Consider the following 57,671-nt stretch of genomic DNA (forward strand, 5'->3'; position numbering starts at 1 on the left):
CTAGAGCTGATATCGGCATCATCCCCATAGAGAACGCCCTGGCCGGATCTGTACATGAAAACTACGACCTCTTGGCCGAATTCAACTGCTCTATCATCGCTGAGTACTACTGTCCGGTTCAGCTACACCTAATGGCGACAGGGCTACTTGCGGGAGGCGTTAATGAGCTTCGTCAGATTATCTCACATCCGAAGGCCCTCGAGCAGTGCTCTCAGTTTCTTGAGGCCCACCCCTTAGCCACTCCTGTTCAGTTCAGTGACACCGCAGGTGCGGCCCTGCACGTTAAGCAAATTGAGGACCCCCGTATCGCCGCGGTCGCAAGCGAGGAAGCCGCCAATACTTATGGCCTGCAGATCGTTGCACACGCGATTCAAAATCACGCCATCAATTCAACACGCTTCGTTGCCATTTCAGCAAAGCCAGAGAGTTTAAATACTCCCAGCAAGTGCTCACTACTCATCACCCTGCCCCATGCGCCAGGCAGCCTCGCTCGCATCTTAAGCGAGATCGCCGCATTCGATACAAACGTAACCAAGATAGAGTCCCGCCCGATCCTCGGCAAACCTTTCGAGTATAAGTTCTACATCGATATTGAATCATTCAAGCAGCCAGCTGAGACACTCGTAAAGGTAATAGAAAAAATTAAGTCTCAAACTGCAGGATGCCGAGTTCTTGGCATCTATGGTAACTATTGACCCCAGTATAAAGTTGGTGGTGATTAAAAAGATTAGATCTCGAGATATCACCTAAAGACCCCTCTTTCTTGACGTCCCCTAATAGGGGATGCTCATTTTAGGGATGAATAGTTAGTATTGTCTCCTCCGATTTGCTCCGCAAATCGACCCCTGAGGGGGTTGCCTAAAATAAAAAAAAGCCCGGCAACTCTCGCTGCCAGGCTTTTCGTATCAAGCGTTCGCGTAATGCGATTAACGCTTAGAGAACTGTGGACGCTTACGAGCTTTGTGGCGCCCGTACTTCTTACGCTCAACTTCACGCGAATCGCGTGAAAGCATGCCTGCCTCCTTAAGCATTGGCCTAAGCGCTGCATCAACATCGATCAGGACACGTCCAAGAGCCAGTCTAAGAGCCCCTGCCTGGCCACTCTTTCCACCACCGTTTACGTTGGCAGAGATATCAAACTTCTCAGTGACACCGGTCTTTACGAGCGGCTCCCTCAGAAGAAGATCTAGGCTTGCACGACCGAAGTATTCCTTCGTCTCATGGCCATTAACTAAAAACTTACCGGCACCTGGCCTGAGATAAACTCTAGCTACCGCATTCTTGCGGCGTCCGATTGCGTGAAATCCACCACCCTTGATCATCTGTACTCCTTAACCTACTTCTTCTTCTTGAGCTGAAAACTAACTTGAAAAGCTTCTGGCGCTTGCGCTGCGTGCGGGTGATCTCCACCCTTATACACCTTTAACTTACCCAATAAACGGTGACCTAGCACGCCCTCTAGAAGCATTCCACGAACGGCACGCTCAATAGCTGCCTCTGGCTTCCTCTTGAGCATATCACCACCAGCAACCTCTTTAAGGCCGCCGATGTATCCTGTGTAGTGACGATAGATCTTGGTCTCATGCTTATTGCCAGTTAGAACTACCTTATCTGCATTCACTACAACTACGAAATCACCACCATCAACGTTAGGTGTAAATGTAGCTCTGTGTTTACCGCGAATAAGATGTGCGGCCTCTGTGGCGATACGCCCAACCGGAACGCCTGTTGCGTCGATTACCCACCACTTGGCACCCTCTCGGGCAACTTCAGTTGAAACAAATACGGTACTCATAACTACTTCTTCAAATTCTTCAAAACTTTTACCATCCTCGCGCGGTGCTAATGCTATTAGAAAACCTTCTCAATAACGGTGCTATTTTGTGTAACACAGCTAAAATAATGGTTTTCTCACACATAGAAGAGAGCCGAGGACGACTACCTTCACCCACATAGAGAGGGCTAGAGGGTATCACAACCATTATCTCGGTCAAGCCTGTGGAATCTCAAGGGGTTAAGCCGAGATCTACCGCTCTGCTGCCAGCTACTTTTGAAACAAATTCAACATATTGGACCACCGGCTCGGATATCTGAATCGCTATAGCCACCGCACTCGGCCCAAGCAAGCGCGCAGTTTCAAGCAATGCCTCACCCCTACCTGCCCCAAGATCTGATGGAAATTGCACAAAATGCTCATACCAAAGCGAGCGCGCGGCTTCTGCTTGTCCCCATAGATCTGCGAGCGCTGTCGTAATTCCGATCTGATCTTTGCCCTGTGCAGAGATCCTCTTTACTGCGATCGCAGCTCCGACGGAGGTGCTGTCAAACAACACAAGCATCTCCATATCGGCTCTACATCCTGGAATTGCAGCGCACAGCTTCTCTTTAAGCGCCACTCTTGTAGCATCCTGCGCGCGCGCCTGCTTAAGCGCCTCATCAAGGGGAAAGAGCAGCAATGTTGAAGCTACAACAGCTGCGTGTAACTCTTTTAGAAGCAGATCAAAATTATCTCGGTTCATTCAGTAACTCCTACAGTAATCATTACTGCATGACAACATTCCCATCCTGCTCATTATCATCTCCGGGTGCTGGCTCAACAAATAATCCAAGCCGTAGCATACTAAGCTCAAAGGCCTCCTGCTCCGGGGTTGAGGGCAGATAGCTGCGTTTATCAGGGGTTAGTTTATTGCCCTCACTAACTACCCCCTGCCAGTTATGTCGCCACAAACCAAAGAACCGCAAGCCCCGTAAGTAGGACGCTTGAATATTTGCGTTTAACTGCTCCGGCGAAACTCCTGCCTCTGCACCTTCACCTGGGTATGCAAAACCAACACCATCGAGTGAAAATGCATCCCCACGCTTAAGAACCGAAAAAAGCTCTAGGTTATGCTCCTCACGCGCATCTCCGTCCGTATCGGCATCACTCCCCTCGTCCTTGGGATCAAAACACCTGAGGCAAGTGCTACGAATAAAACTGGCTAAAGAGCCTACCTCCTGCCTCGCTAAATCCCGCATCGAACGATAGGCGGCTAGATCGAGGTTATCTTCAAGCATCACACTAACCAGGTTCTGATTAGCCGGGTTTTGCTCAAGACTATACTGCAAGATATTGCGCGCCTGCGCTGCAAGTGCGCTAAATTGCCCACGTAGCTTCTGATCGGACAGAATCTCACTTCGAAAAATCTTCGGATCTATTTTAATAAAAGGCGCATCAATCTTTGAAGCCCGCCTGCGCTGCGTTGCCCCATTTGTTAGATAGAGCACCATCGTAAGATTTCGCTCGACAGAGAGGCGCGCGATGATGGTCTTAAGGTACTCAAAATCTTGGCCGAAGGTGCCGTCAACTAACACACCTATATAAGGCTCCCGTATGCGCGCAGCGAGCATGGTCTCGATATGACTCTCTACAACCGCGCGCGCCTCCGGTTGCATCGCATACAACATCGTGTAACCACGCGGCTGTCCCGAAGTCCATACTAACGACGAGCCGATCGGCCCCGAGGCCTCAGGCGGCGCTACTATACCGGAACCTCGCGACACCCGCACACCACCCATCATGCCATTATCAAGCGCTGCTTGCTCAGCTTGCTCGGCCTCAGAAAACAGCACTCGTGGGTCCTGTCCAGACTCGTCGTTTTCATCCTCATCTACATTATCACTGTTCAAAGTATCAACCGGCGTCACTGTAGGCGTGACCTCTATAACGGGTATCACATCGCTATCATCAGCACTTAGCGCATTAAGTTGCGCCAGCTCATCATCATCCTCGAGCTCATCATTATCACCCAACGGATCCTTAGCTAGCGCCCCCTGCGTTGCCAGTTCCGTAGCAGATGCATCAGCGTTATTACGCGCCCGATCTATAAACAAGTTGCGTGCTAGCGGATCCTCCGTAGTACGTGATAGCGCAGAGACCACTCCGTATGCGAGCACAAGGATAATACAGATATAGAATATCAGGCGCTTGGGTGGGATTGATGCCATGGCTCTATTATGCTGATGCCATGCGTGGCACGAAAGCCTTATTTTATGATGACCCCAAGGGGTGTAGAATAAACTCCTCAAGCATTAAGAGCAGCCCTTCCGGATCCTCCAGCAATTGGTGCCCCTGATCTACGAGCTTTAACTGCACCTCCCCTCGTCCGGCGGCAAAGTGCTGGCTTTGTGAGCAGGGGACCGTTTTATCCTGTGTTCCGTGCACAATAAGGGTAGGGATATTGAGGCTAACCTTAGAGGAGTCAAAGAGTCGAAGCTCCTCCATCAAACGATAGTGCACAGGCACCTCTTGCTTAAGCTCCAGATCCATAATCGGGAACGTTCCAACCTCACGCCAGCTCCTCTGAACCTCAGGGGTTAGAAGAGCGCTATTTTGGTCCCATGGATCAAATAGTGGGGCCAACAACACGAGCCGCTCGACGTGCCCCTTCTCCTGTGGTGTTAGACTTGCCAGGGCATGAATCGCAACAAAGGCGCCGAAGCTGCTCCCAATTAGCACTACGGGCTCACTCGCCCTGCTACGAAGCTCCTCTGCAACAGCTTGAATGGCTAAAACAACAGAGAGCTTTTCAAGGGATGGAATGCTCACTGAGAGCAGCTCAGTTGCGATACCGTGTTGCTTAAAGCGCTCCTGTATCAGAAGCCCCTTGGCAGAGCGTGGCGACCCCCCTAATCCGTGTAGGCACACTATTCGAGGATATTTATGCATCTGCCCTTTTCTGAATAATTGTTTCGACAATCCGTCTTTCATGTTACATCACCGGTAAGATAAATACCTCAATTAAAGAAGATATTTCCTATGACAGCATCTAGCTCTCCTTTCTACCAAGCGCCATCCTCCCTGCTGGCACGGCTCAGCCTCTCAATAATCCTATTAGCAGCGATCTCTAGACCCGCTAGCGCGCAGGAAGCCGCAGCCCTGCCAGGCTCCCGCATGGCAGAGGAGCTCTCGGAGGCCTTTGAGCAGGTAGCCGAGACGATCACCCCCTCAGTGGTTACGATATCGACCGAAACCAAGCCTAAGAAAAACGGCGCCCCCAAGGGCTCCGACCCACTCAAGGAGTTCTTTGGCGAGGACTTTATGGACAAAATGGCACCGGCCCCTCAGCGCGGTCTCGGTACCGGGGTTATGGTTGATGACCAGGGACATATCCTTACTAACAACCACGTCGTTGGTGAGGCGGACGAGGTAATGGTTCGCATTAACAGCGAGAAGACGGTCAAAGCTAAGGTGGTTGGAACCGATCCTAAAACCGATCTCGCCGTAATCAAGATCAAGGTCAAGGATCATATACCAAAGGTAGCGAAGCTCGGCGATTCTGATAAACTTAAAATAGGTGAGTGGGTGGTGGCAGCCGGCGCAAGCTTCGGACTCGATAATACCATCACAGCTGGAATCGTATCTGCCAAGGGGCGTGCGCTCTCAGGTGGTGGACAGTACGAGGACTTTATTCAGACAGACGCCGCAATTAATCCCGGCAATAGCGGAGGTCCACTAGTTAATCTGCGCGGTGAGGTTATCGGTATAAATACAGCTATAGTTTCAAAATCTGGCGGCTACATGGGGATCGGCTTCGCTATTCCGATTAATATGGCTAAAGAGGTTATGGAGAGCCTGATTACCAAGGGCAAGGTAACACGTGGCTGGCTCGGAGTTGGAATCCAAAACCTCTCTGAAGATCTCGCTAAATCGTTCGACTATCCAGGCACAGAGGGCGCGCTCGTAGGGCACGTTGATCCGAAGGGCCCCGCTAAGAAGGCCGGCTTTAAACAGGGCGATATTATCGTGCTGCTTGGCAAAGAGAAGATTAAGAACGTAAATCAGCTCAGAAATTCGGTGGCATCCATCAAGCCAGGAACCGATCTGGATGTTACGGTCGTGCGTGATGGACGCAAGGATGTCCTGCGCGTTGCAATAGGAGAGCTGATGAATCAGGTTGAGGAGAGCGTTACAACCCCTAGTGGTGAGAACGAGAACCTAGGTATTACGGTAGAGGAGTTCAATGAGAGCTCACCCCGTAAACTCCGTTCAAGCAGAGCTAGTGGACTCGTTATTACTGAGATCAATCCGCAGGGCCTGGCGGCTCGCGCAGAGCTGCAGCCCGGCGACGTACTGGTGAGTATAAACGGCAAGGAGCTTGCCTCGATAGCCGATTTCCGCGCAGCGGTTGAAAAAGCCGACCCAATTAAGGGCATTAGGCTAGTGGTTGAGTCTCAGGGCATGGAGCGTTTCGCCGTACTGCGGGACTCCTCCGGCTCAGAGGATGAGTAGCCCAGGGCTTTTACGCTGCGCCGTATGGGCGGCCGGGCTAGGGGTGCTAAGGAGGGCGAGGCCAACGTTCACTGCCTCGGTCCAAGTGGATACTCCTCGCTCTTTAAAAGAGTAACCCGCATTACCGCAAAGCTAGCTGACGTTCCTTACTCCAACAACGACCCATTGGTTTGCTGGTGCATCATCGCACCGGACAAGGCTCTTAACTAGACCCAGTGCCAGTGATTTTTGAAACAATCACTGGCGCTGGATTTAGAACAATCCCCTCGAACTAGCTGTCATAATGTCGTAACCGCTCTCCGTTACAAGGATGGTGTGTTCCCACTGTGCTGAGAGCGCTCCATCAAGGGTTCGAACCGTCCAACCATCGACCTTGGAGAGTGCGGTCTTGTGGCTGCCCATGTTAATCATCGGCTCAATTGTAAAGGTCATCCCTGCTCGCATTACATCCCCGGTGTTCCGTTTGCCTATATGCACAACCTGCGGCGCTTCGTGAAATTCACGCCCAAGACCGTGTCCGGTATATTCCCGCACTATCCCATAGCCACGCTTAGTACCCTTGATGAACTCCTGAATAGCGGCCCCGATATCACCGATGCGTTTGCCCGGGGCAACCTCTCTAATACCAGCAAAGAGCGACTCCCTGGTTATCTGCACAAGTTCGCGTGCCTCTGCACTGCAAGCCACCTCACCCCCAACGAAGTACATACGACTTGAGTCGCCATGAAATCCGTTCTTAAAGGAGGTCACATCGACGTTCACTATGTCGCCCTGCTTGAGAATAACGAACGGCGCTGGAATACCGTGACAGATTACATCGTTCGGAGAAACGCAGACCGATTTAGGAAAGCCCTTATAGTTAAGAGGAGACGGAATAGCGCCAAGCTCCGTTGTGCGTCGATGCACGAAGGTATTGATCTCCTCGGTGTTCATCCCCACTCTAATAATAGCGCCAACCTCGTCCAGAATAGTAGCGGTGACCTGACACGCTTCGCGCATCAACTCGATCTCTTCCGCAGTTTTTATCCTAATACGATCAACCACTACTAAATCCTACTTAATTTGACCCGACCTCTCATAATTCGAGGATCGTTTGAAAGTGTTTTTCAGAGACCGGAATAACGCTCAGACGCGAGCCCCGTTGCAACAGAACCAGCTCGGCAAGAGCCTTACACCCCCGTAGCTCCCCCAAAGAGACCAGCTTTTTCAATTTTTGCACAAACTTTATCTCAGGGCAAAACCAGCGGGGCGCTGCTTGACTCGCCTTGGGGTCGAATAGCTCACTTTTGGGATCAAACTGCGTGCGGTCCGGGGTCGCCTCTTTAAGCACTACCCCTACCCCAACTATCCCAGGTGGCTCTGCATTTGAATGATAAATCAGCACCTGATCCCCGACCGCCATGGCCTTGAGAAAGTTCCTAGCCTGATAGTTCCTAACTCCGCTCCAATCAGTAGAGCGATCGCGCGCAAGATCATCTATCGAGTATACATTCGGTTCGGTTTTTACAAGCCAGTGTGCCACACTAGGCATTGTCTAGCGGAATGGGCTAACCTTGCAAGGGGCGCTTTACGAGGCGGGCTGCTCCTTACGAGCAACTATCTCCCTGATCCCTTCGAAACCTGGCAGGTTAAGCTTTACCCGTGCCGTACGGCTCCCTATCTGCGCCAGAGCGTTAGCATCAGAGAAGCTAAAAAGATGAAATTGCAGCTTAGGCCAGCTCTTCTTAAAGTATTCCGCCGAATCTCCATATGCCAGGTCAAAGGCCCGAAAACCGTAATTCTCTACCAGGTTACGGATCTCTGCCTTGCGATTGGGGGTCTTATCGAGCCGACTTGGAATAGCAATGCCACCAAAGGCATCGAGGGTCTCTAGGATCTCACGCAGCGGTTTCGTAACAAGATGCCTGTGTCTGCTATCTGCCTGACTAGGAACATCCATGGCCTTTAGAAATCTGTTAATATGTTCCGCCTTTGTATTCTCTGGGAATAAGCATGACATAACAACATCATCACAGTTACCAACCCTACATCTAAGGCCTACTCCCGGAATAACGGTCAGTGGTGAATCCTTAGAGGCAGAAACCATTCGATCAATGAAATCAGCACTAAAAAGATCGGTAATTGCTATAACATCGAGCCCCTTAACCTTAGCAAGCCGCACAATCGCAGGTGCTGCGTCCAATCCATCAAGGCTGATATAACCGCTTGATGCCGGGCTATACACGCGCAGATCAAGCACATAGTTTTTTGCCCGCGAGCGTGTTTTCTCTACCTTGGATGCTAGTGGCTGATCTATCTCAAGTGTAATTTCAGATCTCTCTTTCTTTGCTCGTGCCATACTAGTCCTAATAATTATCTTCTATTAAACTACTCGGAACTCGAACGGATTCCTTCACGTAACTTCCTGTTCTGCTCCTCTGCCGCGCCTTTTGTATCAGCCTGCTGTACATTCTGGCCTCTGGCATCTGTCGATTCAAGCAGTTCACGCAGCATAGACTTTACCGCGCCGATCTGAAGCTCTAGTCGCCCAATATCACTCGATGTTGGAACGCTACCAAACATAGAGAGCACTCGATCAACTTTGGTCAACAACCCAGTTACCTTTGATGCAAGCAGATCAACCCGCCCCTCAAGCAATCGCAGGTCGGTCGTCGACGCTATCCCCATCATGCGTGTGATGGTTGCTGCACTTACCTCAACGCGTGGCGCATCCGTTACGGTCCCTGTTGCTATCGCAGCAGTAGCGGTAGGGGTAGCGCTAGTGGTAACGGCACTCTGAACCGGAATCGATGACTGGACGCCTGGTTCTGTAACAGAGACCTTCGAAGCCTCGCTCTGCGCTGCCTCCTGGCCTAATATCGTTGAACTAGGATCTGCATCCATTACCATCTCTCCCCTCTTAATCTGCGCATACTTAAGGCACACGCACCTGTGGCCTAATCCAAGCCGCAGATATAAGGATGATAATGGGTGCCTAAGGGATTCCGTTGGGTGGTATTTATCCGCCGGATCTAACTCTGGCTGAGGGGCTGCTATTGGCTATCGCAACTACCTGTTCAGGCTCTACTTTAAGTGAGGGCACAGGATCTACCTTTTTAATTGAGATGCGCGCGATGCGGTGTTTATGAACCTCTGTTATAGCAAAGATGTAGCTGCCTCGCACAAATGACTCCCCCTCACTCGGCACCCGTCGTAGCTGCGCCAGGATAAAGCCCGCAACCGTCTCGTACTCCCCTGCTGGCAGCACGATACCGTAGTCCGCCTTGATGCGCTCAATAGAGATAGATCCATCAACAAAGATGGCCCCGTCTACCTCTCGTGTAAGGTGTTGCCTCTCAAGCGGCGAGTCGAACTCATCAAAGATATCTCCAACGATCTCTTCCACAAGATCCTCAAGGGTAACGATGCCATCAACTCCGCCGTGCTCATCAAGCACCACTGCGATATGGATCCCACGCTGTCGAAACTCTATCAGCAATTCATTAACCGGTTTTGTATTAGGCACAGAGTGTGCTGGTCGCAGATATGTCTGCCAACTTACCCCTGAAAGCGAGCGCCCAACTAATGGAAGAAGATCTTTTGCCAGTAGTATTCCACGCACCTCATCGAGATCGCGTCCGCATACCAATACTCGCGAAACCCCCTCCCGAGTTAAGACGTTAAGCAGCTCTGCTGTTGTCCCCTGCTCCTTAACCCAAACAATATCCTTGCGAGGGGTCATAATCTCGCGAGTAAAGCGCTCTGAGAGCTCAACAACCCCGTCAATAAGGGCGCGCTCCTCTTCTTCAAGCGTACCGTTCTCAGAGCTAATCTTTACGATCTCACTCAGATCATCTGAGGATACAGACATCTCACGCTCATTGCTGATTCGCACATCGAATCGACTCAATACACGGCTCACCGCTCGATGGGCGAAGACAAGGATCGGCCCAAATAATTTGTAGGCCAGCGTTAGTACCACCGATACCGCACAGAGCGAGCGCTCCGGATACTGCAGAGATACAGCCTTTGCAATCTGAACTAGTATCAACGTTAGCGCGATCACCGCACAAAAAGTGATTATGGAGATGCACCACGAGATACCCCATAAACCAACTCCACCTCCGAGTACTGCGCGCGGAACTGCGCCCGTAAAAAAAGCCAGAAAAAATCCCGCCGATATAGATGAAAGCAACCTACCGAACTGCGTAAAGAGCAGATAGCGACCTGAGGCATCAACGATCCGTTGTGCGGCTGTGGCACCTCGTCCACCCGACTCAACTATCTCTTCAAGTCTTAGGGTGCGACTCCGTGCGATCGCTAGCGACCCTACGATAAAGAAGATATAGGCCGCGATAGCTATAACTACGGGGATGCCGGACCAGAAGAGCGCCAAAACAATATCTGAGTTCATGTCCATAGGGCTTTATGAAGGGTTAGAAAATAACAACGCCAAACCGCAGGTAAATGGGTCGACAGGAAGCGCTTGCGGTTTTTTGAACTGATTGAGGCGTCGTAATGCCCATAGGTATCCCTCTATTGTGAGGATCTGAGCCCAACATTGTCAACAAAACCCCGCATTTATAGAAAAACATCTGTATTATTAGGCGCTTAGCTATACCAATTGTGTCCTCTAATGAGGTCTCTAATAATACTATTAATACATTATTAAGACCGCTGGTGTGATGTAAGCGATGCGTCTAGTTTAGTAGTCATGGAAGCAACTCGCGAAATAATGTGGAATCTCAATACCCTGCCTAATGTTATAGGGCTCTACGGATTGTTGCTTGTAGCGCTAGTAATAGGGGTTAACGGGGTTATACGAAGGGTCGAGCTGTGGAGCTCCGGCCAGCCCTCTCCTGAACATAGCGGTCACTGGCTCTACCGACTCGACGATCTAATTCAGTACGGATTTTTTCATAAGAAGGTGGCTCGTAGCAGTAGTAACGGCTCAGCCATGGCGCACCTCTTAGTATACCTTGGTTTTCTTGTACTGTTTTTTACAACCACGATGGTATTTATCCACCACGATCTAGGCATCGAGATCTATAAGGGACAATTCTATCTATACGTAACGATGTTCAGCGATATCTTCGGGCTCTTGATGCTCGCAGGGATCCTCTTCTTTGGGTATCGGCGCTTTATCGAACACGCCGATGCCGTTCACAATTCATGGAACAGTATCTTCATCCTCGCCATGCTGGCGCTACTCGTTGTGCAGGGATTTTTGTTGGAGGGTCTGCGCATACATGCCACAGATGATCCGTGGGCGCTCTACTCTCCGATCGGATGGTTGGTTGCAAAGTCGCTCTGGTTCCTTCCTGAAGCACAGGCCAAGCTCGCTCACTACGGAACCTGGTGGTTTCACACCCTGACGGTCTACGCATTTGTAGCGCTTTTTCCCTACACAAAGTTTTTTCACATGCTGACGAGCCCGCTCAATCTATTCTTCGCTCGAACTGTGCGGCCAAAGGGCGCTCTGCCCTTTATCGGAGATCTGGAGAAGATGATGGAGAGTGGCGAGGAGCTTTCGCTCGGGCTCGGCACTATTAAGGACTATACCTGGAAGAATCTCCTTGATCTCGATGCATGTACGGAGTGCGGTCGGTGTCAGGAGGTTTGTCCGGCCTATATCTCTGGCAAACCACTCTCTCCGAAATGGGTCATACTAGATACGCGCAACCACGCATTTGCGTTGCACGCCAAGGGAGAGCTTTTAAACTCGAAACTTCCCCTAGCGGCGCGTGCCCTCGACAGCTCACTCTCACAGGGTGTGCTACTGCCTTTTAATAACCTGCGCGCTGATGGGGAGGGCTACATTGCAGATGGCTCTTTCAGAGCTACTAATCCACTTGTTCAGAACGCCTCACGCACACTTGGAGCTACAGCTAGCGCCACTATTGCGGGGGATGTAATGGATCCCAGCGTATTCTGGAGCTGCACTACCTGCATGGCGTGTGTTCAGGCCTGTCCGGTCGGCATTAACCAAGTCGATCAGATCGTTGGAAATCGCCGCCATATGACGATGATGCAGGGGCAGCTACCTCAAGAGGCACAGGCGACCCTACGCTCACTTGAGAGTCGCGCTAATCCCTACGGCCCGCCAGAAGATCGTACTAAGTGGCTCGATGGTCTTGGCGTAAAGCTATTACAACCCGGAGACGCTGTGGACTACCTCTATTGGGTAGGGTGTGTATCGGCCTTTGATCCGAGTAAGCAAAAGATCGCAAAGGCGCTCGTTACCATTATGCAGCAGGCCAAGCTCTCCTTCGGAGTGCTTGGTTCGATGGAGGGGTGTAGTGGAGATCCTGCGCGTCGATTAGGAGAGGAGAACCTCTTTCAGACCCTAGCTAAACAGAATATCGCAACCCTTAAGTCGGTCTCATTTAAATATCTGGTGGCGAACTGTCCGCACTGTTTCAATACCATTAAGAATGAGTATCCTCAGTTTGGAAACCTTGGGAACGGTCTTCAGCCCGAGATCATCCACCATTCGGTACTCCTTAAGAAGCTACTGGCGGAGGATAAGCTCACGCTCAAGGATGGTGGTATGAAAGATGTTACGTTCCACGACCCATGTTACCTAGGCCGTTACAATGACGAGTATGATGCGCCACGCGACAGTCTTAAAGCTATTAAGGGGCTTAAAATTATCGAGATGGAGCGCAGCCGAGAGAAGGGACTCTGCTGCGGAGCTGGCGGGGGTCATTTTTGGATGGATCTTAAGATAGGTGGTGGTGAGCGTATTAATTCGATTAGAGCCGCTGAAGCAGCTGCCACCGGCGCTTCAACGGTTGCGACCGGATGTCCTTTTTGTATGCAGATGATGGAGGACGGGGTTAAACTTACTAATAACGAGCATAAGATCGATGTCAGAGATCTCGCTGAGATTATCGTTGAGAGGTTACAATGCAGCTAATCCCCTACTACGCTGAGCACGAGAACTTTATCGACTCCGTTACGAAGCTTATTCAACGCGAGCTAGCTCCTCATATCTCTGAGTGGGAACGGGCCGCGCACTTTCCCAATGAGGTCTTTAAGCTGCTTGGCTCGCAAGGTTATCTAGGCCTCCTTATCTCAGAGGAGTATGGCGGCGCAGGGGGTGATTATAAACTTGCAGGGGCGTGGTGTGAGGCGTTTGGAGAGTTGCCCTCGGTTGGTCTAACCGTCGCCGTAAATATGCATGCGCTTGTTATAAGCCATGCCCTTGAAAAATTCGGCTCTCAGGAGGCGAAGACTCGCTGGCTCCCCCGCGCTGTTAAGGGTGAGGCGCTCGGAGCCTACGCATTTACCGAGCCTGGCGCAGGGAGTGACCTGGCCCGTATTAGCACCATTGCTACTCGCAAAGGGGATAGATGGGTTATTAACGGCGCAAAGACCTTTATCACTAACGGAGCACGCGCCGACTATATCCTAGTTCTTACTAAAACCGATCCTCAGGCGGGCTATGCAGGTTTTACGACCTTCGTTGTAGATGCCAAGAGCAAGGGCTTTAAGGTTTCAAAGAAGCTTAGCAAACTTGGCTGGCATGCCTCCGATACTGCGGAGCTGCTCTTTGAGGATGTCGAGGTCGATGACTCCTGCATCCTTGGAAAGTTAGGAGAGGGTTGGGGTCAAGCGGCGGCGAACCTTAACTGGGAGCGTCTGATGCTCGCGCTTACCTCACTTGCTGGCGCTCGCATGTGCCTTGCCTCGGCCTCGCTCTACGCCGGACAACGCGAGGCGTTTGGAGAAACGATCGAGCATTTTCCAGTTATAGCGCGCTACTTAAAAGAGATGCGTAGAAAGATCCTCCTGGGAGAGTCGCTCTCGCACTTAGCCCTTGATAAGTTAACAGCAGGCCAGGAGTGCCGGCGGTTAGTTGCGATGGCGAAACGGATGATGTGTGACGATGCTGTCTGGATCGCTGATAAGGCTATTCAGATTCACGGTGGCTACGGCTATACAACTGAGTTCCTACCTGAGCGCTGGTGGCGAGATCTGCGGCTGATGCCGATTGGCGGCGGAACGAGCGAGATTATGACGAATATAATAGTTAAAGAGCTGTGTAGGTAGTGTTTGTTGCACACCCCCCTAAGCCTTAATAAACCCCCTTTAGGTTAACCCCAACGAGTTGGGATTCAAAGAAGCGCCGATCAATCGGTCGCAGTGCCCGCTCCTGATTACGAGCCAGGACCTGATAGTGCGCGGCCTCAGTTAGCAGAGACACGATGCGATCCCCTTGAGAATCATCGCTCTCCCAGTTGATGCGCGCCGGATCGGGTAAGACAAAGGGACGAGAAAATCGGCGAAGACTCTTCTCCCCCTCCATATTAAAGTAGAACTCGAAGTATGAAAGCACGAGGTCGCGCGCCGTGCGGTAGATCGGTTCCCTAAACCGCAGCCCTGGAAAATTTGATTTTGCTACAGCTCCCCACAAGCCCCTCCAACGAAAGGTACAGATGATGTGATCGTCATCACGCACTGCACAGAGATCTATCAGCGCAGGTTGAAATCCCGACCGACGTAGCGCCGCTGCTGCAAGCAGTGCGCCGTCAAAGCAGTGCGCCATTTCGTCGCGCAAAGCAGCCCGCGCTGAGAGGTGCCCATCAGCACAGCGGTACGGCAACAGATCTAGACAGTCCTGAACCTTCTCTGGGGAATTCAAACGCTTCAGCGCTGATAGCTCGCTTTTTAACCACATAGGTAGCTGTTCTTGCACGAATCCCCTTATTCTGAGAAGTGGCTTCCTAGCTATTGCTAATGCATTATCATTAGCATATGGTCCTTTTGTTATTAAATATCGGTTGATTAGTTATGTCAGCAAGAGCAACAAAGCAAAAAAGCGTTATTCGCGAGGCCCTTGAGCAGGCGCGCCGTCCCCTCTCTCCGCAGGAGATCTATACTGAGGCACGACAACAGGTTCCCACTCTAAGCATTGCAACGGTCTATCGAGTTGTAAGGACCCTACTCTCTGAAAAGCTTATCGTACCGGTCGCGGTTCCTGGTGAGTCTGATAGATACGAAACCCAGCTCTGTGCTGCACATCATCATCACCATTTCTGTTGTAACGACTGCCACCGCCTGTTCGATATCCCTGGCTGCGGATTGCAGGTTGCGGCTCAACTCCCCAGAGGGTTCTCACTCTCTCGACATGAGGTGATGCTTTACGGAAGTTGCAGGGATTGTCGTGCCTAATAGACTTGAAAATCTTGCCGCAATTATCTTAATGGTAATGGCGTGCATACCAGTAGCCTCTGCTCAGGGAACCCCCGATCTCTCTGAACAAAACCCAAACAACGAAGAGTACAGTTTGGATCAGATAGTTGTTGAATCATCCCCCCTTAATGAGACCCTCTTTAACTCAGTACAGCCTGTCTCTGTTCTATCAGGTAAAGAGCTTACCCTAAAAGCTAGGGATTCATTGGGAGATACCTTGGCGTTAGAGCCTGGCATCAGCTCCTCCTCCTTTGCACCGGGGGCGGGACGACCGGTCATTCGAGGGCTCTCTGGAGATCGGGTGAGAATTCTAGAGAACGGTATCGGAACCCTCGATCTGTCCAACGTCAGCCCAGATCACGCCGTTACCGTTGAATCAGCGCTTGTCGATAAGATTGAGGTCATCCGGGGACCGGCAGCTCTGTTGTACGGCACGAGCGCCGTGGGTGGCTTAGTTAACGTCTTTGACAATAGAATCCCGGAGCGGATGCAGAGCGCTCCACTGAGCGGAACGGCGGAGATTCGCGGCGAGACGACAGATCAGGAGCGTGCTGGAGTTTTTGGACTAAACGCCCCGGTCGGATCCTTCATGTTTCATATCGACGGTTTTAAGCGACGCACAGATGATATCCATATTCCTGGATTCGCTCGAACAGCGGAGCTGCGTAGAGAAGCTCCTCTTGATTATTCTGAGCCTAAGGGCACGCTCCCATGGAGCTATACAGAGAGCGATAACCTTACCCTCGGAAGCTCCTACATCTTTAAAGATGGTTTTTTCGGGGCTGCCGTCAGTGATTATAACACTAATTATGGAGTGCCGAACGGTGAGGAGGATATCAGCGTTGATGCACAGCGCCGTAGAATCGATGTGCGTGGAGGTATTAATAACACGGGAGCATTTGTAGAGAGCGCCAAGCTTCGTATCGGCATCGTTGACTATCAGCACACCGAATTTGAAGGGCTGGAGCCTGGTACATTCTTTAAACAAAACGGGCTTGAGGGGCGCATAGATCTTAACCACCGCAAGATTGGAGAGGTAACTGGGACCGCGGGAGTGCAACTACAGGACAATAACTTTGAAGCGACCGGAGCGGAGGCCTTTCAGCCTCCGACTACCTCGCGCACCTACTCCCTATTTGATCTTGAAGAGCTTGCGGTCAGCGACGTTGTAACGTTGCAACTTGGCGGACGCGTAGATTGGAACTCCGTAGATAGTGCTGGATTTCCAGAGACGGGGCTCGCTAGTGGCTCCAGTGATTTTACCACCTTTAGCCAATCAACCGGAGTCGTTTGGGATATGAATGACGATTACTCTCTAGCTCTTTCAGTGGCTAATACTGAGCGTGTTCCAACTGGACAGGAGCTCTTTGCGGATGGTCTCCACGTTGCAACGGGGGCCTTTGAGAGGGGAGATTCGGACCTCTCCCCCGAACGATCGCTCGGCACAGATATTACACTGCGCAAAAATACCGGCCAATTTCGTGGTTTTGTCGGGGGGTTCTATAATCACTTCTCAAACTACATAAACCTCACCCCTAATGGCCAAGAGGAGGATGGCCTGCCGGTGTATCTCTTTGAGCAGGTAGAGGCTAACTTTATGGGCTTTGAATCACAGCTCCAGTACTTCCTCCTTGATACCCTTAGTGAGGAGTGGTCATTAGATCTTCAACCTGATTATGTGTTGGCACGCGACTCTACAACCGATCAATATCTGCCCCGTATTCCCCCATTTAGGCTACTGCTTGGAACAACCTACTCGCACCAGAGCTTAGGGCGCGCCCGTCTTGAGGTGCAGCAGGTATTTGAACAGAACAAGGTAGCGGAATACGAAACAACTACCCCAGGGTACACGATGCTTAATCTCTACCTCAGTCGAGAGATCCCGATAGGAACCCAAACATGGGAGGTATTTATTCGGGGAACGAATCTGCTCGGTGAGAAGGCTCGCAACGCCGTATCGTTCACTAAGGACGTTGCTCCGCTACCTGGGGCTTCCGCGATGATGGGAGTTCGTTATCGATTTTAGATGAGCTGTCCTATCTCTTGCCCTTACTCCAGGCCACAAGACGATCTACCGCCTCTAATGGCGTCAACTTACGCAGGACGCAATCGTGCGCAAGGGCCGCAACTATATCCTGTGACCCGTGCAATGCTTGTTGTGCTATCCACTCAGACGCGAGGATTATCAGAGCTTGCGAGATCACCTTAAGGCGCCGTACCTGCCCCTGCGGCGAGGTTTCAAGCCAATTTAGATGCGCCTTGATCGATTCAATAACCTGTCCCACCCCGGAACCAGTGGTCGCTATCGTCTTGATGATCTTTGGATTCCACTGATCCTGTCCACCCTCGGCCAAGGAGAGCAGCGTCAAGAGATCTTTCTCTAATAATAAGGCCCCTTCGCGATCTGCTTTATTAATCACGAAGAGATCTGCTATCTCCATCAACCCTGCTTTAATAATCTGAACGCTATCTCCCATTCCGGGTACAAGCACAACTACGCAGGTATCTGCCGTGCGCACTATATCAACCTCCGCCTGCCCTACCCCAACGGTCTCAACGATTACAACATCAAAGCCGGCGCAATTGAGCACATGCACGCTCTCTAAGGTTGCTTTGGCTAATCCACCAAGCAACCCACGTGTCGCCATACTACGGATAAATATCGTTGGATCCTCAGCTGCAAGGTTCATACGAATACGATCCCCAAGGATCGCCCCGCCACTAAAGGGGCTCGAAGGATCGACCGCTATAATGGCAACCGAGAGCCCCTCTTTACGGTACTCTCGTGCCATATAATCAACGAGGGTTGATTTGCCAGCGCCCGGCGCGCCAGTAACTCCAACAACATGCGCCCGACCTGCTGGACGCCGCATTGCAGCTGCTAAAGCTCGCGCACGGGGCTGGGCTGCCTCTATGCGCGTGATAAGGCGCGCAATGGCTCTAAAGTCTCGCGCTAGCGTTCTCGATAGCAGCTCTTCATCGGTGTACTTCATACCTTGATGGTACTACTCGCTATGCTATTACACCAACTGGATAATGTCGTTCAGAAGCTGGTTAATGGTTGTAATAATACGGGAGCTTGCCTGGAATCCTCGCTGAAGGGTGATAATCTTTACGAATTCAGAGGCGATATCCACCGTCGAGAGCTCTACCGTACCGGACTTGAGAGCCCCAAAGTTACCGCTTTCTGCCTTACCATAAATGGGATCACCCGATGAAGTTGAGAGCGATAGTAGGTTACCTCCAATTCGCGTTAATCCTTCAGGATTGGCGAACGAGGCCATAGCCAATGTTCCGATCACCGACTGTTGTCCGTTGGTCAGCAGCGCTGAAATACTACCGTTCGACGAGACCGCGAGGGTTGTAACAGCACCAACGCCCTGTCCATCTTGCGATATAGAGAGGATGTTTGATTGGGCGGAATACTGTGTCATCGGTGAGAAGGTAACTGCGATATCACTCAACTCTGACTGGTTTTTCCATGTAATGTTCGTCGTAAAATCCGGGGTTCCTACCACAGGAAGCGGGTTGCGCTGCCCATTTCCACCGAAGGTAAGAACCTTATTTCCTATCAGCCGCGGGTATCCGGTCAGCGTACCAGTAGCATCAACCTCCTCGTTGTTCACATATCCACGTACCGTATATTCATTGGTATCTGTGTGATAAAAGAACATACTGATCGTGTGTTTCTCTCCGAGTGTGTCAAATACATCTACTACAGTCGAATAAGCTGCTAAGCTATTGAGATCTGAATAGGTCACAGTTGGTGGGACAACTAGTCCAGGAACCGGAATAATCGCTGTATTAACTAAGTCAGAAGAAGCATCGATATTTCCAGCGATATCCACCTCTGTAGTTGCTACAGTGCCCTGTTTAATCGTGTTAATGTTAATCGGCTCTAGTGCTCCACTGCCGTTAGCTGGAAATCCAAGTATTGCTAGGCCTGCCTGGTTGGTGACAAATCCTGCTGAATCGACCTTAAAGTTGCCGGCACGCGTAAAATAGCGCTGATCCTCTTTGGCTACTACAAAATAGCCGGTTCCAGCGATACCAAGATCAAGGGGTCGTCCGGTAAACTCAAGGGTGCCCTGCTCAAATATTGTAGAAACTGTGGCTATGGAAGATCCGCTACCAACCTGGCGTCCGATAACGCCCTCACCCGCCATCAGATCTTCGAACTCGGCGCGATTAGCCTTGTAGCCGATCGTGTTAGAGTTAGAGATATTATCGCCGGAAACCGCGATGGCGGAACCGTGGCTGGAAATACCTGCGCGACCTGCAAAAAGTCCGTTAATTATGCTTGGCACGTGTTCCTTTAGCTCTTAAAGACGAACTACTTTCATGCCGATGCATGTAAAGCTGTACGTTCGGTTAACCTTCAGTTAACAACTTTTTCGTATCATCCTTGAGGAACTACGCGACAGAACCTTCCATGCTCTGCATCGTGCTACGAACCACACCTACGCTGGGAGCGAAACTTCCCTAATCTCACCAACTGAGATCTCCCTACCCCCTACAATCAACTTCGGATCTGGCCCAGGAATAAATCCGGACACTATTCCCGCTACCGCTGTTGCGGGATTAAATACACCGGCACCGAAACGACTTGTTGCCGAAACCTTCACCTGGTATTTACCATCAGGAACTGCAAGCTGATCGAGGGTAATTAACTGCTTACCCTTATTGAGATTATCAATAACCTTTTCACCAACTGTCTTACCGGTACCATCAATGAGCTGGACCCGTACATTTTGAGCATCCTGGCCTAAATCAACCTGGAGCTGCCCGCCCTTACCACCCTTAACAAGAACATCACTGCTATTAAGCACTACCTGTTGACCGAGGTATCCAGCCATCGAGCTAACGTTCTGTGACTGCTTGGTTAGCTGATCGTCGATCGATATAAGCTTCTCTACCTGCGTAAACTGCGCTAACTGCACCGCGAACTCTTTGCTATCCAATGGAGCCTCCGGATCTTGATTCTTGAGCTGAGTAATAAGAAGTTGTAAAAACTCGTCACGTCCAACGTTATCCTTCTTTTTGGTCTGGCTACCCGCAGAGCCGCTAATATTAGCGAACTGACTAGCCCCTGTTGAAGTTATGCCACCCATAATTCCTTCCTAAATTGCCGTTACGCTACCCAGTGATCCCGGAGTGCGCCATTTGATTGTGACGTTCCAGCTGCTGAGAGCTCTGCAAGTTCACTGCCAAATGTGTTTTCAGCTAGTTGACCAGTATGCTCAGGCATCTTGTTCCTACTTTCTTGGAAACTCTTGCCGTTGCCCGTCTGTTCACGACCTATCTCAGAGTTATCTTTGCTACCATCTGAACTTACAGTTACGGTAACTGTATCAACGTTCAACCCTAACTTCCTCAAGATGCTCTGTAACTCCTGGGAATGCTCGCGCAACGCCACAAAAACCTGCTGATTTTCAGGGGTTAGGCGCGCATGCAGCGCTCCATCCCTCAACGTTACATCCACCTTTACCCGCCCCAACTGGGCCGGATCTAACTTAAGTGAGATAGTTTTTCCGTCGCGGCTTCGAGCCGCCTCCTTTAAGGACGCCTCAACCCTTTCAAGCATGCGCTGAGTCGTACTTCGGCTCAGGTTTTTAGAACCACGCGCAGATCCCTCATTCGAAACACTCTTATTCTCTTGTGTAGCTCCGGTCGCCCCTACCTGTGGAGTAGACTGGCGTTGTTTCGGCTCGTTCGTCTCATGTCTTTGAGCTCTTAAACTCTCAAAAGCCTGCCTTAACAACATCAATTTAATTCCTGACTCCTGGAGCTGTTCGGTCGTCTTTGAGAATGCAGGAGCTGCTCCCTCTGCGCCCAAAACATTCTCAGCTCTTAATGTCTGTCCCTGCTTAGTAAGCGCCTCATTCTGTTTCTGTATTCTATTTGAGAGGTTATTAGCACCCTCTGAGAGGTTCTCCTGTACGCTCTTTACCCCTGGCTTCTGCTCAACTACCTGCTCAGCATGCATCACTTGCGGTTGAGCCTGCGCACCCCCCTCTTCCAGCTCAGAGACGCGCTGTTTTAAGGGTCCACGCTCCTGCTTTACGACCTGAAGATTATCCTCATTTGCAAGCACATCTGCCGTACTGATAAAGGAACCTAGCTGCTCCTCCTCATCTTCAGAATCCTGCTGCTTAGAATCATCGCCAGAACGAAACGTAACAACCTTGGTATCGATCTGCTGCAACTGTAGTTGCTGATTATTCCCATCGTCCGAGAGCTGCGTATCGCTAGCGGTCAATTGCTCGGCAACCGTGCTAATCGCCCTCTGCACATCAAGCCCTTCAACCTCTTCCAGCACTAGCTGAGTTGTGGCCAGAGAGTCATCCTCAGAGCTAGAATCCTCCATAAAACTAAGATCAAGCCCTGCTTTGATATCAATCTGGTCACCTTGGCCCTGATCCTCTGCGCCACCGTTAACGACCTGAGTACCATCCTTAGAGCTATCTCTATTACCCTGTTTTTCAAGGGTTTTGCCTCCGGATGCTGCGCTATCTGATGTAAGCCCCTGGCAATCGCGCTGCATAGGTGAACGATCATCTATAATGTCCTGATCCTCTCCAAAATTATCCTCGCCGTCATGCTGGCCTGCGCCGTCATCCTCCGGTCTTTCCTCAACCTCTTCACGCGCCCTCTGCATGGTGGGAATAGCCTGAGCTAGCGCCATACCGAGCGCCATGACCTCATCATGGCCAGCAGCGATAGTGCCCTTGGCCTGCTCTAAAAGTTGGGTAAATTCAATGGAGAGCTCGCTACGTTCCTGATCATCAAGGTTTTCACCCTCTTTGGCTGGAGCGCGTAGGTATGAGGCACGTTGAGCGTCGTCGAGGTGCAGGGGTCGAAACATAAAGATCTCTCTCTAGTTCGGGGGTGGCTTGTCTTAAGCCCGGGGTTGCGTCCTGCACCATCCCACCAAGTTGTTAATGAACTTATGAGATCGCTTCTAAGCAAGTATTTTGCCAGGATAGGCGCTATTCTTTTTAGCTACTTATCACGGTCGCTAACGGCAAGGGCTGCCCACTAAAGAAAAAATTACCTTCATTTAGCTCAATATGCGTTGTGCGTAGTGCACATACAGTGCACCGTTACGGTTAAAGGATACCGCTATGGACGATCTCTATCTGACACTTATCTGGTTAATAGCCGTAGTGTCGATCGTTGTCGGAGTGCTCGGCACTATTATACCTGCGCTTCCGGGAACGCCCATGATCTTTGCAGGAATGTTCTTAATTGCTTGGTGGCAGGATTTCGCCATTATCGGAATACTCCCCCTTGTAATCCTGGGAGTACTTACAGCTCTTGCAATTGTGGTCGATTTTGTAGCCTCTGCTCTCGGCGCACGACGGGTAGGAGCAAGCAACTGGGCTATAGTCGGGGCAACTCTCGGATCCATAATAGGCATGTTCTTCTTTATCCCCGGGCTTATTATCGGGCCGTTTGTTGGTGCCGTAGCCGGAGAGCTCTTTGCTCAAAGCACCGTAGAACAGGCCACACGGGTAGGTATCGCAACTTGGATCGGACTTCTGATCGGCACCGCCCTGAAGGTAGCTATCGTTGCCGCAATGATCGGAATCTTTATCTCTGCTCTACTCGTGTAGCGCAAAAAACCTTTTGCGCCAAGTTTTGCCGAAGTGTTTTAATACTCGGGCAAAACTTGACGCAATTAAAAGGTCGTCATGTTTTCTAGTTCATGACCTTCTTCTTGTTGTTAATTATAGTCGACCACGCCTCACCATTGGCACCCAATGAACGGGTATATTGCGTACCATCAGCGAGCTGATCGTCGTGTTGCTTTCCATCCTGTCCGACGGCAACTATCACGGGTTTGTTGGTGTTAATCCCACCAACCGTTACCCTTTCGTTGCCGCTGTAGACGGTTAGGCGATAACTCAGCGTCTGACCGTTTCCGGCAGGAACGGTTTCGGCCGTTATCTTATTGGCGCCGAACATGAAACTCCCACGCTCTTTAAAGTCCCATCTATCACCATCACTCTCCACAACGTGCGGGTCGCCCCAAATACGGGTCGTCTTTCCATCAGGTCCAGTTATCGACCAGGCCTGCTCCTTACCCTCCGCCTTAACAACATATCCATCCGGAGTACGCACCGTGATCGCCCCACTATCATCTGCGATCGCTTGCATAGCCTTTAGGACCTCCGTTGATGTCCCAGGCGCAGGTGTGACAGGCGCAGGCGTGGTAGGCACAGGTGTGCCGGGTGTAGTTGTGACAGGCGCAGGCGTGCCCGGTGTAGTTGTGACAGGCACAGGTGTGGGCTTAGTTACGATTGGATCGGCCTTCTTATCGCCCAACATGTTTGTAATCAGGCCGATCAGAGCACTTACCAGACCAACCATGGCTTCTATAATCTTGCCAAATGGTCCTGCCATCGTTGTCGATGATGAAGAGAGCGCACTCGCCTGCTTCTGCACATCGCTTAAAAGCGTATCAACACTTGAGCTACTCGCCGCAGTACTAGTAGCACTGCTGGCGCTAGTAGTGCTAGTAGTGCTGTTGGTATTAGCTGCCTCAACCGCTGCAGTTGCAACGTCATATGATGGGGGGGTAGAGCTCGTACTTTCAATAGAAGGCATATATTTTCTCCTGATAATTTGAGTAGTTGGCTACCGGACAGAACACAACTCCAACTCGGATCGCAACATACTGTTTGTACTGAGGTGTTCGATTGGAGCTACATAAAGTTGCGTAGGTATTTATCAGGTGCAAAAGGTTGGCCTTCTCTAGGGCGCTTTGCTACCCTATTAAAAGGTAGCCATGAAAAAGCCCCTTATAACACTGCTGCTCCTAACGATCTCTGTACTGCTATCAGCACCAGCATTGGCCTGCCCTGCAATAGATCAGCTCCCCGATTTCAATTGCGACGGAAAGATTCGCATCGTTGTTTTGGGGGATAGTCTCGTCTCTGGCGTCGGTGATACCAAGAATAACAACACCGGCGGGTACGTGCTTCGCACGCAAAATAGATTCCTAAATGCTCAGGTCGATAATTTCGGCGTTGCTGGTCTAAATACCGTACAACTTCTGCTTAAAATTCAGCGCGCCTTTGATGGGCGCGGTAACGTAAGTCTTGCTGCGGCCCTCGCTCAGGCCGACCTCGTCATACTCGATCTAGGAAGAAACGATCGTTGGTTCTTCGGTGAGCCGCTACAAACCTCTCGTCGCCTAAGAAAATCGGTCGATCTAATTCAGAGGCGGGTGACCACGCTGGCTGAATATCCCCCCCTGATCGTAACCGCCGTTCTGATGCTGCCTAACCGTGGTTCGCAGGGTCCCTGGGTTAAGGATCTTAATCAATTGATCTTGAAGTCACATTCCAAGGAGAAGCCAGCCGATCTGCGCTTTGACCTGGTCAGCAAGCGGCTACTATCAGACGATCAGATTCACCCAACGCCGGCCGGATATAATGCACTCTCAATTGTACTGCGCGACTACCTCCTTAAGAGCTTCCCTAAGCATGCCAGTACTATGCGCCTAGATCAGGACGACGATCTACTCTACGATATCTTTGAGCGTTCAAAGTTCGGTACAGATCCACTACTGCGCGATACTGACGGTGATGGCCTTATCGATGGAAACGACCCGACCCCGGCTGGGTAGTAGAAAGCTTTCATTGCTCCTTGTTCGTTATAACGATACCATTACACGATCCTTGCAATATGATTCACCGTTACCTGACCAGATTTATCTCTCTTATACTTATACCCTTACTTATACTCTGTGGAGGCTGCATGACCCTGCGTGCGTTAAATCATCCAACCGCATCATCACCATCTATAGTTAAAGAGCCGTTCGGAGTTACCAAGGGGGGTCTCTCAGTAGACCAATACACCCTCACAAGTGGTAACGGTGTTAGCACCTCTATTCTAACCTGGGGCGGAATCATCCGTACCCTCTACACACCAGGGCGCGACGGCGTACTTGAGGATATCGTTCTGGGATACGACACCCTGGCGCCCTACGAGGAGAGGCACCCATACTTCGGAACGATCGCAGGTAGGTTTGCAAACCGGATCGCCAAGGGGCGTTTCTCTCTCGACGGACACACCTATACCCTAGCGCTGAACAACGGCCCCAATCATCTGCACGGCGGAACGAACGGCTTTGATCGCGCCGTATGGCAAGCGCGCACAGAAACAAGGCCCGATAGCGTTCTACTACTGCTCTCACACGTCAGCCCAGATGGTGACGAGGGATATCCAGGAGAGCTCACCGTTCAGGTGACCTATACCCTCTATACAAACAACACACTCCGCATCGATTACAGCGCTACAACAACCAAGGCCACCCCTGTTAACCTCACCAGCCACTCCTACTTTAATTTAGCGGGTCATGGTTCGGGTAATGTACTAAAGCAGAAACTGCAGGTGTACGCCGATAAGATCGTTGCTGTCGATGAAACCCAGATCCCAACCGGATCGTTACAACCTGTAATAGGCACCCCCTTTGATTTTACAAAGCCACGATCTATAGGCGATAAGATCGGTGCCATCGGTAGCGGATATGATCACACCTTCGTCTTGCAGCAGAACGGCCCCGGATTAAAGCGCGCTGCTGTTGCCTGGGACCCCGTATCAGGACGAGCGCTTGAGGTCGTAACAACCGAGCCTGGCGTACAGCTCTATACCGGCAACTCTCTCACCGAAAAAGAGATCGGTAAGGGGAACATCCCATACAGAAAACACGCCGGCTTCTGTCTTGAAACTCAACACTTTCCCGATTCAGTTAATCAGCCAAACTTCCCTAACACCATCCTGCGGCCCGGAGAAACGTACCAACAATCTACAACCTTTAAGTTTGGAGTTATCGATTACGGGGATTAATGGCGTTTATTGGCATAGTTCAGCGTACTTGCACTGCCAAGGCACCCCGTGTATAGTATCATCTCTCGGCGCGATGTTGAACAAAAACATCCAACGAACCTCTTGATGCGGGGTAGAGCAGCCCGGTTAGCTCGTCAGGCTCATAACCTGGAGGTCGTGGGTTCAAATCCCACCCCCGCTTCCATATTTCTCCTATCAGAACTTGGCAAAGTCAAGATTGTCATAGCGGCTTAGGGATCAACTACCTAAACATTTGTACCTGGCCATTCTGGAGAATGGCGCTCCCAGCGCTTCGCCGTATGTATATCCTATTGGGTGGGACGTTTAGTTATTGAACCCGCCTGACCCATTTTTTACTGCCCTACTCGCGCCTACGCTTCCGTGGGGTGGAGACCTTAGGCCTCATCGCTGGCTTGCGAGGTGCGGGGCCGCGCATGCTACTGGCCATAGGCCCAAGCAAACGGGACTCTGATCTTGTATCTAATCTTGAATCTGATTTGGATTCCGACGTGCTCTTCGTCTCCTTATCCCCATCATCCTTTCCATGCAGCATCACTTTACGACGCGCTATATCGTACTCCATCATCGTGAGCACCCTAGTCTGCCCCGTCTGAAGACGCCCCAACTTAAATGGTCCGTATATGATACGCTTAAGCTTCATAACCGGATGACCAAGCTTTTCAAAGAGGCGCCGAACAACACGATTTCGCCCCTCTTTAATCGAGATCTCAATCCAGGTGGACCTCTCGTCGCCACGCATTATCTCTGCCGATGCTTTGATTATTCCATCAGAGAGCTTCACACCTCGCGCCATCTTTTCAAGCAACTCCTTATTAACAGAGCCCTCCACACGCGCCTGATATACACGCTCAAATCCAAAGCGGGGATGCATCAAGCGCTCCGCTATCTCACCATCATTGGTCAAGATCATCAGACCGGTTGAATCCCAATCAAGTCTACCAACGGGGAAAAAAGAGGTGTAATGCTTCGTAAGAAAATCAGCAACTGTCGGGCGGCCCTCCGGATCGCTCAGGGTGGAGATAACACCACGTGGCTTATTGAGCAGCATTATGCCCTTCGGAGCTGCACGCACCACTCGACGATTTACCTCAACGCGATCAATCTCTGGATCGACCTTAGCGCCCAATTGATTAACAACCTTACCGTTAACGCAAACACGCCCCTCAGTAATGAATTGCTCCATCTTACGACGGGAACCCACTCCACATTCGGCTAAAAACTTCTGTAGTCGAACCTCTGCCATTGCATGTCCTGTATTGTAAACTATCGCTGGGAACGCAAGCGTTACTGAGTAACGATCCCATCAAGCTGATCTGCCGATTTGCCGAGCAAATCGGGGGTGAAAACATTATTAGTGGCCTCTAGCGCCTGCGCATTATCGCAGGCTTCCTCTGGAATAGCGACCTCTAGCCCCCCATCCTCGGTATGCGACTGCGCCTCGCCCGGCTCCTTTACAAGCGCCTTAAGATCACGCATCGCAGGCAGCGCAGAAAGTGCTGGCAAACCAAATACATGCAGGAACTCCTCAGTTGTACCGTACAGCGCTGGCTGCCCAACAGAGGCCTGATACCCGAGGATCTTTACGAGATTCCTCTCTAATAAGGTCTTAACGGTTGGAGCTACATCAACCCCACGCACCTTATCGATCTCGCTCTTTACCACCGGCTGCTGGTAGGCAATCACAGCCAGAGTTTCAAGAGCCGCCTGCGACAGTCTGCGTGGCTTAACGGCCATAAGCTGCCTAACGTGACTAGCATAGATCGCCTTGGTTCTAAGTTGCAGCTTCTCTGCCACAACAACGACCTCAATACCGCGCCTATCGTTCGAACAGAGCTGTTGTAGGGAATCAGCAATGGCCAAAAGCTCGGGCCGTGTGCATGCAAGGATCTCCTGAATACGCGCGATAGATAGCGGATCGCCGCTAGCCAGCAATAGGGCCTCAAGCAGCCCGACCTTCTGGTCCTCGCTCATTATAGGTTGCGAAATTTCAGGCTCCGGCATCGCCTGCTCTAGAATTGTAGTATCTGAAATAATAGCTTCCGTTATCGTCATTATCGCCACCTATACAACATCACTATCTCTATCACTCTTCAGCATGCGCTCTATTAAAGAGCCCCTCTTCTATGCCGCCACTTCCTCAATGAACTGATCCATCTGGTTAGCCGCAAGTTGAGCAAGATCTAAAAGTTGCACCTGAATCTCCCCCAACGGTCCTGCCTGAGATACCGAGATCAGGCGACGACGACAAAGCTCAAGCAGCGCTATGAAGACCCCGATCGCTGTCGAGCGATCCTCTACTCCTCCAATAATCTGCCAAAAGGTAGTGCGGCCGCCCATAACTTTGATCGAATCAACCACCATACGCATGCGATCAATGACCGAGATTGAATCAATTGTGACTGCAAATACCGCCGCCTTTTCACCGAGTCTGGTCAAGACCTTCTGCAAAGCCTGCACAAGAAGCTCCGACTGATGATCGGCCAGGGGAATAAGTGCTGGGTCTATCTTAGTAGCCTTCACAGGTGCCGCAAAAACATCGTGGCCAAGCGCTGGTCGAGCCGCGAGATCGCTAGCAACTGCACGATAAGCCTGCAACTCGCGCAGACGCCGCAACAGCTCCTCATGTGGATCGACTAGATCGCCGTTGTCGTCCGGAATCAGCTCTACCGGATCATTAAGGAGCACGCTGGCCTTAACCGAAAGAAGGGTGGCCGCAATTACTAGATATTCCGCTGCAACCTCAACGTCGTAGTAACGCAACGCCTTGATGCACTCTAAGTACTGCGCCGTTACATCCGAGAGCGAAACTCTTTCGATCGGAAGCTCCCTCTTTTTGACCAGGTGCAATAGCAGATCAAGGGGGCCATCAAAGAGCTCCAACTTAACTTCAAAGAAACGTGAATATTGCTCACCTGCTGTCATATATTATAACAAAAAGGGTACCTTACTTTAAGCGACTTTAACATCCCCATTGTTCCTCTTGCTATGCTGTTTCGCCATAGCGTGCAGCATTACGGCGCTAGCCTGAGATACGTTAAGTGAGGACACCTCCCCCATCATCGCTATATAGACCTGGAAATCTAGGCTTTTTCCTATTAGGTGCTGTATTCCATCCCTCTCAGCTCCCATAACAACTGCGCACCGTTCTGGGAACTCAAAGGTATCGAGCGGCGTAGCATCTGCGCTGACTAAGGCTCCAACGATCCACACCCCAACCTCCTTCAGCGACTCAAGCGCCCGGTGAAGATTTGAAACTGGGCAGAGTGGCACCAACTCGCTCGCCCCAACACTAACCTTAGAAACGACCGGGCCTAGTGGTGCGGCCCTATTCTTAGACCACAGCACCGCATCGACCCCGAAGCACTCAGCGGCGCGCAGAATCGCCCCTAAATTATGGGGATCAAGCACTCCATCTAACGCAAGAATTCTAATAAAAGGCATCGAACGCGCCATCTCGAGCAGATCCTCAAATCTAAGGAACTCACGTTGCGATACCTGCGCCACAACGCCCTGGTGAGAGTCGGAGCTTACCATTAGATCTAGCTCTCTACGCTCTACTTCGGATACAGAGATAGCTAGCCGATTAAGCTCAGAGCGCAAAGAATTGCGCCGAGAACCATCAGAGGGACGCGCGCCCTCTCGAGCTTCAGAGAGGAATACATGCAGCACACGGTCTGGGCGGTGCCGCAACATCTCCTCAAGGCAACTTCGACCCATTATATAGTCATGCGCAGAGCGTGTAGGCTCACGGCGTGACGGGGACTGGCGCCCAGATTCTTGGCGTGCTGGCGCAGACTGGCGGCGCGTAGGATTGTGGCGTGGTGGTGTTTGGTTACGTCGTGACATAAAATTCTGCTGCCAAGATACCCTTTTTTTGTCGACTTGAAAAACTTCCTGAGGAGTTTTTAGCAGTTATTACTTAAGTCCACGTATTTTATAGCTAGTGTGGTTTCTTAATATCCGTATACTACTGAAACGACGTGAGCCTACGCCTTTTCGACCTACTGGTCGGGGATGGGGGTGCTAACGGGTATATTTAATAGCGGTTCGCTGGATGCTTTGTGGTTTCATGGCATCCTAACAACAGGAATGGGGTCCAGAGATATTTTTTTGGCCCTAAACTAGTACAGGTACCATGCTTCCCAAGGCATCCTATATGAGCTCCTTTGCCGGTTCAGATGACCCAGCTCTCTCGCTTGAGTCGGCAGAGCCGCACGTTGTTGTCGCCTGCCCCTCATGCCAGACTAAGTTTGCGGTCGAAAGCTCCGCTGTTGCAGCTCTTGAGGTTCCACGTTTTCACTGCTCACGCTGCGACAATATATTCGTAATGAAGGATTCTGACCGTTCGATGAGCAGTAATTCCACAGCTAATATACGCCAACTCGGGCAACAAATCAGTTCAGCAGACAACGATACTCCGCGCTGGACGCTCTCAGATCCAGACAAATTCATCGGGGATCTTTCCGACAAAACGCCAGCTAATAATCCTGCGCAGATGGGGGTTCCAAAGCCAGCGGTAATGAAGAGCGCGCTTAAGACGGGTGATTTTTCGATCGGCTTTCAGCCACACTCGCCCCCTTCAGGGCTTACTCAACTAACCCAAACAGAATCGATTAGCCTAGAGTCTGGATTCTCGCTACTCGCCCAGGGACAGTTAAATATCCGCGCTCATAGCCCCGCCAACGGCCCAGAGCCGATCCCATCGGCACACTTTAGGTCCCCAGAGAGCGCCTCATCCCATTTTGAGCTGACCAACCCACAGGCGAAACCCGTTGCAAGGTCGAGCTACGTTACACCCAGTTATAATAATGCCTCTATACCTACTCCAGGCAGAGAGCCCCATATCTCCGCTGAAAACGAGCGTGAGCTTCTAGAGCTTGGTCGCACCGATCCTCGTAGTGGCTTATTTACTAGGCTTTTCGCCTCCCTTTCGGAACACTCTAAAGGGCTTGTGGCGCTCTCCGCTCCACTGCTGGCACTAGTGCTAGTTCTTGTGGGACTTAGCTACTCCGCGCGCATCAGTCCACGCTCAATTGGTGCCCTCTTTGATATCTTACTGCCTTCGATCATAACCCGCTCAACGCCGGAGCTTCCTCCAAGTAATCTGGCAGTACGAGATATTTCGCTTAAGTTTGTAAGAACCAGAACTAGAGAAACCGTGGCCATAGTGACTGGCAGCGTGCTCAATGCTACGGGGCAAAATTTCGACGGTGTAACCATTGAAGCGCTCGGCTTTAACGAGCGCGGAGAGATCATCGTAAGCTCTCACGCACCCCTCCACTCCGCGCTTGCGCGCGAACGGATCTCAGATCTTGAATTAAGTACCGTCTCTAAATTTCAACACGCCCTTGGCGCACGCAGCGCTTCAATAGCACCTAATGAGGGCGTACCATTTACTATCGCCTTGCTGAATGATGAGTCCGAATCTGCTGACAATGAGCCTTTAAGAGCGCTAGATCTCTCAAAGGTAAAATATTTCTCTGCTCGGGTGTTTTCAGTAGAATAACGCGGTGTATAATAACACAGCGCGGTCTGTGCCTACGTGTTACTACTTAGGATCGCTCTTTAGCTTCTGTTCGGGTGCCGGCTTATCGGTAGTAGCAGGGGTAACATCTATCTCCGAGCCCTCTCTATATGAGCGCTTAAAGTTACTGATAGCCTTTCCAAGACCAGCGCCGAGCTCCGGCAGCTTCCTGGTGCCGAACAACAGCACAACTACAACTGCAACAACTCCTATTTCTACTGGACTGAGCATCTCTGTAACCTCAAACTTTGAAAGCATCTCTTTAGACCCAGCTCTGTTACTGGGCCCCTACGTTTGCTAACGTTACGCCATCACATGCTTACCAGCAAGTCTACGACATCCTCTATAGAAGCACGCCTTGGATTATCCATTTCGCTCATAATTCATGCGCTACTACTGGGGGTTATCCTCACCTCACGCACCCATTATCCAGCACCAGCAGCAGTTATGGATGTTACGATTGAGCCCCCATCAGCGCTACACTCCCGAACAAAGGAGATAGTTTCCCCACCTGCCGAACGTGCCATAAAGCCCCCTGAGGATACAAATAAGCTCTCGGACCTCGATTCACTCGCCGTTAAAGAGCAGGTCCAGAGGGGTGATAATGGTGGGCTGCCCGGCGCTCCATCACAGTCACAGCAGCAGGAGCATAAACAGGCCCAAGAGCAGCAACGCCCCGCAAAGCAGCCCCCTACTGAGAAGCAACCAGAACATGCAAGCAATGATGGCCACCCACTAAAAAACCTAAAACTTGATGATGCGACCCTCGCCATGAAGTTCGGCTCGCAGCCCAGTAAAGCTACTAAACAGAGTAGCAATGCGGCTCCTGCTGCAACCCTAAATGAATATCAAGCCTTCTCGCGCCCCGCTGGAAGTGGCGCGGCTTTTCTAGGGAATGCGGGTATAAACGATCACCTCCCGAACCTTCCTGATGGTGATATTACGTTGCTGAACGCCAAGGCCAATATCTATGCGAGCTTTGTGCGACGTGTGGCGGTGCAGGTCTTTACACAACTCAGATCGCAGGGCTGGGAGAAATTAAGCCAACAACAGATTCAACAGCTGAGTGACTTCACAACGATTGAAGCCGTACTATCGCGTCAAGGTAAGCTACTTTCTGTACGGATCTTAAGCAGCTCTGGCAGCACCCACTTTGACTCCGTTGTAAACCTCTCGGTCTCTGCCGGGGTTCGAGATCCGAACCCGCCCCCTGGTGCAGAGGCGCAGGACGGCGCTATTCACTTTATCTTTAAGGCCAGGAGCTGGTCGCAGATGGGCTTTAATCGCCGTTCGGGAGCCTCCCTAGAGCAGCGCTGGCTGCTGCTCGCCACGGGGCTGGAATAATAGTACGGATCTCAGGTCTTAATAACGCGGTATCATTGGACAAAACAGTCCCTCCCTTATCACACAGGATCTGGAAATATTCACATAACCAGGTATGATGATCGATCCTGTCTAAATTAGAGGTATAGTTAGGTAAGATGTCTGATAGGTCGCATATAAAAAATCTGGATGCTCCTTTTGAGCAGGTGGTATCGAACCTGAGCGACCTCCGTGCATCTAGAGATCCGAAGAACGCACAGGAGCTATCCAGCCCTGCAGAGACAGACCTCTCAAAGGCCTCTATCGCCGCATCTGGTGTTGACCGTCTCTCGGCCAAACCGGACAAGCGCATCTTTGTAGGACAGAACGTGTCAGCATCGTTGGAGCAAGCTGAACGCTTAAGGGAGCCATCAACGGAGCGCGCGCAAAAGCCGCACGGCGTATTAAATAACCCCTATTATCCATATCAAGGCGATCTGTTCTCTCGCCTAATAACCCTATTCGCCAATATTTTTAAAGCCCTGGAGCGCCTGATTCTGCGCCTCCTGGGGGGCGCAGATGTAGAGATACCAAAGCACTTTAAACAGCAAGTGCCACGCATTGAGCCACGCGCGCCAACTCATGCCGAGCAGCTTGAAAAAAAACGGCTCGAAGAGGAGCGCCAGAGACACCTTGGCGTTCACCGCTCGTAGTAACGAATAGACTTACTTTAGCTTGGGCTTTGTAACAGGAAACTCCCTCCAGTACTCCCCTGTCCCTTTACGCAGAACTGTATCACCCTCCACTATCTCAAATGGCGTGAGGGCTGGCATTGCGCGAAATTTTTCGTAGAGCGGGATAAATGGGCGTTCGATACACTGCTTAAAGAGCGACTCAAAGCTATCAATCGTAAAATAAGACGCCTGCAGATCATCGATGTAATAGCCGGTTCTCAGAACTCTATCGATATCAAACTGTAGCCAATTAGCCGAAGGGTCGTTGAAGAGATACTTAGCCTCTCCGTACGATGACATAATACCTGCGCCGTATGCTTTAACCTCGCCGTTGTTTTTTATAAGTCCGAACTCAATAGTATACCAGTTAAGGCGCGCTAAGAACTTTATCCCCTTATGCTCAAGCGCTGCGAGCCCCGCTCTACCGTACTCCTGCATATAGTTTGCGTAGGCAGGGTTAGAAAGGAGCGGGATGTGTCCAAACACATCATGGAATATATCGGGCTCCTCCAGATAATCGAGTTGCTCGGGGGTTCTGATAAATGTTCCCGCCGGAAACTGCCGATTTGCTAGCATTGAGAAGAAGGGTTTAGAGGCTATAAGACCGGGAACAGCTAGCACCTCCCACCCCGTTGCGGCGCGCAGATGTTTATTCATCTGTGCAAAATCTGGAACCGTTTCGGCAACTAGGTGCAGGGTTTTCAAACCCTCAAGATATTCCTCACACACACGTGCCTTGAGGGTTTCAAGTTGTCGGTTATAGAGGGTCTTCCAGGTATTGTGATCAGCGGCGCTATAGGCGCCCCAATTCTGATCAATAATACACTCCTCTACCGTCTGAGCTGTGAGGATTGCATGTCCCTTATCATCTTCCATAGAAGGCTCCATAAAAAACTGAAGAGCTGCTAGTGCTCTCTGCTACCGCAATAATAGCGATAACGTATAGGAGCTATTATGCGCTCCTTTAAGCACCCTCGCATAGGATTTCTTCTATCCTGGTGGTATCGGAGCTTCCCCCCGATCCTCGGCCGCATTCCTTAGCTCACCAAGGCTTAAGTCATGAATGGCTAGTAGCCAGAACCCTATGCCGATAAAGAGCAGGTAGGTCAGCATATGCACTACTATAGAGTACGTAGTGGCCGCAGCCGGGGGGAAGGTAAAAAATGAGCAGGCTGCCACGCACCCCACCTGAAATACCCCCAGGAATCCAGGTGCCGAGGGAAAGGCGATCGCAAGCGCAACGAAGACCCCTAACGTTACGCTTAGAAGGAAGGAGTGGTCGTAGGGGAAGATAAAGAGCAGGCTATAGAACTGCAGGCAGGCGAAGAGCCACACGACCCCCGTTAAGACTACTATCGTTAACAGGCGCATCGGGGTCTTAATAACGGCAGCCCCTTCGATCAGGTCCCCCGCAAACCGTACGATCAGGCTAGCTAGCCGCTGCGGTAAGGGCTTAGTGAAGAGGATAACACTACTACGAATAAAGCTAGGAAATAGGCAGCCACAGATTAGAAAGAGCAACAGGCATCCGCTCAGTGCTCCAAGCGAGTACGCGCCCCAGTTCACCCACTCTGGCACAGCCGGCAACATCGGTACTATTATTGCAAACGCTATTAGCACCGCGGCAAGATCAAAGAACCTCTCGATTACAACCGATATAAACGCCGATGCGAAGCTGTATTCAGACCAGCGCGAAAGGATCATGGGGCGGATAAATTCACCCAACCGAAATGGCAACAAAAAGGTAGCAAGGTTACCGAGGATCATAGAGTCAAAGAGCTTGCGCAGAGATGGGCGCTCACCCTGCGGCTCCGGCAGAAGGTACCTCCAACGTAGAGACCTAAAGAAGAAATGAGCGCCAAAGCAGGCCAGAAATGGCAGCACCGGCCACCACTGTATCTGAGAGAAGCTCTCTGAAAGCTCCGTCAGCTTGACATCCCGAAAGGCGATATACATCGCCACTGCACTGATTAGGCAGCCGATACCAAGCTGTAACACCTTCTTCATAGAAACCCCTGCTATAAATGCAACACCGACGATTATCCTAGCGTGCTTGAGATCGGGGTGAAAGGTATCAATGTAACGGGCGTTAACTCTTTAGAGGGCACCGAATAACGCAGTCAGAAGCATTTCTACAGCCCCCAACCAGCCAGCTTCCTAGCTCCTCCTTGATAATCTCGGTCATTCCGTCCAGCCAAGCCGGATGATCATTTAAGCACTGAATAAGTGAGAGCTCCTCACCTCCAGCCTCAGTAAACTGCTCATGCCCCTCGTGTCCCAACTCATCTAAAGTCTCAAGACAATCCGCAGTAAAGCCCGGAGCTACAACAGCGATGCGCTTAATTCCGCTCTTCCCAAGCTCTTCGAATGTCACATCTGTATAGGGGGTCAACCACGGCTCGCTCCCAAAGCGAGATTGAAATGTATGAACAACCTGCTCTCGGTCTAGTTTAAGCTTAGGGATGAGTGCCGCCGTTGTCTCAACACAGTGACAACAATACTGATCACCCTTATTAACATAGCTACGTGGGATGCCGTGATATGAAAGTACTAAGCGCTCAGGCTTATGTGGCAGGGCAGCGATATGCTCGTTAATAATCGTGGCCCAGGCTTCTATATAGCTTGGATGCGCATAGTATGGCTCTGCAACGCGTAGCGTTGGAACCCAGCGCCGCTTAAGTAGGTGCAAAAAAACAGCATCGTAGGTAGAGGCGCTAGTAGTAGCTGAGTATTGCGGATACATCGGGAAAAGGAGGATCTTAGAGCATCCTTTTGCGATTAACTTATCTATCGCGCTCTCAAGGCTAGGCGAGCCGTAGCGCATACCAAACTCAACATCTATATTTTTGGAGACTAGTAAAAGCCGTTTCGCAACTCCCTCAGCTTGGCTCTTTGTTATTAGCAGCAGAGGCGATCCATCCTTACGCCAGATACGCTTATAAAGACGCGCAGAGCGCCGTGGTCTGGTTACAAGAATAATGAAATTGAGTAGAATCCACCAGACTATCCGATTGATCTCAATAACCCGTCGGTCTGAGAGAAACTGTTTCAGATATCGGCGTACTTTAGCAGGAGTCGGCGCATCCGGAGTGCCTAACTGCGCAATCAACACCCCGATCCTGTCCTTCGAACCCTTACATCCAAACTCAGCTGCGTTCTTATCCATATGCATTAACCTGCGCCCGTATAATCGCCTCACGCGAGATCTTAATTCTATCCGATACCCCAACACCTCCCCGATCAACTCCGGCAAAGACAAGCCCCGGCCTTCGGCCTTCGCACTCATTAATTGCGGAAACAATCCGATGATGCCCAACTACTAGTTGGGGAATAGCGCGCTCCCAGGTGTATGAGCCGAGCCACTGTATTCCCCCTATCTTTAAAAGCTCCTGCAATAGGCGTGGGAGTACCTCCCTTAGCCTAGCTTCATCTGGGCTACCCTCTCCAGCCTGTGCTCCACCAAGCATTACGGTCATGATATGCTTATCAGCTGGAGCCACGTGAGGGAATATCTGAGAATTAAACATCACCCCCAATAGGTTCTCTGGCATTGCGCCAGGAAAAAGAACTCCAAAGGCGTCCCTTAAAAGTGGCTCCCGACGATCGACCGCAAGGTGCACAACCGTCAATCCAGCGAACTGCATGCCTGCCAGCATCTGAGCTAAGCTTGGCTCAAGCTCCTGAACCATGGAAGCGCTCGCCCTACCCGCGGTCGTTACGATACACTGCTTAACCTCGAAGCTAGATCCAGCGCTACAGCGAAGCTCGAACCCCCCACTACTTGCAAGGAGTATCTTAAGTACTCGCTCAGAGCAGAGCTCAATTTTACCACTAAGTGCGGCAGCAATCGCATCGGTTAAACGCTGAATACCCCCCTTGATCACCATAATGGCTGGCTTCTTTACTTTTGAGCGGCTGCGCATATACCCAAGCATCGAACGCCCCTCGACCGCCGCACTCCATAAGCCGGGGAAGATTGAGCGCGCACTAAGCTGCTCTACATCTCCGCCGTAGATCCCCTTAAGAACCGGATCTAGTAAGCACTTAGTAGAGTCTTCGCCAAGCAGTGGTGCAAAAAAACGGAGCACCGATAGGTCATCACTAGCTGGTTTTAGTAGCGCCGACCTTAGTAGCCTAAGGGGCAACTTAAGCTTCGTAGCACAGGAGAAAAGTGGAGTTGTAATCAGTTCGCTCAGCCCACTTGGAACCTTAACCGGTTTATTACGAAACCAGACATACTGTCCGTATGGAGTAACGCTCGGATATCGCACCTCGCTAGAGAGCTTAAGCTCATCGAGTAATTGCGTGATATCGGGACGCTCTACCAGAACGTTGGGCCCCTGTTCGCATGTGAATCCATCCTGGGGCGCTGAGCGAATCATGCCCCCTAGCTGTCCAGGCTCAATCAAGACCGGACGCTCGCCGCTCTTTACCAGCTCATACGCTGCTACAAGCCCTGCTATGCCCCCACCTATAACAGCTATCTTCATCTTACTGTCCAGCTAAAAAAGGATCCTTGTTCTGATACTCGTGTCGAGCTCCTCTATCGTGTTTTTTATCCCCTCCGATAGCCCGTTATCAACGTCAATTATTAGGTACCCAACATCTCCCTGTGTGCTTAGGAACTGCGCGCGAATATTTGCGCCAGCAGCCGCGATAATTGAGTTAATCGAGCTCAAAACGCCGGGAACGTTCTTATGAATATTAAGGATACGGTGACTATCACGCACTATTGGCAACTCAACCTGCGGAAAATTAACCGCTCCGGTCGTACTGCCGGTCTCAATGAACTTGATCAATGTGTTGCCAACCTCTAGCCCAATATTACGTTGGGCCTCAAGGGTGCTTCCCCCGATATGCGGTGTCAGAATTACGTTATCCATTCCGGATAGTGCACACTGAAAGGGCTCGTCGTTGGTTTTCGGCTCCTCTGGAAAAACATCGATAGCAGCCCCTGCCAACTGACCACTTAAAAGTGCTGCCCGTACCGCTTCAAGATCTACTATGCGACCACGACTTAAGTTAAGTAGGAATGCACCGTGCTTCATCTGCTCGATCTGGCGCGCGCCGATCATACCCCTAGTCTCGGCTGTATCCGGAACGTGTAGGGTGACGAAGTCAGAGAGTTTTAACAGATCCTCAAGGGTGGCAACCGGGGTCGCATTGCCGAGCGGAAGTTTATTCAGCACATCGAAGAAGTAGACCTTCATCCCGAACGCTTCGGCCAGAAGTCCGACCTGTGGGCCGATATGTCCATAGCCTATAATGCCGATACTCTTATTGCGAACCTCGACACACCTATCAGCCGACTTATCCCAGCTCCCCTTATGCATGAGCTGACTTTTGTGGACTGCGCGACGGGCGAGCATCACCACCTCTGCCAGAGTAAGTTCAGCAACGCTACGGGTATTGCTAAACGGGGCGTTGAAAACCGGAACCCCGTGCAACGCCGCCTTACTTAAATCAACCTGATCGGTGCCGATACAGAAGCACCCGATTGAGAGCAGGTTCTTGGCCTGCGCCAAAACCTTGCTACTTACCTCGGTCTTAGAGCGGATGCCGAGCACATGCACCCCTGCGATCGCCTCGCACAACTCCTGCTCTCCAAGCGCGCCTTTAATTAGCTCAGGTTGGTAACCGGCCTGAGAAAGCCTATCAACACAGGCCTGGTGTACCCCTTCAAGGAGTAGGATCTTCATCTTTTCGCGTGGGAATGAATACTGCTTTTGGGTATTTTGCATAGAGCTATGGTATAGCGAGAAAGGAGAAAACAAAAGGGAGTTTGCAACTATTAACCCGATCAGATCCGTGTGCGTTAGCCCCTATCAAGGGGCGAGTTTGCGGAGCAAACTGGGGTGGGAATACTAAGTATTCACCCCTAAAATAAGCGTCCCCGATCAGGGGACGTCAAGAAAGATGTTTCGTTAGGACTGATCGCAAGATCGAATCTTTTTAAACACCGACAAGTTTATACTGGGGTGAATAGTTACGGGAGTTTAGGATGTTATGGTGTTGAATTATGTCAGTTTTAAAGGCCCGGCCTTAGATCCCTTGCTTTAACCGCTCAATCGATCGGGGGCAAGTTTAAAAAAAGCAACCTCCCACCCCCTGCCTTAATTAAGTAGAGTGTGATACCTTACTCCGATGATCGGGACCCCAACTGCAGCCAAATCTAAGATCCTTACTCACCTGCGTAAACTTGCTCCATTTTCGGTCGTTGAGCGCGGCGTCGGATTCGCCACTAACGATAACGTTAGTGAGTGTAGTTATGCGGGCCATACGGTCACCGGACATGTCCGCGAGGACGAGGTTACAACCCATTCAGTTCAACTCGTTGTTCTATCCTCACATGATATAGAGGCCTCCTGCTCCTGCTCTACCGCTACGGATATGCAGGAGCAGTGGTGCGCACACGCCGTAGCGCTCCTCTGGCGCGCAGCGGAGCTTGAGTTCTTTGAGCCGCGCGGCGGATTCGGAGAACGAGAGTCCACCTTTCGTGCTAACTCCAGCTCTCCGCTCGAGGTAGCCAACGCGATCCGAGATATTCAATCAATCAGCACCGAACAGGGCAGCTGGGATAGTTCAGGTGCCACAACCTCAAGCTACGCACCAAGCGTATCGATTCTACTAGATCTCTCCAGTGATCGACTCGGCATAAAGATTTTCTTTGATGAGGTAGAGCAGGAGCCTACGATTTTTGATGGATTCCGCACCGTTTCAAGCCGTGCGCTCGATAACATCCTCCTCCAGGTACTCGAAGATGAGGGCTCCTGGGATGATGCCAGCCATATCTGGTATATCAATTCCAGTAAGGGTATTGAGTTGGTGCTGGGCCTAATAGAGGAGTACGAGACCGTGCTTTCTGTTGGCGATTCGCAGCCAATTACCCTATCGCATGATCCGATCGGCGCAAAACTACTCCTCACCTGGCAACCTGGCGCACTTGAGCTAAGAATGAAGTGGGTGATTGGTTCAGATGATAAACGGCTAGAGATTCAACGCACACAGGAGGTCTTCGGTACTGGTCCATTCTGGACGATGATTAAGCACAGGATCTATCGCCTGACGCCGCAGGCCGCGCGTATCGCCTCTATCTTCGATGGCTCGCGCTCACTCACTGTGCCACGTGCACAGGTTGGACCGGTGCTTGAGGCTCTTAATGACTCTGAGATTCGTAATGAGGCGCTACTTGAGGTTTCAAATCCAGAGTTGCAGCCGGCCGCGGAGATTAAGACCCCTGTTCCGATGCTGCAGTTAGAGCGTAGAGACAACGCCTCGGATCACTTCACATCGAATCGCCAAGTAGAGCTGATAGCTACGCTAGATTTTGAATATCCCACCGCACAGGCAGGCTCGAACGTAGTGTTCCTGCGCGATCGTGACTTTGAAAACGAAGCTACCGCCGCCCTACATACCATAGGATTTTCTAGCACTAACGAGAAACGCCGCTATGCACTTACTGGCGATGCCGCGCTCGATTTTATTCATGATGGCAATGAGAAGCTCACCAACCCGTGGAAAATTAACGGCATAGATGCAATTCGCAAGGGCATGCGTTTCTCGGAGCTTAACATTGCTATTGCGCTTGCGAGCAACACCAAGGGGGGTGCGGATACCAACGATGAGGATCTCTCTAGTACGCGCCGTCCTGGTGCTATCGATTGGTTCGATTGTCACGTCTCCGTTCTGCAAAACAATTCTAACCTCCCACTTTCTGCGCTCTTCAAGAACACCCGTGGGGATAACGATCGCTGGACACGCCTCGACAGTGGAGCATATGCACGAGTTCCTGGTGGCAGCATTGCCCAGCTAAGAACGATCCTAGGTATGGTCGATCCGAACTGCCGCGTTAGTAACACCATTAAAACCCAGCTATCATTGGCTCAGGCTATCAGCCTCAGCCGTATCAACGACAACGGATTCGCCGTCTCGCTCGACAAGCGCCTAGCAGCATTAAGCGCCAAGCTATCCTCCTTTGCAGAGATTAAACCGGTCAAGGCGACCAAGGGCTTTATCGGCGAATTGCGAAACTATCAGGAGGATGGCATTAGCTGGCTTAACTTCCTGCATGAGTTTGAACTGGGCGGCATCCTGGCCGATGAGATGGGACTCGGTAAGACCGTTCAGGCGCTGGCCTTCTTCCAAATGTTGCGTGATAAACGGGGCAAAAAGGAAGCTAAAAAACCGATCTTAATAGTTGCTCCAACCTCGGTTATTACAAACTGGACCTACGAGATTCGTCGCTTTACACCCGGCATGAAGTCCATAATGCTGCATGGCCCGGGGCGCAAAGTACTCTTTGATCAGGTACCAGATGCCGATTTCGTCCTGACCTCTTATGCGCTCTTACGACTCGATAGATACGAGTTGGAGCGCTTTGAGTTCTCATACCTCGTTCTTGATGAGGCCCAAAATATTAAGAATCCTCAGGCAACCACCACAAAAGCTGCTAAAGCTATCCGTGCTCGCCGCCGCCTCGCCATAACTGGCACCCCGACTGAGAACAGGCCGATGGAGCTCTGGTCCATTATGGACTTTCTTATGCCGGGATACCTCGGATCAGCAGAATTCTTCCGTTCGAATATCGAGCGCCCGATCCTTGAAGGCGGCAACTCCACACAGGTTGCTCAGATGCTTAATGCAAAGACCAGGCCCTTTATCCTGCGTCGCCTCAAAGCCGACGTAGAGAAGGAGCTGCCAGCCAAGATCGAGTCGGTACTGCACGTCGATATGACGCCGAGCCAACGCACGATGTACAACCAGATCCTGAATGAAGTACGTCCGAAGGTTTTTGAAGCTATTAAGAAAAAAGGTATTCAGGGTGCGAGCATCTCAATCCTTGCGGCTTTGCTGCGCTTACGTCAGGTGTGCAACCATCCGAACTCTATCGAGGCCTTTAGTGACCTACAGGGCTACGACTCAGGTAAGTTCAATCTACTGAAGGACCTGACCCAAGAGGCGCTCGACTCTGGCAGAAAGATCCTACTCTTCAGTCAGTTCCGTGGCATGTTATCGATTATACGGGGCTGGCTCGACGAGATCGGCACGGAGTACCTCTACCTAGATGGCGCTACACGCAACCGCCAAGATCTAATCGATCGCTTCTCACAGGACGATAAGGTGCGCCTCTTCCTAATTAGCCTTAAAGCTGGCGGTTCAGGTCTTAATCTTATGGCGGCAGATACCGTTATTATCTACGATCCGTGGTGGAACCCTGCTGTTGAGAGCCAAGCCGTTGACCGTGCTCACCGCATCGGGCAGAGCAAGACGGTCTCAGTCTATCGCTTAGTGACCGAGGAGTCGGTCGAGCAGAAGATCATGACCCTTAAGGCTAAGAAATCGAAATTGGTTGACGCCCTTATCAATGAGAACGGGCTATCAACTGCAAATCTCTCAAAGATGGATCTTGAAAGCCTCTTTAGCCCACTCCCTGATGCTAGTAGTTAAGAAGTTATTTTCGTAACATATTGAATCTTCTCTACCCACTAGGTGCGTCTTAGTAGATAGCGAGCGTGTGCTGGTTAGAGCTGCTGTTTGTTTTTAGATGCTGCTTATATACTACAAGATACTGCCAATTGGTCGGTATTTAGTCCACACTTGCTGTTTTTTATGGTACATAGGCAACTGGATACTGGTGCTTAGCTGTAACCTCTTGTCATCATTTAGTAACTAGGTTAATTGACCTTCGATCATACCTGGATGGAGCTTCTATTATGGGTAACTCACGCTATTGTTTAACTAAGGCTGACCTTGCTGATTCTATCTATGCCGCTATCGACATAGATAAGCAGAAGGCTGCTCAGGTAGTTGAAGACTACATTGAGCTGATCAAGGAGGCGCTCGACAAGGATGCTAAGGTGATGCTTTCAGGCTTCGGATGTTACGAAGTTAAGGCTAAGCCGGCTCGCCGCGGTCGCAATCCGCAAACACGCGAGACGATCATCCTGCGTGCTCGTCGGGTAGTTAAGTTCAAGCCCAGCCAACTCCTGCGCCGCGCTATTAACGGAGAGACCATCTCTGAGGACGAGATCGATAAGGAGTATTAACTCCCCCGCACCGGTTAGTTTAATGGGGCAAATGGATCTCACTACATCATTGTGGGTGAGGTAGATGGCTCAGTTTATTAAGCTCGTTTTTCAACTGTTAGTACTTATCGCGCTCTTTCTGAGTGCATTGTGGCTATTTGTGGCCCGCCCCTTTAACTTCACAACAACAAGGGAGAAGGTTAGCATTACTGCAGATCCCTCACGCCTGGAGGATACCGTGCGTAAGCTCTCGCTTACGATGGGGCCGCGCGATTTTAACCATCAGCAACAACTCAGCACAATCGCCGATGATACCGCGTATACATTTCAGACTCACAACGCACGCGTCTCGTTACAAACTTACCTGGTTAACGATATATGCTTCCATAATGTGATATCTGAGTATGGACTCCCTGATTCAGAGGGGACCATAATAATCGGAGCGCACTACGACACCTACGGTGAGCTGCCTGGAGCCGATGATAATGCCAGCGGAGTAGCGGCGCTACTTGAACTCGGACGGATGTTTTCACAACAGCCCCCACCGATGAAGGTGTTACTAGTGGCCTATCCACTGGAGGAGCCCCCATTCTTTCGCACAAACGATATGGGCAGTTACGTTCATGCTGCATCTCTCAAGCATTCCAAAGAAAAGGTACGCCTTATGATAAGTCTTGAGATGATAGGTTATTTCTCTGATGCCCCGAACTCTCAGCGCTACTCACCCTCTGCGCTCTCCTGGATCTTCCCCACAACCGGCAACTTTATCGCCGTCGTTGGCCCCCCCTCCATTAGTTCTGCAACCATCTCGCTTAAAAAAGCGATCACCCGTTCAACTGAGCTAGCGGCGCTGTCGATAAATGCACCGAGCCTACTGCCTGGTGTAGATTTTTCTGACCACCTGAACTACTGGAAACACGACTTTGATGCCGTTATGGTTACGGATACTGCGTTTCTGAGAAATCAGAATTATCACACTGAGAAAGATCTTCCCGAGACCCTAGACTACCATAGAATGGCGCAGGTGGTGACGGGGGTGCATTCTTATGTGATGAATAGCAACTAACTCTCAATCCAAGCAGCGATCCTCTCCTTAATCGCCTGTCCGGTAAATCCGAACTTCTCTGCCAGTATCTCGCCCGGCGCTGACGCTCCGTAGTGATCTATTCCGATTGCAAGGGCGTCCCTACCAAGGATAGAGCTCCAACCTAGCGTTACGCCCGCCTCCACTACTGCAATACGAGCACCGGCTGGGAATAGCTCTGCTTTGTACGCCGCTGACTGCGCCGTAAAGAGCTCAACACACGGCATCGAAACAACCTGTACAGAGTGGCCCTCGGCCTCCAGCATCGTAGCAGCCTCAACAGCAGCACCAACCTCAGAACCGGTAGCAACAAGCACAAGCTTTGGCTGCGAGCTCTCTTTAAGAATATAGCCGCCCTTAAGCACATCATCCGGACTAAACGAAGCAGGTCGCGTTAGGCTCGGTAAGTTCTGACGGCTAAAAATAAGGGTGCTCGGTCCATGCTTATGCGTAAGTGCTGCGTAGTAACACATCGCAACCTCAACTCCATCGGCCGGCCTTAAGACCCGCATATTTGGAATTAAACGCAGGCTCATAACGTGCTCAATCGGCTCGTGCGTTGGCCCATCCTCTCCGACCCAGAAGCTATCGTGCGTAAAGATATAGAGCGCCTGTAGATGCGAGATAGCTCCGACCCGCATCGCTGGCCGCATATAATCCGAGAATACTAGGAAGGTAGCCGTGTAGGGAATCCAGGCCTGCGTATAAGCCAAGCCATTCGCAAGCGACCCCATGGCGTGCTCACGCACCCCGAAGTGAATATTCTTGCCAGCAAAGTTTTCGTGGCTCACATCACCGCCGCCTTTAATCGCCGTTTTTGTTGATGGATCAAGATCAGCAGAGCCCCCAACAAAACCTGGCACATATTTGGCGATCACCTGAATTGCAGCACCAGAGAGGTTTCTGGTCGCGTCCTTCTTGGGCTCCTTGAAGATCGCAAGTAGCTCATCCTTTAGTTTCGGATCTATTGCGCGTGCAAGTTGACTCTCAAGCTGCTTTGCTAGTTCACCGTTTGATGATCTCCAGGTTGAGAAGCTGCCCTTCCAGGCCGAGGACTCCTCAACCTTTTTCTCTACTCTAGCTGCAATAAATGCCTGCACATCCTCTGGCACCAGGAACTGAGCATCCTCAGGCCAGCCGAGATTTCGCTTGGTAGCCTTTATCTCCTCCGCTCCAAGTGGCGCGCCGTGCGCCTCATGCGTATTGCTCTTGTTTGGACTTCCGAAGCCTAGCAACGTACGACAACAGATCAGGCTTGGGCGCCCCCTCTGTGCCAGCGCCTGATCGAGGCACTGCGCAACCTCCTGCATATTGTGACCATCACAGGACTGCACGAACCAACCGTAGCCTTCGTATCTCTTAGCAACTGACTCGGTAAAACACAGCTCCGTCTCACCAGCGAGCGAGATCTTATTGTCATCGTACATGTAGACCAGGTTGTCGAGTTGCATGTGTCCCGCAAGCGAGCCCGCCTCCGCAGAGACTCCTTCCATCAGATCACCATCACTAACTAAGGTAAAAACCCTATAGTTAAAGAGATCGGCTCCGTAACGGGCCGCAAGCATCTTGCCCGAGAGCGCTAGTCCTACGCTATTTGCAGCCCCCTGCCCCAACGGTCCGGTGGTGCACTCTACGCCTGGAGTTATACCGAACTCGGGATGGCCGGGGGTGATGCTCTCCCACTGACGAAACTGCTGAAGCTGGCTCATCGGTAGGTCGTATCCAAAGAGATGCAACATAGAATAAAGCAACATACAGCCGTGCCCAGCTGAGAGCACAAAACGGTCGCGGTTAATCCAGCTTGGGTCCTTTGGATTAAAACGGAGGTAATTTGCCCATAGTACCGAGGTAAAATCAGCGGCACCAAGCGGCAGGCCAGGATGTCCGCTATTTGCCTTCTGCACCGCGTCGATTGAAAGGGTACGAACAGTTGTCGCCAAACGTTGAAGGTTCTTGATGTCTAGTGTCATGAGGTGCTCCTGTTAAAAAAAATACTATGGAACTGGCTTCCACTTAATGGAGCAGCCGAGAGGATTAATAAATTGTGGTTGTGGGGTCCTACCCTCTAGCACCGCAACAATTGCCTGAGAGAGGTAGTCCTGCGTGACCTTACTGGGATCGCGGGGGCTATCGTTAATAGTGCCGTGATATACAAGCATGCTATCCTTATCAAAAAGATAGAGCTCTGGAGTACAGGCCGCATCAAAAGCTCGCGCAACATCTTGAGACTCATCGTAGAGGTAGGGATACGGCAACGACATCTGACTAGCTTTATCCTTCATCTTCTCGAAACTATCTTCAGGATACTGCGTTGCATCGTTACTGCTGATCCACACAGCCTTGAGGCCCTCGGCCTGATAGCGTCTAATAATCTCAATTAACATCTCCTCGCTCCCCTTGACGTATGGGCAGTGATTGCACAGAAACACAACCAAACTTGCACGAGCGCCCTGCAGATAATCAGAGCCAAGCTCTTTGCCATCAACATTAGGCAGGGTGAATTGCGGTAACTTTGAACCTAGAGTAAATCGATGGCTAGTAGTATCCCTCTGCACGTTATACCCCCTGATCCGATTGGTAACCGGCTAAACAATCTATAAAACAGCGCTTCCCGTAAAGGTAGCTCTATTACTTTAACGTTACGGCGTGACGGGAGTGCTGGCGCAGGAACTTCTCAACCTCACCGGAGAACCACTCAGGGTGCTCAATCATAGGAGCATGCCCACACTTCTTAACCGTTACGAGGGTAGAATTAGGTATAAGCTTATGGAACATCTCTGCGACCTCCATAGTCGTTACCTGATCATCCTCTCCCCACAGTAACAAGGTTGGCACCTTTACCTCACCCAAAAGATCCTTAAGGTTGTCCTTTTTGGCGCTCCTAGCGGCGTGAATCAAACTCAAAACGTGGTGTTTATTAGCTAGGATCTTGACGATCTCAGAGATCGCTTCTTCGGTGATAAACTTTTCGTTAACGAAAACCTTGGCCATATGCTCTAGCACGAAATCGCGCCCAGGGCGAACCGGAAGCGAGTCTACCGAGTGCTCATAGAGCCCGCTGGTAGCACTTAGAATTAAGCAATCAACTAGCTGCGGGGCAGCTAAATAGAGCCGTAACGCTACATGTCCACCGAGAGAATTTCCGCACATCGTTACCGGGGCAAGTCCACGCTGGAGTACGAACCGCTCAGTATAGTGCGCCAAAGCCTTTATCTTGAGCTCTGAGCGATGCGCCGTAAGAAGTGGAAAGCTGAGCGCCATCGGCTTGGCGTACTGTGCCATTAACGGCTGCACCGTATCCCAATTGGATAACGCCCCAAATAGGCCGTGTAACAGCACTATCTCTGGGCCCTTCGTTCCCATCTCAACGGTCTTGAACTGCAACTCCTCCTCCTGCTTTAACAACACAGGATCAGAGGCACCAAGTTTTGGAAGGGAATCTTTAACGAACTTGAAAATACTTTTAGCCATGTAGGCCCTAACTACAGAATACTTCTCAGAGCTACTCGCCGTTCACCCCGGGCTAACGCCCACTATTACTTACTCTGAGAACCAATTCGAACTCGATATCTCTATCTTATCCGCTGAACGTCCCTGATACATAGTATATCAGCTATGTGTGTGTAAATACGGAGAGAAACTCTCCTCTCTTCCGTGCCTTATTTGACTATCGCTTAAACCTCACTTATTCGCAGCAGTAGTCGCACCTCCGCGCTAAGTACCTGTTACAATGAGGCTTTTAATAGCTATAGATCCACCTCAAGACGATGTGCGTTTTCCTGAATAAGCCTATATCGCTCACTTGGATCCTTTCCTAATAAACTTTCAAGCATGGCATCGACCTCAATAGGGTCCTCAACCGTCAACTGAAGCAGCTTTCTGGTCTTTGGATTGAGGGTGGTATCCCAGAGGGTTTCCGGATTCATCTCACCTAATCCCTTAAAGCGTGTAATGTGAACCTTACCTCGCGCTCCACGCGTCCCTCGCTCCTTGAGGATCTCCTCCTTCTCCTCATCCGAATACACCCAGAGAACCTCCTCCTTAGAACCGCTTCCGAATCTGAGGCGATAGAGCGGTGAGATACCGATGTATAGGTGTCCCTTTTCAACGAGGGGGCGCAGGAATTTATAGAAGAACGCCATCAGCAAAGCCGAGATATGCATTCCATCAGCGTCAGCATCGGTTAGAATTATGACCTTCGAGTAACGCAGCTTATCTAGTCTGATATTTTTACCGATGCCACAGCCAAGCGCTGAAACTAAATCAAGCAGCTCTTTGTTCTCGTGCAGTTTAGCTTCCGTTGTTGATACCGAGTTAAGAACCTTTCCACGCAACGGCAATACAGCCTGAATCGCACGGTCCCTACCCTGCTTGGCGCTACCACCTGCGGAATCTCCCTCTACGATAAAGACCTCAGATGAATCAGGCTTGGTTGATGAGCAATCCGCTAACTTACCCGGTAAATTAAGGCGATGACTAATGCCGATCTTTCGGCTGATGCCCTGCGAAGCGGAGCGCGCTGCCGCACGCGCCTTAGCCGCTAAGGTGATACGCTCCACGAGCGCATTGGCAACACTAGGCTTTGAATTCAGTACGTTTTCAAAGCTCTTAAGCAGAGCATCAAGTGGCGGCTCGATCTCTGGATTGTTAAGGCGGTCTTTAGTCTGGCCCTGAAATTGAAGCTGACTAACAGATCCTGGAACACTCACCGAAATAACAGCTATAAGCCCCTCGCGGATATCCTCTCCTGTTATCTTAACACCCTTCGGAAGAAGATCGTGAACCGAGATGTAGTTTCTTATAGCCTTTGAGAGTCCGGTCTTGAAACCTTCCTCATGCGTTCCGCCACCCTTTGTATGGATACCGTTAACATAGGAGTGCAGCTGCTCCTGAGTTGACTCAGTCCAACAAAATGCAACTTCAATCTTAATGCCGTTTACTCGATCAAGATCAAAGCACTCTCCACTAATGGGAGTCTGGCTTGCTAACGTAAGTAGCGAGCTGAGAAAGGACTTAATCCCCTCCGGATGGTAGAAGGTGCGCTCTGTGGCGTTCTTCAAATCGTTAAAAACAAGCCTCAGACCCTTATAGAGAAACGATTTTTCCTCGATGATTTTCTCTAGACGGGCCGCTGAGAACTCTATGCTCTTAAATATCTCGGTATCGGGCCTAAAGAATATCCGGGTCCCTTTACGACGGGTTGCGCCCCCCTTCTTAATCGGCCCATCGGTTTTACCGCGGGTAAAGCTCTGCTTCCACTCAAACCCTTCGCGACAAACAGTAGCTTCAAGCGTTTCGGAGAGCGCGTTAACGACCGATGCTCCAACTCCGTGCAGACCGCCCGCGGTCACATAGTTATGGTCATTAAACTTGCCTCCGGCATGCAGCGTAGTAAGAATTATCTCAAGCGCCGGCTTTTTGAACTTCGGGTGAATATCAACCGGAATACCTCGGCCATTATCTTCGACCGTAACGCTCTCGCCGTCCTTATGGAGCGTTACCGTAATAGTATCGGCGTGCCCGTTCATCGCCTCGTCAACCGAGTTATCTATTATCTCTCGCACGAGATGGTGCAGCCCTGCAGGCCCATCCGTACCACCGATATACATACCGGGGCGTTTTCTAACCGGATCAAGTCCCTCAAGAACCTCGATATCAACTGCGCTGTATGAACTGCCCTTCGCCATCTTGTTCTTTTTTATCACACAAAATTATACAACTAGCTCTCGCCCCTGCTTAGATCTCTACTATTTTGGCCCCGATGATCTCCTCTTTCGAGTACACCTTGGTACCCTTTAGAGCTCGATGCCCCTTTGTCACCTCTGATAAGGGAATATCCTTAGTTTTACCTGTCTTAAGATCAAGCAGCAGGGTGCCCTTCATCTTAGTCGATTGCGTACCGCAACACGCTACTAGCGCATCGTTATCTCGAACTCCCATCAGAACAACTCCTACGGCAGCGGAATCTCGCACCGGTATCTCTTTCTGAGAGATAGCGAGCCCAGAGCCATCACGGGTTATGAATACCATCATAGGGGCAAGGGGCGCCGCAGCGACCATGAACTCCCCATCGCGCAGCTTCATAACGCGTCTTCCATTGCGCTTCGTCTGCGAGATATCGCTCATCGTAAGTGCGAATCCAGTGCCCTGCTGCCCTACAAGCACGACCGTATCTCCATCCTTGAGAGATCGTTCATTTGATACACCTACAGGCGCTCCACCAAGAGCAAGCTCCGCCTGTGCCCCTGTTGAAGCTATCGGCGTGTCAGATGCTGATAGCCCAAAAGATGTCACGATCTTCTCGCCATCTTTAAACTTAAGAACCTTTTGTACCGGAGTGCCGTAGCCTCCTGATGCCGGGAAATCAGAAACTTTCAGAACAAACAGTGAGCCAAGATTCGTAAATAGCGCCACTGAATCAAGCGTTGTCAGCGCATGTGCTGAAAGAATGGCATCGCCCTCGCGCATGCGGGTTGACGAGAGCTCATTTGTTCTGCGGATGCGCTTAATCCAACCATCAGTGGTAATGATTGCGTGCACCTCTTCCTGCACAACGTAGTGGGTCTCATCGAATTCTATATCAACGTTGTCCTTAACCAGCTTTGAACGGCGGCGATCGCCGTACTTCTCAGAGATCGCTGCAAGGTCTGCTCGAACAATTTCAGAGATAGCAGTTTTGCTCTTAATAATCCCCTCAATCTGCTTAACGCGTTTATCCTTTTCGGCTAACTCGCCTCGAATCTCATCGATATTGGTGCGCGAGAGCTGGTAAATACGCATGTCTACCACGGCGAACGCCTGAATCTCTGAGAGCTTGAATCGAATACGGAGCTTATCCGCGGCATCACTCCTGCCCTCACTCTTGCGAACGATCTTGAGCGCTTCGTCGAGGGCATCATAAACGATAACAAGTCCGTCCAGGATATGAATACGCTCAAGAAGCTGCTTGCGTTCAAAGACCAAGCGCTTCTCGGTAACCTCAGCGCGGAAGGTAAGAAAATGACTGAGGAAATCTTTAAGTGAGAGCAGCTCTGGACGGGCAGAGCTCCCCTGGCTCGGCACAAGCGCCGTTAGATTCACCGCAAAGTTAGACTCTAGCGGTGTGTTTTTAAATAGGTACGCCATTGCAAGCTCTGGATCGGCCCCAGGCGCAAGCTCAAGCACGATACGAACCTCCTGCGTTGATTCATCACGCACATCCACTAATTGCGGTAGCTTTCTATCGATTATTAACCCGGCGATACGCTCAACCAGGGTAGCTTTGTTTATCGCATACGGAACTGAACTAACGATCAGCGCCTGTTTGCCGCGCCCCTGGTCTTCAATCTGCCACTCACCGCGCATTCGCACAGAGCCCCGTCCTGTCTCATACATCTCAACCAGCTCGCGCTGTGTATTAAGAATACTACAGCCTGTTGGGAAATCTGGTCCCTTAATTAAGGCCGTTAACTTAGAAACCGAGAGCTCTGGATCTTTCGAAAGCTCTAGCAGCGCCTTAATAGTATCCTTTAGGTTGTGCGGCGGAATACTTGTTGCCATACCGACCGCGATGCCGGTAGCTCCGTTTATTAATAAGTTCGGAATGCGGCTCGGCAGAACAGTCGGCTCAACAACTGTCGAATCGAAGTTGTCGCGAAAGATAACGGTCTCTTCGTTAATCTCTCCAATTACATCAATTGCGATATGGCGCAGTCGCGCCTCTGTATAACGGTAAGCTGCAGCATTATCGCCATCAAGGGAGCCAAAGTTCCCCTGGCCATCAACGAGTGGATAGCGCAGAGAGAAGTCCTGCGCCATGCGCACCATCGCTTCATAACAGGCAACGTCGCCGTGCGGATGAAATCGAGCTAGCACCTCTCCGACAACCGCTGCGGACTTGCGGTGATTATTTGAGGGCGTCAGGTTTAAGTTCTGGAACATGGCGTACAGGATGCGGCGCTGTACCGGCTTTAGACCATCTCGCACATCAGGAAGTGCGCGCCCTGACACGACGCTGAGCGCATAGGTAAGGTATCGGTCCCTAGACTCCTGTTTAAGGCTTGTTGGAAAGATCGGCATAGAACTCCTTAACAACTCTGCATGGGCAGCGTAACGTTAACGTAACGCCGTCTCCTCTGCCCGAACCATCTCTACTACGACAGCCTGTTTGCAGGAATGCCCAAAAACATGTGGGCAACCAGCAATAGCCCCTTGTTATACCAAAAAGAGCTGTAATATTAGCTTGTTATAGGTGGCTATACAACTTAGATAATTGCTTTTTCAGTTTTATATAAGGCACTCTGCTGCTATTGGCCATATATTACGGTTGTATACGTTTTCACAACCGATTGTGACATAATGTATTCTCTACTGCCCGAATCAGGATCTAACCGTCTATACTTTTTTGAGTTCCACTCACATATGCGAACGACACACATACCCCTAATTGCCCTACTCCTTCTCTGCGTTGCATGTTCTCAACGTAAAGATATCTCTCCCCGTCCTAGCATCTCCGAGGATTCTATCATATCGCTGGATAAAGAGATCAACTGCGGCACTGCGCGCTCAGATATTGAGATTCTCGAGAATGAGAAGGCCTCCGTTGGAAAGCAGATTCTTTCCGGAGTTCGCTCAGTAATTCCATTCTCTGCTGTCGCTGCAATCATTATGGGCGATTACAGAGAACGTGTTCAGGTAGCAACCGGTCAATATAACGATGACATCGAGTCTAAGATCTCAGAGATTAAAAGCAGCTGCGGCATATCGTAGCGATTATTGCTCGAGGATCTAGCTGAGGAGTGCCATGAGAGTTAATGCCGATAGCTTCCGCCTGCCCAAGCAAGGCAACTTCGTTGCCTTTGAGGGCATAAATGGCTGTGGCAAGACGACCCTCCTGCGCGCCCTTTCGCAGAGGCTTAAGCAAGCCTCGACAGCGGTGCTAGAGACACGCGAGCCTGGCGGGACTCCGCTAGGAGAGGAGCTACGCAAGCTCCTACTTGAGTGGTCGGGCGAGAAAAAATCTGACCGCACAGAGCTGTTGCTCTTTGCTGCTAGTCGCGCCGAACATGTCGACAAGGTTATCGTACCGGCGCTCAACCGAGGCTCCTGGGTGCTGTGCGACAGGTACCTCTACTCCACCGTTACCTTTCAGGGGCACGGCCGTGGTATTCGTCGTGACTGGATCGACCAAGCAAACGCCCTCGCTGTGCAGACGACCTTGCCGGATCTGGTGGTGCTGCTTGATCTTGAGCCGCATCAAGCGCTGCGACGGATAGCCTCACGCCAGGATAACGGAAAGGACTCCTTTGAGGATGAGGAGCTCGCTTTTCATGAACGCATTAGGCACGGATTCCTGGAGTGCGCTGACACCTCCCCGGTGCCCTTTCTAGTGCTCGATGGCATGTTGCCCCCTGAGGAGCTGCAAAGGATAACTTTCTCCGTTTTTGGGTAACTATTCACCGGGTCAGCCCCGTGTACGTTAGCCCCTATCAAGGGGCGAGTTTGCGGAGCAAACTGGGGTGGAAATAATGACTATTCACCCCTAAAATAAGCGTCCACGATCAGGGGACGTCAACAAAGGAGGGGGCTTTAAGACCGATCGCAAGATCGAATCTTTCTAGCCAGCGACAAGCTTATACTGGGGTGAATAGTTGCGTTTTTGGACTCACTTGACCCTTCCTTATCCCATCCTTTAATCCTATTGTAACCTCGTGACGACAATTCACGGCCACACCCAACAACGCGCAGCTCTCGCCCTCCTTGCGCAACAGGAGCGACTTCCTGGATCTCTACTCTTCACAGGAATTAAGGGCATCGGCAAACAACTCGTTGCTTATGAGCTTGCGCGCCAACTCCTCTGCCAGCAAAAACCTTTTGGGCCACAGGGGGGCTGCAACTCATGCCAGGCCTGTGTGCTCTTTAACTCAAAAAATCATCCGGACCTGCATACGATCACCTTTGGTACGGGCGCAGCCTCAATGGACGACCTGCGCGAGACCCTCGACGGACTAAGTCTAAAGGCGTTCCTGGGGGGCCGCAGAGTTGCAATCCTAAACGATGCAGATGAGATCGCAACGATTGGAGCTAACCTGCTCCTTAAAACCTTAGAGGAACCTAGACCTGAGACCTTTTATATCCTGCTTGCTGCTAGCCCAACTCGCTTGCCGCAAACGGTCCTATCTCGGTGCCAGCGCTGGTTCTTCGATCGCCTCTCACCGACGGAGATAAAGCATATCCTGACTGAACGGGGCGCTACAGAGGTGTCCGATTCGATCGCGGCACTTGCTGAAGGTTCCCTCTGTGATCTAGAGACCCTTAAGGATCGAAAGGAGCTCGCGGATGAGGTACGCGAGGTTCTTGATGCTGCCTTTAAGGGGGACGCGCGGCGAATCGGACGTGCTGCGCAGGAATGGGGGGGCAATAAGATCGGAGTCAAGGAGCTGCTTGCATTATTACGCACCTCAATTCGAGAGAGGCTGCTGTGCTGTAATAACGATCAGGCCGCTGCCTCCGTCTGGGCAACAGCTCTTCAGAACATTATCGACGCAGAGTATCTCGCAGTCGACAGGCATGCGAATCCAACCCTGGTGCTCCTAACGGTGCTACGAAGTTGCAACCTGGAGCGCGCCAGCGGTTACCAGAATACCCCGAACCTACTGCCAACCATGCTTGAAGAGCTATTGCGCTAGATCTAGACAACACCCCTCAATTAACAGAAACTCTATATATATTTAAGGACTATCAATGAATACGCCAAACGAAACCACAGAGGTACCCCTACCAATAGCTCCTAGCGCTCCCCCGCCGGTACTAGCCGATGAAGAGATCGATATAGATCTCTTTGCAAAGATAAAGCTCCGTACCGCTACTATCGAGAGCGTTGAAGCCGTGCCTAAGTCAAAAAAGCTCTATCGTATTCAGGTAGATCTGGGAGAGCACGGAAAGCGCCAGATCGTTTCCGGCATCGCGCAGCACTATACGCCTGAGCAACTCATTGGTCGCCAGATCGTTATCGTTGCTAACTTAAAGCCAGCAAAGTTAATGGGCGTTGAGAGTCAGGGCATGCTACTTGCTGCCTCGACCGATAGCGATGGAGCTTTAGCGCTCCTTATGCCGGATAAGCCCCTACCTTCCGGCTCACGTGTCAGGTAGCGGCTACACTCTTTGATAGGCGCTATGGCACTTGAACTGCTCGATTCGCATACACATTTAGACTCTGAGTTGTTTGATATCGATAGGGAGGCGTGTATCGAGCGCGCCAGGGCCAATGGAATAACCCGTATCCTGACGGTCGGCGCTGGTCGTGGGCTGGCATCTACCAGGGGTGCTATCGCCCTGGCAGAAAGTTATGATTGGATCTGGGCTAGTGCAGGGATTCATCCACACGATGCTGGACAAGACTTAGATATCTCAGATCTCAAGAAACTCGCCGAGCACCCCAAGGTCGTTGCGATCGGGGAAACGGGGCTAGATTTTTTTAAAAACTTGGCGCCGATTGATAAACAGTACGAATACTTTGAGTTGCAGATAGAGCTGGCCCTAGCCGTTAAAAAGCCCCTGATTATTCATTCAAGGCAGGCTGGAGAGGAGTGCCTGAAGCTCCTTGAAACGAAAAATGCTAGTGCGGTTGGTGGGGTCTTTCACTGCTACGCTGAGGACGCAGCCTTTGCCGAGCGGTTAAGAGCTATCGGCTTCCTCGTATCGTTTCCAGGTACCCTGACCTTTAAGAAGGCCGAGGCTCTCCGCACTATCTGCAAAGCTATCCCGCTAGAGCAGATGATGGTTGAAACAGATGCTCCATTCATGGCTCCTGAGCCGCACCGAGGAAAGAGATGCGAGCCTGCGTTTGTACTTGAAACGGCGCGCTGTCTTGCTACACTAAAAGGGTTGCCCCTTGAGGAGGTAGCGGCGATAACTACCAGTAATGCGCTTAAGCTCTTCTCTACTATGAGGTAAGTCGATGACTGCTACTCCGGAACTGGTCCTAGTGGATCGCTCCTCTACTCTTATTACGATAACTATAAATCGCCCCGAGTCTCGAAACTGTCTTACGGCAGATACTATCAATGCTCTTATCTCTGCCTTTAAATCCGTTAGTGCTCAGCCCTCTGCACGCTGCGTGCTACTGTGCAGCGCCGGGACGGAGGCTTTCTGCTCGGGTGCTGACCTAAGCGAGCTGCTCAACGCAGATTCCCCCGATTCCCGTCGAGCGTTTTTTGGCTCAATTGCAACCCTGATTGAAACGATTCACCGTTGTCCGGTTCCAGTTGTTGCCAGGGTGCATGGCTTTGCTCTTGCTGGGGGCTGCGGTCTGGCTGCTGCTTGTGACATCACTATCGCTTCCGATGATGCAGTTTTTGGACTACCGGAGGTGCGAATTGGACTTGCTCCCTTGGTTGTTATGGCCCCCATTAGCCGCGTAGTTGGGCACAAGGCGCTATCTCAATTGGTTCTTACCGGTGAGCGTATTAGCGCTGTCAGGGCGCTTGAGATAGGACTCGTTAATCGAATAGTTCCGCCAGTACTCCTGAATGCAGAGGCGCTCAAGCTCTGTCAGGATATTATGCAACAGGGTGCTGCTGCCCTAAGAGCATCTAAGGCTGCTATGCTCGACTCTTCAGAGCGCGATTACCTCTTATCCCTTCATGAATTGGCCGATCGCAGCGCCCTGCTTAGCCTTGGGCTAGAGGCCAAGGAGGGC

The 57,671-nt window shown here is 51.0% G+C and carries 53 protein-coding genes and 1 tRNA gene (1 of these 54 running past the window's edge); 23 read left to right on the forward strand and 31 right to left on the reverse strand.

The window, feature by feature from the left end; genetic code table 11:
• Positions 1-695 (forward strand): hypothetical protein (locus NTV65_09810; protein MCX6115488.1); only part of this gene is annotated, 695 nt, incomplete at its 5' end.
• A gap of 231 nt (positions 696-926) precedes the next feature.
• Here the strand turns inward: NTV65_09810 and rpsI are convergent.
• The 5 genes from rpsI to NTV65_09835 all read right to left on the reverse strand — a co-directional run bounded on the left by rpsI (position 927) and on the right by NTV65_09835 (position 4,705).
• On the reverse strand, positions 927-1,322 hold the full coding sequence (rpsI, locus tag NTV65_09815; GenBank protein ID MCX6115489.1) for a 30S ribosomal protein S9: 396 nt from the start codon (positions 1,320-1,322) through the stop codon (positions 927-929).
• Positions 1,323-1,336: 14 nt separating this feature from the next.
• Positions 1,337-1,795: a 50S ribosomal protein L13 gene (rplM, locus tag NTV65_09820; GenBank protein ID MCX6115490.1), complete on the reverse strand. Its 459-nt coding sequence runs from the start codon at positions 1,793-1,795 to the stop codon at positions 1,337-1,339.
• Between the two features lie 211 nt (positions 1,796-2,006).
• Positions 2,007-2,519 carry a hypothetical protein gene (locus tag NTV65_09825; protein MCX6115491.1) on the reverse strand — a complete coding sequence of 171 codons (513 nt, stop codon included), beginning with the start codon at positions 2,517-2,519 and terminating at the stop codon, positions 2,007-2,009.
• A 22-nt stretch (positions 2,520-2,541) separates the two neighbouring features.
• On the reverse strand, positions 2,542-3,984 hold the full coding sequence (locus tag NTV65_09830; GenBank protein ID MCX6115492.1) for a hypothetical protein: 1,443 nt from the start codon (positions 3,982-3,984) through the stop codon (positions 2,542-2,544).
• 43 nt (positions 3,985-4,027) lie between these two features.
• Positions 4,028-4,705 carry an alpha/beta hydrolase gene (locus NTV65_09835; GenBank protein MCX6115493.1) on the reverse strand — a complete coding sequence of 226 codons (678 nt, stop codon included), beginning with the start codon at positions 4,703-4,705 and terminating at the stop codon, positions 4,028-4,030.
• A gap of 90 nt (positions 4,706-4,795) precedes the next feature.
• Between NTV65_09835 and NTV65_09840 the strand changes: the two genes are divergently transcribed.
• Together NTV65_09840 and NTV65_09845 are read left to right on the forward strand one after the other, a co-directional pair.
• Complete coding sequence (locus NTV65_09840; protein MCX6115494.1) at positions 4,796-6,268, forward strand: Do family serine endopeptidase; 1,473 nt, start codon at positions 4,796-4,798, stop codon at positions 6,266-6,268.
• A 24-nt stretch (positions 6,269-6,292) separates the two neighbouring features.
• The gene (locus NTV65_09845; GenBank protein ID MCX6115495.1) at positions 6,293-6,478 is read left to right on the forward strand and encodes a hypothetical protein; all 186 of its coding nucleotides are present in this window, start codon (positions 6,293-6,295) and stop codon (positions 6,476-6,478) included.
• Positions 6,479-6,520: 42 nt separating this feature from the next.
• Here the strand turns inward: NTV65_09845 and map are convergent, their stop codons facing one another.
• From map to NTV65_09870, 5 genes are all read right to left on the reverse strand, one after another.
• Positions 6,521-7,312, reverse strand: coding sequence for a type I methionyl aminopeptidase (gene map, locus NTV65_09850; protein MCX6115496.1), 792 nt, complete (start codon positions 7,310-7,312; stop codon positions 6,521-6,523).
• Positions 7,313-7,343: 31 nt separating this feature from the next.
• Entirely contained in the window at positions 7,344-7,790 is a 447-nt protein-coding gene (locus NTV65_09855) for an EVE domain-containing protein (protein ID MCX6115497.1), read from the reverse strand.
• A 45-nt stretch (positions 7,791-7,835) separates the two neighbouring features.
• On the reverse strand, positions 7,836-8,606 hold the full coding sequence (locus NTV65_09860) for a hypothetical protein (protein MCX6115498.1): 771 nt from the start codon (positions 8,604-8,606) through the stop codon (positions 7,836-7,838).
• Between the two features lie 29 nt (positions 8,607-8,635).
• Positions 8,636-9,193: a hypothetical protein gene (locus tag NTV65_09865; GenBank protein MCX6115499.1), complete on the reverse strand. Its 558-nt coding sequence runs from the start codon at positions 9,191-9,193 to the stop codon at positions 8,636-8,638.
• 73 nt (positions 9,194-9,266) lie between these two features.
• Positions 9,267-10,667, reverse strand: a complete 1,401-nt coding sequence (locus NTV65_09870; protein ID MCX6115500.1) for a hemolysin family protein — start codon at positions 10,665-10,667, stop codon at positions 9,267-9,269.
• 294 nt (positions 10,668-10,961) lie between these two features.
• Between NTV65_09870 and NTV65_09875 the strand changes: the two genes are divergently transcribed.
• Positions 10,962-13,166, forward strand: a complete 2,205-nt coding sequence (locus tag NTV65_09875) for a heterodisulfide reductase-related iron-sulfur binding cluster (protein MCX6115501.1) — start codon at positions 10,962-10,964, stop codon at positions 13,164-13,166.
• The gene (locus tag NTV65_09880) at positions 13,157-14,302 is read left to right on the forward strand and encodes an acyl-CoA dehydrogenase family protein (protein MCX6115502.1); all 1,146 of its coding nucleotides are present in this window, start codon (positions 13,157-13,159) and stop codon (positions 14,300-14,302) included. Before NTV65_09875 ends, NTV65_09880 begins: the two co-directional genes overlap by 10 nt.
• Before the next feature lie 25 nt (positions 14,303-14,327).
• Here NTV65_09880 and NTV65_09885 read toward each other — a convergent pair whose 3' ends face one another.
• On the reverse strand, positions 14,328-14,930 hold the full coding sequence (locus NTV65_09885) for a hypothetical protein (GenBank protein ID MCX6115503.1): 603 nt from the start codon (positions 14,928-14,930) through the stop codon (positions 14,328-14,330).
• A 113-nt stretch (positions 14,931-15,043) separates the two neighbouring features.
• Here NTV65_09885 and NTV65_09890 point away from each other — a divergent pair, with 113 nt between their 5' ends.
• Entirely contained in the window at positions 15,044-15,424 is a 381-nt protein-coding gene (locus NTV65_09890) for a transcriptional repressor (protein MCX6115504.1), read from the forward strand.
• Positions 15,417-17,471 carry a TonB-dependent receptor gene (locus tag NTV65_09895; protein ID MCX6115505.1) on the forward strand — a complete coding sequence of 685 codons (2,055 nt, stop codon included), beginning with the start codon at positions 15,417-15,419 and terminating at the stop codon, positions 17,469-17,471. Before NTV65_09890 ends, NTV65_09895 begins: the two co-directional genes overlap by 8 nt.
• Before the next feature lie 10 nt (positions 17,472-17,481).
• Here NTV65_09895 and meaB read toward each other — a convergent pair whose 3' ends face one another.
• The 4 genes from meaB to NTV65_09915 form a co-directional block, all read right to left on the reverse strand.
• Positions 17,482-18,438, reverse strand: coding sequence for a methylmalonyl Co-A mutase-associated GTPase MeaB (meaB, locus tag NTV65_09900; protein ID MCX6115506.1), 957 nt, complete (start codon positions 18,436-18,438; stop codon positions 17,482-17,484).
• A 27-nt stretch (positions 18,439-18,465) separates the two neighbouring features.
• Positions 18,466-19,752, reverse strand: a complete 1,287-nt coding sequence (locus NTV65_09905) for a flagellar hook protein FlgE (GenBank protein ID MCX6115507.1) — start codon at positions 19,750-19,752, stop codon at positions 18,466-18,468.
• Positions 19,753-19,905: 153 nt separating this feature from the next.
• Positions 19,906-20,556 (reverse strand): hypothetical protein, encoded by a 651-nt coding sequence (locus tag NTV65_09910; protein ID MCX6115508.1) that lies wholly within the window; start codon positions 20,554-20,556, stop codon positions 19,906-19,908.
• A gap of 20 nt (positions 20,557-20,576) precedes the next feature.
• Entirely contained in the window at positions 20,577-22,310 is a 1,734-nt protein-coding gene (locus tag NTV65_09915) for a flagellar hook-length control protein FliK (protein MCX6115509.1), read from the reverse strand.
• 259 nt (positions 22,311-22,569) lie between these two features.
• Here NTV65_09915 and NTV65_09920 point away from each other — a divergent pair, with 259 nt between their 5' ends.
• Positions 22,570-23,061 carry a DUF456 domain-containing protein gene (locus tag NTV65_09920; protein ID MCX6115510.1) on the forward strand — a complete coding sequence of 164 codons (492 nt, stop codon included), beginning with the start codon at positions 22,570-22,572 and terminating at the stop codon, positions 23,059-23,061.
• 85 nt (positions 23,062-23,146) lie between these two features.
• Here NTV65_09920 and NTV65_09925 read toward each other — a convergent pair whose 3' ends face one another.
• Entirely contained in the window at positions 23,147-24,055 is a 909-nt protein-coding gene (locus NTV65_09925) for a DUF1521 domain-containing protein (GenBank protein MCX6115511.1), read from the reverse strand.
• 181 nt (positions 24,056-24,236) lie between these two features.
• On the opposite strand from NTV65_09925, the gene NTV65_09930 reads away from it, so the two are divergent.
• The 3 genes from NTV65_09930 to NTV65_09940 all read left to right on the forward strand — a co-directional run bounded on the left by NTV65_09930 (position 24,237) and on the right by NTV65_09940 (position 26,486).
• Positions 24,237-25,079 (forward strand): SGNH/GDSL hydrolase family protein, encoded by an 843-nt coding sequence (locus tag NTV65_09930; protein MCX6115512.1) that lies wholly within the window; start codon positions 24,237-24,239, stop codon positions 25,077-25,079.
• A 131-nt stretch (positions 25,080-25,210) separates the two neighbouring features.
• Positions 25,211-26,302: a galactose mutarotase gene (locus NTV65_09935; GenBank protein MCX6115513.1), complete on the forward strand. Its 1,092-nt coding sequence runs from the start codon at positions 25,211-25,213 to the stop codon at positions 26,300-26,302.
• Between the two features lie 106 nt (positions 26,303-26,408).
• A tRNA-Met gene (locus tag NTV65_09940) sits at positions 26,409-26,486 on the forward strand.
• Between the two features lie 177 nt (positions 26,487-26,663).
• On the opposite strand, the gene NTV65_09945 is transcribed toward NTV65_09940, so the two are convergent.
• From NTV65_09945 to rlmB, 4 genes are all read right to left on the reverse strand, one after another.
• Entirely contained in the window at positions 26,664-27,566 is a 903-nt protein-coding gene (locus tag NTV65_09945; protein ID MCX6115514.1) for a pseudouridine synthase, read from the reverse strand.
• A 41-nt stretch (positions 27,567-27,607) separates the two neighbouring features.
• Positions 27,608-28,375, reverse strand: coding sequence for an SMC-Scp complex subunit ScpB (gene scpB / locus NTV65_09950; protein ID MCX6115515.1), 768 nt, complete (start codon positions 28,373-28,375; stop codon positions 27,608-27,610).
• Between the two features lie 69 nt (positions 28,376-28,444).
• Complete coding sequence (locus NTV65_09955) at positions 28,445-29,245, reverse strand: segregation/condensation protein A (protein MCX6115516.1); 801 nt, start codon at positions 29,243-29,245, stop codon at positions 28,445-28,447.
• A 27-nt stretch (positions 29,246-29,272) separates the two neighbouring features.
• Positions 29,273-30,169, reverse strand: coding sequence for a 23S rRNA (guanosine(2251)-2'-O)-methyltransferase RlmB (rlmB, locus tag NTV65_09960; protein ID MCX6115517.1), 897 nt, complete (start codon positions 30,167-30,169; stop codon positions 29,273-29,275).
• 289 nt (positions 30,170-30,458) lie between these two features.
• Here rlmB and NTV65_09965 point away from each other — a divergent pair, with 289 nt between their 5' ends.
• On the forward strand, positions 30,459-31,829 hold the full coding sequence (locus NTV65_09965) for a hypothetical protein (GenBank protein ID MCX6115518.1): 1,371 nt from the start codon (positions 30,459-30,461) through the stop codon (positions 31,827-31,829).
• Positions 31,830-31,871: 42 nt separating this feature from the next.
• Here NTV65_09965 and tatA read toward each other — a convergent pair whose 3' ends face one another.
• Positions 31,872-32,105: a twin-arginine translocase TatA/TatE family subunit gene (tatA, locus tag NTV65_09970; protein ID MCX6115519.1), complete on the reverse strand. Its 234-nt coding sequence runs from the start codon at positions 32,103-32,105 to the stop codon at positions 31,872-31,874.
• Between the two features lie 57 nt (positions 32,106-32,162).
• Between tatA and NTV65_09975 the strand changes: the two genes are divergently transcribed.
• Positions 32,163-33,191 carry a TonB C-terminal domain-containing protein gene (locus NTV65_09975; protein MCX6115520.1) on the forward strand — a complete coding sequence of 343 codons (1,029 nt, stop codon included), beginning with the start codon at positions 32,163-32,165 and terminating at the stop codon, positions 33,189-33,191.
• Between the two features lie 137 nt (positions 33,192-33,328).
• Positions 33,329-33,862, forward strand: a complete 534-nt coding sequence (locus NTV65_09980) for a hypothetical protein (protein MCX6115521.1) — start codon at positions 33,329-33,331, stop codon at positions 33,860-33,862.
• Positions 33,863-33,874: 12 nt separating this feature from the next.
• Here NTV65_09980 and phhA read toward each other — a convergent pair whose 3' ends face one another.
• From phhA to serA, 5 genes are all read right to left on the reverse strand, one after another.
• A complete protein-coding gene (gene phhA / locus NTV65_09985) occupies positions 33,875-34,759 on the reverse strand; it encodes a phenylalanine 4-monooxygenase (GenBank protein MCX6115522.1) in 885 nt (294 codons plus the stop codon).
• A 114-nt stretch (positions 34,760-34,873) separates the two neighbouring features.
• Complete coding sequence (locus NTV65_09990) at positions 34,874-35,890, reverse strand: lysylphosphatidylglycerol synthase transmembrane domain-containing protein (protein ID MCX6115523.1); 1,017 nt, start codon at positions 35,888-35,890, stop codon at positions 34,874-34,876.
• An 82-nt stretch (positions 35,891-35,972) separates the two neighbouring features.
• Positions 35,973-37,049 (reverse strand): ferrochelatase, encoded by a 1,077-nt coding sequence (hemH, locus tag NTV65_09995; GenBank protein ID MCX6115524.1) that lies wholly within the window; start codon positions 37,047-37,049, stop codon positions 35,973-35,975.
• Complete coding sequence (gene hemG / locus NTV65_10000; GenBank protein ID MCX6115525.1) at positions 37,042-38,373, reverse strand: protoporphyrinogen oxidase; 1,332 nt, start codon at positions 38,371-38,373, stop codon at positions 37,042-37,044. The genes hemH and hemG overlap by 8 nt, the downstream gene beginning before the upstream one ends.
• A 12-nt stretch (positions 38,374-38,385) precedes the next feature.
• Positions 38,386-39,624 (reverse strand): phosphoglycerate dehydrogenase, encoded by a 1,239-nt coding sequence (gene serA, locus NTV65_10005; GenBank protein MCX6115526.1) that lies wholly within the window; start codon positions 39,622-39,624, stop codon positions 38,386-38,388.
• Between the two features lie 403 nt (positions 39,625-40,027).
• Between serA and NTV65_10010 the strand changes: the two genes are divergently transcribed.
• The 3 genes from NTV65_10010 to NTV65_10020 all read left to right on the forward strand — a co-directional run bounded on the left by NTV65_10010 (position 40,028) and on the right by NTV65_10020 (position 44,974).
• Entirely contained in the window at positions 40,028-43,330 is a 3,303-nt protein-coding gene (locus NTV65_10010) for a DEAD/DEAH box helicase (GenBank protein MCX6115527.1), read from the forward strand.
• 266 nt (positions 43,331-43,596) lie between these two features.
• On the forward strand, positions 43,597-43,929 hold the full coding sequence (locus tag NTV65_10015) for an integration host factor subunit alpha (protein ID MCX6115528.1): 333 nt from the start codon (positions 43,597-43,599) through the stop codon (positions 43,927-43,929).
• 64 nt (positions 43,930-43,993) lie between these two features.
• Entirely contained in the window at positions 43,994-44,974 is a 981-nt protein-coding gene (locus tag NTV65_10020) for a M28 family peptidase (GenBank protein MCX6115529.1), read from the forward strand.
• Here NTV65_10020 and tkt read toward each other — a convergent pair.
• From tkt to NTV65_10045, 5 genes are all read right to left on the reverse strand, one after another.
• Complete coding sequence (gene tkt, locus NTV65_10025; protein ID MCX6115530.1) at positions 44,971-46,962, reverse strand: transketolase; 1,992 nt, start codon at positions 46,960-46,962, stop codon at positions 44,971-44,973. The genes NTV65_10020 and tkt overlap by 4 nt on opposite strands.
• Positions 46,963-46,986: 24 nt before the next feature.
• Positions 46,987-47,547: a thioredoxin family protein gene (locus NTV65_10030; GenBank protein ID MCX6115531.1), complete on the reverse strand. Its 561-nt coding sequence runs from the start codon at positions 47,545-47,547 to the stop codon at positions 46,987-46,989.
• A gap of 73 nt (positions 47,548-47,620) precedes the next feature.
• Positions 47,621-48,463 carry an alpha/beta hydrolase gene (locus NTV65_10035; GenBank protein MCX6115532.1) on the reverse strand — a complete coding sequence of 281 codons (843 nt, stop codon included), beginning with the start codon at positions 48,461-48,463 and terminating at the stop codon, positions 47,621-47,623.
• Between the two features lie 275 nt (positions 48,464-48,738).
• The gene (locus tag NTV65_10040) at positions 48,739-50,679 is read right to left on the reverse strand and encodes a DNA topoisomerase IV subunit B (protein MCX6115533.1); all 1,941 of its coding nucleotides are present in this window, start codon (positions 50,677-50,679) and stop codon (positions 48,739-48,741) included.
• Positions 50,680-50,728: 49 nt separating this feature from the next.
• Positions 50,729-53,050, reverse strand: a complete 2,322-nt coding sequence (locus NTV65_10045; GenBank protein MCX6115534.1) for a DNA topoisomerase 4 subunit A — start codon at positions 53,048-53,050, stop codon at positions 50,729-50,731.
• 342 nt (positions 53,051-53,392) lie between these two features.
• On the opposite strand from NTV65_10045, the gene NTV65_10050 reads away from it, so the two are divergent.
• The 6 genes from NTV65_10050 to NTV65_10075 form a co-directional block, all read left to right on the forward strand.
• Positions 53,393-53,740 (forward strand): hypothetical protein, encoded by a 348-nt coding sequence (locus tag NTV65_10050; protein MCX6115535.1) that lies wholly within the window; start codon positions 53,393-53,395, stop codon positions 53,738-53,740.
• Between the two features lie 34 nt (positions 53,741-53,774).
• Positions 53,775-54,422 carry a dTMP kinase gene (gene tmk, locus NTV65_10055; GenBank protein MCX6115536.1) on the forward strand — a complete coding sequence of 216 codons (648 nt, stop codon included), beginning with the start codon at positions 53,775-53,777 and terminating at the stop codon, positions 54,420-54,422.
• A gap of 259 nt (positions 54,423-54,681) precedes the next feature.
• Positions 54,682-55,659: a hypothetical protein gene (locus NTV65_10060; GenBank protein ID MCX6115537.1), complete on the forward strand. Its 978-nt coding sequence runs from the start codon at positions 54,682-54,684 to the stop codon at positions 55,657-55,659.
• Between the two features lie 55 nt (positions 55,660-55,714).
• Positions 55,715-56,122: a methionine--tRNA ligase subunit beta gene (metG, locus tag NTV65_10065; protein ID MCX6115538.1), complete on the forward strand. Its 408-nt coding sequence runs from the start codon at positions 55,715-55,717 to the stop codon at positions 56,120-56,122.
• Positions 56,123-56,146: 24 nt separating this feature from the next.
• Entirely contained in the window at positions 56,147-56,926 is a 780-nt protein-coding gene (locus tag NTV65_10070) for a TatD family hydrolase (protein MCX6115539.1), read from the forward strand.
• A 4-nt stretch (positions 56,927-56,930) separates the two neighbouring features.
• Positions 56,931-57,671 carry the 5' portion of an enoyl-CoA hydratase-related protein gene (locus NTV65_10075; protein ID MCX6115540.1) on the forward strand. Its footprint extends 45 nt past the window's final position, so the window shows 741 of its 786 coding nt (coding positions 1-741); its start codon is at positions 56,931-56,933; its stop codon lies off the right edge, out of view.

This window comes from Pseudomonadota bacterium (assembly GCA_026390555.1).
In the GTDB taxonomy this organism is placed as follows: domain Bacteria; phylum Bdellovibrionota_C; class UBA2361; order UBA2361; family OMII01; genus OMII01.

What these genes read in the sequence shown, in the direction of transcription:
- rpsI (MCX6115489.1), bottom strand. Translation starts at nt 1,322, where the DNA reads ATGATCAAGGGTGGTGGATTTCACGCAATCGGACGCCGCAAGAATGCG.
- rplM (MCX6115490.1), bottom strand. Translation starts at nt 1,795, where the DNA reads ATGAGTACCGTATTTGTTTCAACTGAAGTTGCCCGAGAGGGTGCCAAG.
- NTV65_09825 (MCX6115491.1), bottom strand. Translation starts at nt 2,519, where the DNA reads ATGAACCGAGATAATTTTGATCTGCTTCTAAAAGAGTTACACGCAGCT.
- NTV65_09830 (MCX6115492.1), bottom strand. Translation starts at nt 3,984, where the DNA reads ATGGCATCAATCCCACCCAAGCGCCTGATATTCTATATCTGTATTATC.
- NTV65_09835 (MCX6115493.1), bottom strand. Translation starts at nt 4,705, where the DNA reads ATGCATAAATATCCTCGAATAGTGTGCCTACACGGATTAGGGGGGTCG.
- NTV65_09840 (MCX6115494.1), top strand. Translation starts at nt 4,796, where the DNA reads ATGACAGCATCTAGCTCTCCTTTCTACCAAGCGCCATCCTCCCTGCTG.
- NTV65_09845 (MCX6115495.1), top strand. Translation starts at nt 6,293, where the DNA reads ATGGGCGGCCGGGCTAGGGGTGCTAAGGAGGGCGAGGCCAACGTTCAC.
- NTV65_09860 (MCX6115498.1), bottom strand. Translation starts at nt 8,606, where the DNA reads ATGGCACGAGCAAAGAAAGAGAGATCTGAAATTACACTTGAGATAGAT.
- NTV65_09870 (MCX6115500.1), bottom strand. Translation starts at nt 10,667, where the DNA reads ATGGACATGAACTCAGATATTGTTTTGGCGCTCTTCTGGTCCGGCATC.
- NTV65_09875 (MCX6115501.1), top strand. Translation starts at nt 10,962, where the DNA reads ATGGAAGCAACTCGCGAAATAATGTGGAATCTCAATACCCTGCCTAAT.
- NTV65_09880 (MCX6115502.1), top strand. Translation starts at nt 13,157, where the DNA reads ATGCAGCTAATCCCCTACTACGCTGAGCACGAGAACTTTATCGACTCC.
- NTV65_09885 (MCX6115503.1), bottom strand. Translation starts at nt 14,930, where the DNA reads ATGTGGTTAAAAAGCGAGCTATCAGCGCTGAAGCGTTTGAATTCCCCA.
- NTV65_09890 (MCX6115504.1), top strand. Translation starts at nt 15,044, where the DNA reads ATGTCAGCAAGAGCAACAAAGCAAAAAAGCGTTATTCGCGAGGCCCTT.
- meaB (MCX6115506.1), bottom strand. Translation starts at nt 18,438, where the DNA reads ATGAAGTACACCGATGAAGAGCTGCTATCGAGAACGCTAGCGCGAGAC.
- NTV65_09910 (MCX6115508.1), bottom strand. Translation starts at nt 20,556, where the DNA reads ATGGGTGGCATAACTTCAACAGGGGCTAGTCAGTTCGCTAATATTAGC.
- NTV65_09915 (MCX6115509.1), bottom strand. Translation starts at nt 22,310, where the DNA reads ATGTTTCGACCCCTGCACCTCGACGACGCTCAACGTGCCTCATACCTA.
- NTV65_09920 (MCX6115510.1), top strand. Translation starts at nt 22,570, where the DNA reads ATGGACGATCTCTATCTGACACTTATCTGGTTAATAGCCGTAGTGTCG.
- NTV65_09925 (MCX6115511.1), bottom strand. Translation starts at nt 24,055, where the DNA reads ATGCCTTCTATTGAAAGTACGAGCTCTACCCCCCCATCATATGACGTT.
- NTV65_09930 (MCX6115512.1), top strand. Translation starts at nt 24,237, where the DNA reads ATGAAAAAGCCCCTTATAACACTGCTGCTCCTAACGATCTCTGTACTG.
- NTV65_09935 (MCX6115513.1), top strand. Translation starts at nt 25,211, where the DNA reads ATGACCCTGCGTGCGTTAAATCATCCAACCGCATCATCACCATCTATA.
- NTV65_09945 (MCX6115514.1), bottom strand. Translation starts at nt 27,566, where the DNA reads ATGGCAGAGGTTCGACTACAGAAGTTTTTAGCCGAATGTGGAGTGGGT.
- scpB (MCX6115515.1), bottom strand. Translation starts at nt 28,375, where the DNA reads ATGACGATAACGGAAGCTATTATTTCAGATACTACAATTCTAGAGCAG.
- NTV65_09955 (MCX6115516.1), bottom strand. Translation starts at nt 29,245, where the DNA reads ATGACAGCAGGTGAGCAATATTCACGTTTCTTTGAAGTTAAGTTGGAG.
- rlmB (MCX6115517.1), bottom strand. Translation starts at nt 30,169, where the DNA reads ATGTCACGACGTAACCAAACACCACCACGCCACAATCCTACGCGCCGC.
- NTV65_09965 (MCX6115518.1), top strand. Translation starts at nt 30,459, where the DNA reads ATGCTTCCCAAGGCATCCTATATGAGCTCCTTTGCCGGTTCAGATGAC.
- tatA (MCX6115519.1), bottom strand. Translation starts at nt 32,105, where the DNA reads ATGCTTTCAAAGTTTGAGGTTACAGAGATGCTCAGTCCAGTAGAAATA.
- NTV65_09975 (MCX6115520.1), top strand. Translation starts at nt 32,163, where the DNA reads ATGCTTACCAGCAAGTCTACGACATCCTCTATAGAAGCACGCCTTGGA.
- NTV65_09980 (MCX6115521.1), top strand. Translation starts at nt 33,329, where the DNA reads ATGTCTGATAGGTCGCATATAAAAAATCTGGATGCTCCTTTTGAGCAG.
- phhA (MCX6115522.1), bottom strand. Translation starts at nt 34,759, where the DNA reads ATGGAAGATGATAAGGGACATGCAATCCTCACAGCTCAGACGGTAGAG.
- NTV65_09990 (MCX6115523.1), bottom strand. Translation starts at nt 35,890, where the DNA reads ATGAAGAAGGTGTTACAGCTTGGTATCGGCTGCCTAATCAGTGCAGTG.
- hemH (MCX6115524.1), bottom strand. Translation starts at nt 37,049, where the DNA reads ATGGATAAGAACGCAGCTGAGTTTGGATGTAAGGGTTCGAAGGACAGG.
- hemG (MCX6115525.1), bottom strand. Translation starts at nt 38,373, where the DNA reads ATGAAGATAGCTGTTATAGGTGGGGGCATAGCAGGGCTTGTAGCAGCG.
- serA (MCX6115526.1), bottom strand. Translation starts at nt 39,624, where the DNA reads ATGCAAAATACCCAAAAGCAGTATTCATTCCCACGCGAAAAGATGAAG.
- NTV65_10010 (MCX6115527.1), top strand. Translation starts at nt 40,028, where the DNA reads ATGATCGGGACCCCAACTGCAGCCAAATCTAAGATCCTTACTCACCTG.
- NTV65_10015 (MCX6115528.1), top strand. Translation starts at nt 43,597, where the DNA reads ATGGGTAACTCACGCTATTGTTTAACTAAGGCTGACCTTGCTGATTCT.
- NTV65_10020 (MCX6115529.1), top strand. Translation starts at nt 43,994, where the DNA reads ATGGCTCAGTTTATTAAGCTCGTTTTTCAACTGTTAGTACTTATCGCG.
- tkt (MCX6115530.1), bottom strand. Translation starts at nt 46,962, where the DNA reads ATGACACTAGACATCAAGAACCTTCAACGTTTGGCGACAACTGTTCGT.
- NTV65_10035 (MCX6115532.1), bottom strand. Translation starts at nt 48,463, where the DNA reads ATGGCTAAAAGTATTTTCAAGTTCGTTAAAGATTCCCTTCCAAAACTT.
- NTV65_10040 (MCX6115533.1), bottom strand. Translation starts at nt 50,679, where the DNA reads ATGGCGAAGGGCAGTTCATACAGCGCAGTTGATATCGAGGTTCTTGAG.
- NTV65_10045 (MCX6115534.1), bottom strand. Translation starts at nt 53,050, where the DNA reads ATGCCGATCTTTCCAACAAGCCTTAAACAGGAGTCTAGGGACCGATAC.
- NTV65_10050 (MCX6115535.1), top strand. Translation starts at nt 53,393, where the DNA reads ATGCGAACGACACACATACCCCTAATTGCCCTACTCCTTCTCTGCGTT.
- tmk (MCX6115536.1), top strand. Translation starts at nt 53,775, where the DNA reads ATGAGAGTTAATGCCGATAGCTTCCGCCTGCCCAAGCAAGGCAACTTC.
- metG (MCX6115538.1), top strand. Translation starts at nt 55,715, where the DNA reads ATGAATACGCCAAACGAAACCACAGAGGTACCCCTACCAATAGCTCCT.
- NTV65_10070 (MCX6115539.1), top strand. Translation starts at nt 56,147, where the DNA reads ATGGCACTTGAACTGCTCGATTCGCATACACATTTAGACTCTGAGTTG.